The organism is Azospirillum brasilense (genome assembly GCF_005222205.1).
In the GTDB taxonomy this organism is placed as follows: Bacteria; Pseudomonadota; Alphaproteobacteria; order Azospirillales; family Azospirillaceae; genus Azospirillum; species Azospirillum brasilense_G.
This window is the reverse complement of sequence record NZ_CP032346.1, coordinates 563524-619720: the sequence shown is the minus strand read 5'-3', so window position 1 is coordinate 619720 and position 56197 is coordinate 563524. Positions and strand designations below refer to the sequence as shown.

Here is a 56197-nt window from a genome sequence, read left to right as displayed (position 1 = left end):
TTGAACAACCGGGCAGCCTCTTCGACCCTGTGAACCGTGGAATGGGCTGCTGGATCGTCGGGACACACGTTCAGTGCCTTGATGATCTCCGCGATTTCATCGGCGGAATACGGGCTGACGGTACCGGTATGATCTGTCCCGTTTTCGGGCGTGGTTTCCATGGGTATGCCCCCCTGCGGGCGTTCCTGCTGGGTGAAGCGGCGCGGCGGGCCGGGGCAGGGACCCGGCGTTCAACGGCCAATCCTAGCCGCGCCTGTGGTGAGTGTTGTTACAGCTAAGGCACAATGGTGCTGTTGTGGTGAGGGTCAGCGCGCGCTGCGTTTCGTGCTGCGGCGGTCCAGCAGTGCCGTCTTGGCGTCCACGACGGTGCAGAAGTGCGCCCACGCTTCCATCAACTCGCGTCGCTTCTCCAGCATTGTGCCCCGCTGGTAGGCGGCAACCACCTTGTCGTCGATGGTGTGGGCGAGCGCGGCCTCGGCAACGGCATCAGGAAAGCGGGTCTGCTCCGCTACCCAAGTGCGGAAGGTCGAGCGGAAGCCATGTGGCGTGGCATCAAGCGTCATGCGCCGCAACACCATCGCCATTGCCATGTTGGACAGCGGGCGCGCGTCGCGCTGGCCAGGGAACACCAGATCGTTTGGGCTGGTGCCGGTGCGAATCGCGGCCATTTTGCGCAGCAGGGCGATGGCGGGCGTGCTCAGAGGGACGCGGTGTTCAGAACCGGCCTTCATGCGATTGGCTGGGATGGTCCAGACTTTTGCTTTAATGTCGATTTCGCCCCAGCGCGCGCCCAGCACCTCGGAAGAGCGTGCGGCCGTCAGGATGCAGAACTCAAGCGCACGGGCTCCCATGCCGTCCTGAGCCTGGAGCTTCGGCCAGAAAGCCGGCATCTCAGGATAAGGGAGGGCAGGATGGTGCTCTACTCGTGCCACCGCCGCCTTGGCGGGCAAAATCAGGTCAAGGTGCCCTTTCCAGCGGGCCGGGTTCTCGCCGGTTCGATGGCCCCGGACCTTGGCATAGTCGAGAACCGCTTCGATCCGGCCGCGCACGCGGCTGGCGGTTTCGGTCTTGGTGGTCCAGATCGCTTCCAGCACCTTCAGCACGAGCGTGGTGTCGATCTCGGCAACAGGAAGGTCACCCAGCACTGGATAGGCATAGGCTGCTAATGTGCTTTCCCATTGGGCCGCGTGCTTGTCGTTGGACCATCCAGGTCGATTCGCCTTGATGTAAGCTTCAGCGCACTCGCGGAAGCTGGTCAACCGGACGGCGGCGAGACGTTGCTTGGCCTCCTGTTGGGCCTTCGCCTCTAATGGATCGATTCCCTCAGCAAGCAGTCCCCGCTTCTTCTGCGCCTCGTCGCGAGCCTTGGCGAGCGTCACCGTCTTGGCGGAGCCCAGCCCCATCTCGCGCCGCCGGCCGGCGAAGCCGTAGCGGAAAATCCACGTTTTCGCGCCGGTCGCGGTCACCTGGAGGTACAGACCGTTGCCATCGGCAAACATGCCCGGCACCTTAACCGTCGCGACCTTGCGGGCCGTGAGCCCGGCAGCCGTCTTCGGCAATTTCCCCTCCATAACAACGAGTTACGCTGTGGTTGGTGGGTGCGGTGGCTTTTTGGTGGGTAGGGTTTTGGTGGGTAGAAGCCCGGCTTCGGCCCTGGTCCGGCACCCTGCCTATCGTGCACCCACCACATTACCCACCATCCTACAGCGGATTGCGGTGGTTGGCGGTGGACGCATATGGATAAGGGGGAGATGCAAAAGCCTTATCTTTCAAGGCTTTTATGGATCGCCGTGGACGGCTGTGGAAAGCCGGATGGCGGATGGGGTGGGATTCGAACCCACGGTGGGGTTGCCCCCACGCCAGTTTTCAAGACTGGAGCCTTAAACCGCTCGGCCACCCATCCAATCAGCGTTTTCAAGGGCTTACCCTTGAACGCCTGGGGATCAAGTTTACCCTTGTCCCCTTACTCCCCCAATAACCGACGTCGGTTGCCGGCGCACCGCTTGGTCGCGGTCGGAAGCGGGGGGAACATGCCGTGTCATACGTCGTCGGTCAACTCGCTTTTGATGCCCGTCGCGGCGGAAATACGTTGCTTCGAGGCGGACGGCTCACATGCGGATCGGGCGGCCCAGGTTCGAGAGCCGCTTCGTCGGTTTCGGCGGCGTCGGGGCGTCGGAAAAATCGGGTAGGCTGGAGGCACGGCTGATGACCTTGCGGATCATGGCGCCGGTCGCTTCCAGATCCTCGATCACCGTGGCCGACACGCGGCCCGCGTAATGCGGGCGGTCCAGCTTGCTGCGCATCTCCTCGATGATCTTCAACTCCGGTTCGAACAGGTCGCGCGCGCCGATGGGAAGCGCCTGATCGTCCCGCATCCGTTCGAAGTAGTTCCGTGTGGCGCGGGCCAGCAGGCCGGTCAGCAACAGGTCGATCCGCTCGAACTCCGTGCGCAGGTCGGCCAGCTTGGCCGTGTTGACGGTCGTCAGGCGCTCTTCCGTCAAGGCGACGAGGGCGCGCACCTCCTCCACCTTCCGGCGGAAGCCGAGGAAGGAGGAGAAACGGTCCTCCTCGATGTCCCGCTGCGCGCGCTCTCCCAGGGCGACCGCCTCACCGGCCTGCTGCTCGATGGCCGTCAGCAACTCTTCGATCGCTCTGCGCCCGCTGTCCTGTCCCCAGACCATCGTTTTGCCGCCTCTCCCCGCGGATGGACGCTTGCTCGGTTTCCGAGTCGGCCTTGAGGATGCGTGAAAAAATTTAAGAAATGTCTGATCCGTCGCGCAGGTGGAGAAGGACGGGCGTGTGGTCGGACGCCTTTTCCGCACCGCGCGGGCGGCGGTCGATGCGGCACTCCACCAGACGGTCGGCGGCTTGCGGGGACAGCAGGAAGTGATCGATGCGCAACCCCAGGTCGCGCGGCCAGCAGCCCGCCTGATAATCCCAGAAGGTGTAGGCGTGGTCGTCGTCGTGAAGGGCGCGGTAGGCTTCGGTCAGGCCCAGATTCAACAGGGCACGGAACTTCGCCCGCGATTCGGGCTGGAACAGGGCGTCGCCGGCGAAGGCCACCGGGTCGAAGACGTCGCGCGGCTCCGGAATGATGTTGTAGTCGCCGCCCAGAACGAAGGGGATCTCCTGCGCCAGCAGGCCGCGGGCGTGGGCGTGCAGCCGGTCCATCCAGCGGAGCTTGTAGGCGAATTTCTCCGTCCCGAGCGGATTGCCGTTGGGCAGATAGAGCGAGGCGATGCGCACGCCGGCCACCGTGGCCTCGACATAGCGGGCCTGCTCGTCCTCCGGCTCGCCGGGCAGGCGGGTCAGCACGTCCTCGTGCGGCGCCTTGGAGAGGAACGCCACGCCGTTGTAGGATTTCTGCCCCACCGGCGTGACGTGATAGCCCAACTCCTCGAAGGCGGCGCGGGGAAAGGCCGCGGTCTCGCACTTGATCTCCTGGAGAAGCGCGACGTCCGGGGACTCCGCGCGCAGCCAGTCGGTGATCAGCGGAAGGCGGGCCTTCGCCGAATTGACGTTCCAGGTGGCGATCTTCACGTCGTGTTCTTCTTGTTCGGCAAAGGCCGGGGGAAAAAGGAACCGTCAAGCGGCGAAGGAGTTGCCGCAGCCGCAGGAGGCCGTGGCGTTCGGATTCTTGATCTGGAAGGCGGCCCCCATCAGGTCCTCGACATAGTCGAGGGTGGAGCCGGCGAGCAGGTCCAGCGAGACGTCGTCGGTGACGACCTTCACGCCGTTCTTCTCGAAGACATGGTCGTCCTCGTTCGCCGTGGCGTCGAAGGCGAAGCCGTACTGAAAGCCGGAGCAGCCGCCGCCCGACACGGTCAGGCGCAGCATCAGGGCCGGGTCGCCCTCGTGCTCGATCAGGAAGGCGACGCGCTTGGCGGCGCTGTCGGACACGGTCAGAACGCGCGCACCCTCTTGCGCGGTGGCGGGAAGGGCGGTGTCGGGCATGGGACGGACCTCGGAGTTTCGCGGGACAGACGACACGATGACGAATGTAAGGGTGTGTCCGCCTTTCGTCAAAGGCATGTCCGGCGATCTCATGCCTGACCTGCGGTTTGCCTGGAGGCGGCTGCCGGATGTCTCGGCGGGTCTCCGCCTTCGCCGTTGCACAGCGCGGTTTGCGTCGGTAGTGTCCGCGCCATGACGGCGGACTTCTCCCAGGATCGCCCGGCGCCCTATGGCTGCGACCCCGCACACGCGCGCGGCCGGCTGTTCCCGGAGCCGGAAAGCCCGACGCGCTCGTGCTTCCAGCGCGACCGCGACCGCATCGTGCATTCCGGCGGCTTCCGCAAGCTGAAATACAAGACGCAGGTCTTCGTGTATCACGAGGGCGACTATTTCCGCACGCGCCTGACCCACAGCCTGGAGGTGGCGCAGATCGCCCGTTCGATCAGCCGTGCGCTCGGGCTGAACGAGGATCTGGCGGAGGCGGTGGCGCTCGCCCACGATCTCGGCCACACCCCCTTCGGCCACGCCGGCGAGGACGCGCTGAACGCCTGCATGGCGCCCTACGGCGGCTTCGCCCACAACGACCAGACGCTGCGCATCCTGACGATGCTGGAGCGGCGCTACGCCGATTTCGACGGGCTGAACCTGACCTGGGAAGCGCTGGAGGGCGTGGTCAAGCACAACGGCCCGCTGCTGCCTCTCCGTGACGGTGAAACGCTGCCGACGACGCTGGCCGCCTTCCAGGAGCGCTGGGACCTGGAGCTTCACACCAACCCGGGCGCCGAGGCGCAGGTGGCGGCGCTGGCCGACGACATCGCATACAACAACCACGACATCGACGACGGGCTGCGCGCCGGCCTGTTCACGGTGGACGAGGTGGCGGAGCTGCCGCTGGTCGGCCCGGTGGTGCGACAGGTCTGCGACCGCTATCCGGGGCTGGAGCGGTCCCGCCTGATCCACGAGACGATCCGGCGGATGATCAACAACATGATCGTCGACCTGCTGGCCGAGACGCGGGAGCGGCTGGACCGCCACCGTCCGGGCAGCGCCGCCGAACTGCGCGCCCTGCCGGAAGCGGTGGTCAGCTTCTCCCCGGCGATGGTCGAGGCGCAGCGGCCCTTGCGCGCCTTCCTGAAACAGCGCATGTACCGCCATTACCGGGTGAACCGGGAGATGAGCAAGTGCAAGCGGGTGGTCACCGCCCTGTTCGACCTGTTCATGGCCGAACCGAACACCCTGCCGACGCAATGGCAGGAGGATGTCGTGAAGCAGGGCGGGCAGGCGGACCGGACGGTGCTGGCGCGGTTGGTCGCCGACTACATCGCCGGGATGACCGACCGCTACGCGCTCGCCGAATACGCCCGCCTGTTCGACATGGACGCCAAGACCTGAACGGCCAGACCTGAACGGCCCAGACAGAACGGCTAAGACCCAGCCAGCCCAGACCTAAAGCAAGAATTGAAACGATGAACATCTTCAAGGTCTTCGAGAACGACATCCGCAAGCTGCTGGACGAGCTGGCCGCCGAGGGCCAGATCCCGGCGGGGCTCGACACCGCGCGCCTGACGGTGGAGCCGCCGCGCGAGGCGGCGCACGGCGACCTGTCGACCAACGCGGCGATGATCCTGGCCAAGCCGGCGGGCAAGCCGCCCCGCGCGCTGGCCGAGCTGTTGGTGGCGAAGCTGAAGACCCGCCCCGACGTGGCGAGCGCCGAGATCGCCGGTCCGGGCTTCGTGAACCTGCGCCTGACGGCCGATGTCTGGCGCGACCGCATCCGCGACGTGCTGACCACCGGCACCGCCTATGGCGAGAGCACGCTGGGCGGTCAGCGCCCGGTGAACGTCGAATACGTGTCGGCCAACCCCACCGGCCCGCTGCACGCGGCCCATGGCCGCGGCGCCGTCTTCGGCGACGCGCTGGCCGCGCTGCTCGAGAAGGCCGGCTACGCCGTCGCCCGTGAATATTACATCAACGACGCCGGCGCCCAGGTCGACGTGCTGGGCCGCTCCACCTTCCTGCGCTACCGCGAGGCGCTGGGCGAGGACATCGGCGAGATTCCGGCGGGCCTCTATCCGGGCGAGTATCTGAAGGAGGTCGGGCAGGCCCTGGCCGAGCGCGACGGCAACAAGTGGGTCGGGGCGGACGAGGCCGACTGGCTGCCGGCCTGCCGCGACTTCGCCATCGCCACGATCATGGAATGGATCAAGGAGGACCTCGGCGTCCTCGGCGTCCACATGGACGTCTACAGCTCCGAGCGCGCGCTCGTGAAGGCCGGGGCGGTGGACACGGCGCTGAAGGCGCTGGAGGACCGCGGCCTGATCTATGTCGGCGTGCTGGAGCCGCCGAAGGGCAAGAAGCCCGACGACTGGGAGCCGCGCCCGCAGACCCTGTTCAAGTCCACCGACTTCGGCGATGACGTCGACCGCCCGCTGAAGAAGTCGGACGGGTCCTTCACCTACTTCTCCAACGACATCGCCTATCACTACGACAAGCACCGCCGCGGCTTCGACCTGCAGATCGACGTGTGGGGCGCCGACCATGGCGGCTACGTCAAGCGCATGCAGGCGGCGACCACGGCGATCACCGAGGGCAAGGCGTCGCTGGACGTGAAGCTGTGCCAGCTCGTCCATCTGATGAAGAACGGCGAGCCGGTGAAGATGTCCAAGCGCGCCGGCACCTTCGTGACGCTGCGCGACGTGATCGAGGAGGTCGGCCGCGACGTCGTTCGCTTCATCATGCTGACCCGCCGCAACGACCAGACGCTGGACTTCGACTTTGCCAAGGTCGTCGAGCAGTCGAAGGACAACCCGGTCTTCTACGTGCAGTACGCCCACGCCCGCTGCCGCTCGGTCCTGCGCCACGCCGCGACGGCGCTGCCGGGGGCCGACCTGTCGCTGGCGGCCCTGGCCGCCAAGGCCAACCTCGCCCGTCTCGACAGCGAGGAGGAGATGGCGCTGGCCAAGCGCATGGCGACCTGGCCGCGCCTGGTCGAGTCCGCCGCCGAGGCGCATGAGCCGCACCGCGTGGCCTTCTACCTGTACGACCTCGCCAGCGACTTCCACGCGCTGTGGAACAAGGGCCGCGACGACACCAGCCTGCGCTTCCTGATCGACGGCGACGAGGAGGTGACGGTGGCCCGTCTGGCGCTGGTCAGCGCGGTCGCCACGGTGATCGCCTCCGGCCTCGCCGTGATGGGCGTCGAGCCGGTGGAGGAAATGCGGTCATGAGGTACGAGGGCGATGTCAACCACGCCAGCGATCCCTACGGCACGCCGCCGCAGCGGGGAGGTCGGCGCGGTCTGCTCGGCCTCGGTCTGGCCGTGGTCGGCATCGTTGCCTTCGCCGGCGCGATCGTCGTGGTCTACAGCGGCAAGGGGCAGAGCACGCCGGACGGCGGTCCGCCGCTGCTGATGGCCGACAGCGCGCCGACCAAGGCCCGTCCGGAGCAGCCCGGCGGCATGGAAGTGCCGCACCAGGACAAGCTGGTCTACGAGCGGCTGAACGACCGCGGGTCGAAATCGCAGATCGAGCGCCTGCTGCCGCCGCCGGAGGAGCCGCTGCCGCGGCCGGTCGTGGCCCCCCAGGTGCCGCCGTCGCCGACCCTGCCGGAGGCGCCCGCGGTGGCCCAGCTGCCGCCGCCCCCGCCGGGCTCCACCACCACGGTGCCGCGCCAGGACGGGGAGGGGGCCGCGCCCCCGCCGCCGGCCGCTTCTCCGGCCCCGCCGCCCGCTGTCGCCGCGCTTCCGGCCCCGGCACCGGCGGCCCCGGCACCGGCGGCCCCGGCCCCCAAGGCGGCCCCGCCGCCCGCGGCCAAGCCGGTGCCGGCTCCGCCGCAGGCCCAGACGCCGCCCCAGGCTCCGCCGGCCGCGGCGCCCAAGCCGCAGCCCGCGCCGCCGGTGGCCGCCGCCCCGGCTCCGCAACCGGCGCCCGCTCCGGCCAAGGCGTCGGGCGGTGGGAACTGGCGCGTCCAGCTTGCCGCGGTGCGCAGCGAGGCCGAGGCCTCGACGGAATGGAAGCGCCTGACCAGCCGCTACGGCGCGGCGCTCGGCGGTCTGTCCATGCAGGTGGCCAAGGCCGATCTGGGCGAGAAGGGCATCTTCTACCGCATCCAGGGCGTCGGCCTCGACGAGGAGCGCGCCAAGTCGGTCTGCGCCCAGCTCAAGTCCCAGAATGTGGGGTGTGTGGTTGTCCGTCCCTGATCCGGTTCTGCCGAACGCCCGAAACGCGTCCGGACCCCATCGTGCGGTGGTGTTCGGCGCCGCCGGCACCGCCTTGACCGCGGACGAGCGCGCCTTCTTCCGCGACGCCGATCCGCTGGGCTTCATCCTGTTCCGGCGCAACTGCGACACGCCGGAGCAGGTCCGCGCGCTGGTGGCGGAGATGCGCGCGGCGGTGGGCCGCGCCGACGCCCCCGTGCTGATCGACCAGGAGGGGGGACGGGTCGCCCGCATGCGCCCGCCGCACTGGCCGGCCTTTCCGGCGATGCGCGCCTTCGGCGATCTCGCCGCCCGCGACATCGCCGCCGGGCGGGAGGCCGCCCGGATCAACGCCCGGCTGCTGGCGCTGATGCTGGCCGATTGCGGCGTGACGGTGGATTGCGCCCCGGTCTGCGACGTGCCGGTGGAGGGCGCCCACGACATCATCGGCGACCGCGCCTTCTGCGGCGATCCGGCCCGCGTGGCCGATCTGGCGCGGGCGACCTGCGAGGGGCTGATGGCCGGCGGCGTGCTGCCGGTGGTCAAGCATCTGCCCGGCCATGGCCGGGCCTTTACCGACAGCCACGCAGAGCTGCCGGTGGTGGACGCCCCGCGCGCGGCGCTGGAGGCCACCGACTTCGCGCCTTTCCGCGCCCTGGCCGACATGCCGCTGGGCATGGTCGCCCATGTGGTGCTGAAGGCCATCGATCCGGACCAGCCCGCCAGCACGTCGGCAATCGTGGTGCGCGACGTCGTGCGCGGCGCCCCCATCGGCTTCGGCGGGCTGCTGTTCAGCGACGACCTGTCGATGGGCGCGCTGGCCGGCGGCATGCGCGGCCGCGCGGAAGCGGTCCTGGTGGCCGGGCTGGACGTCGTGCTCCATTGCAACGGCGCGATGGAGGAGATGGTGGCGGTGGCCGAGGGCGTCCCGGCGATGAGCGGGGAGGCCGTCCGACGCTGGGCGCGGGCGGAGGCGCTGCGCGGGCCGGCGCAGCCGGTGGACGCCGACGACCTGCGGGCGCGTCTGGCGGAATTGCTGGGAACTCCCCAGGTTTAGAGCCATGCTCAGGCTTCCCCGGCGACTCCGGGGGGCGCAACGGGAGAGATGCGCGTGCTGGAAGGTCTTATCGACCGCATACCGATGATCTTTGCGGTCGCCATCCCCGCGATCCTCGCCATCACGATGCACGAGGCGGCGCACGGCTTCGTGGCGATGTGGCGCGGCGACGACACGGCGTGGCGGCTGGGCCGGGTGACCCTGAACCCGATCCGCCACATCGACCCCCTGGGCACGGTGGTTCTGCCGGCGGTGATGTACTTCACCACCGGCTTCGTCTTCGGCTGGGCCAAGCCGGTCCCGGTGAATTTCGGGCGTCTGCACCACCCGCGCCGCGACATGGTGTGGGTGGCGCTGGCCGGGCCGGGGGTGAATTTCGTCCTGGCGCTGGTCTCCGCGATCATCTGGGGCTTCACCAGCCCGCAGGGCGGGGCGACTGAGCTGTGGGTCCGCGCCGCGCTTGAGGTGTCGGTCCTCGTCAACGTCGTGCTGATGGTCTTCAACATGATCCCGCTGCCGCCGCTTGACGGCGGGCGCGTGGCGGTCGGCATCCTGCCCGACGCGCTGGCCTTCCCCCTGGCCCGGCTGGAGAAGTACGGCATGCTGATCCTGATCGGCGCCTTCTTCCTGCTGCCCTTCATCGGGCGGGAGCTTGGCATGGACCTCAGCGTCTTCTCCTGGGTCCTCGGCCCGCCGGTCGATTACATGATCGAGCTGATCCGCATCCTCAGCGGCAACTGACGGCATGGTCGGCAGGAATCTCCCGGATCACGAGGACGAGGCCCCCGAGGCCGTCACCCCGGCGGAACAGCTCGTCCTCGTCCTGGACGGGTTCGAAGGGCCGCTCGACATGCTGCTGGCGCTGGGGCGCGAGCAGAAGGTGGACCTGACGAAGATCTCCATCCTCCAGCTCGCCGACCAGTATCTCGCCTTCATCGCCGAGGCGCGGAAGGTGCGGCTGGAGCTGGCGGCGGACTATCTCGTCATGGCGGCGTGGCTGGCCTACCTGAAGTCCCGCCTGCTGATCCCGGAGGTCGAGGACGAGGAGCCCTCGGGCGAGGACATGGCGGCGGCGCTGGCCTTCCAGCTCCAGCGGCTGGAGGCGATGAAGGGGGCGGCGGCCAAACTGTTCGCCCGCCCGCAGCTCGGGGTGGACCGCTTCGCCCGCGGCGCTCCGGAGGACCTCGACATCCTGCGCAAGTCGGTCTTCCAGGTGACGCTCTACGACCTGCTGAAGGCCTACGGCGAGCACAAGAAGCGGCAGGAGGGCGGCGTCCTGCACATCGAGCCGGTGCGCCTCTATTCACTGGAGGACGCGGTGCGCCGCCTGTCCGAGCTGCTGGGCCGCATGCCGGACTGGGCCACCCTGTCGAGTTTCCTGCCGGACGGCGTGCGCGGCGGGCTGCTGACCCGCTCGGCGCTGGCCGCCCATTTCGCGGCGACGCTGGAGCTGGCCAAGGCGGGCCGTGTGGAGCTTCGCCAGGACGGTGCCTTTTCCCCCATCTACGTCCGCCGGGCATCGCGCCGGCATGAGCAGGGCGACGAGGAATGAGCGGACCCGACGGCATGATCCAGGAAATCGAGAATCCGGAGGAGGTCGAGCAGCGGTTGCGCGATCTGCGCCTGCTGGAAGCTTTGCTGTTCGCCTCAGCAGACCCGCTGGACGAGGAGACGCTGGGAAGGCGGCTGACCCGCGACGCCGACGTGCGGGCGCTGCTGGAGGAACTGCGCGTCCATTACGCGGCGCGCGGGGTGAACCTGATCCGCACCGGCGCCGGCTGGTCCTTCCGCACGGCGGTGGACCTCGCCCCGCTGCTGCGGCCGGAGGAGGAGGTTTCCAAGAAGCTGTCCCGCGCCGCCATCGAGACGCTGGCGATCATCGCCTACCACCAGCCGGTGACCCGCGCGGAGATCGAGGCGATCCGCGGCGTGGCGACCAGCAAGGGCACGCTGGACATCCTGATGGAGAACGGCTGGATCCGGCCGGGCCGCCGCCGCGAGACGCCGGGGCGCCCGCTGACCTGGATCACCACCGACCATTTCCTCGACCATTTCGGCCTGGAGACGCTGCGCGACCTACCGGGCGTCGAGGATCTGCGCGCCGCCGGCCTGCTCGATTCGCGGCCGGTGCTGCTGGGCATCGGCGGGGCCGGGCTGGAGGACGCGGAACCATCGGAAAACACTGACGATTCCGATACCTGAGCGAAACGCTCGAAAATAAGAACCATTTGCATCAGGGTCGGCGCACCGGTACTAAGGTCAATCGACCGCCATCAAACGACCCCCGGGCCGCTTCAGACTGGGACCGCCATGGATCGTCCGTCCGTCACCGACGCCCGTTCTTTCTCCGCGACCGGAGACGCCGTTTCCGAACCCCGGCCGGCCGGCCTGCGCACCGCGCTGCGCGACAAGGCGTCGGCCCTGTTCGGCCGTGGGACCGACCCGCGGCAGGGCGCCCCCTGCGAGGCCGCGCCCGTGACGCTCCCGACCAACGGGCGGCATCTCGACGCCTTCGGTCCGCAGGGCGGCGGCGCTGCCATCGCGGTGGAGGCCCTGGCGCTGGACGCCGTCACCCACCGCTACGGGCGCGTCGTCGCCGTCGACGACGTCAGCGTGACCATCGGGGCGGGGGAGATCGTCTGCCTGTGCGGTCCGTCGGGCTGCGGCAAGTCCTCGCTGTTGCGCATCGCCGCGGGGCTGGAGCCGGTGCAGACCGGCTCCGTCCGGATCGGTGGCACGGTGGTGGCGGACGAGCGCGGCGCGGTGCCGCCGGAACGCCGCGGTGTCGGCCTCGTCTTCCAGGATTACGCGCTGTTCCCGCACCTGTCGGTGCTCGACAACGTGCGCTTCGGCCTGACCGCCCTGTCCGGCGAGGCGCAGCGCAAGCGCGCGCTGGAGACGCTGGGGCAGGTCGGCATGGCCGGCTACGCCGATTCCTTCCCGCACCACCTCTCCGGCGGACAGCAGCAGCGCGTGGCGCTCGCCCGCGCGCTCGCCCCCAACCCGGCGGTGCTGCTCCTCGACGAGCCCTTCTCGGGCCTGGACGCCCGGCTGCGCGAGCAGGTGCGCGATGAGACGCTGCATGTGCTGAAGCAGAACGGCGCGGCCACCATGCTGGTCACCCACGACCCGGAGGAGGCCATGTTCCTGGCCGACCGCATCGCGCTGATGCGCGCCGGCAAGGTCGTTCAGGTCGGCAACCCGGTGGACCTCTACACCCGCCCGGTCAACGCCTTCGCCGCCGAGTTCTTCGGCGAGGTCAACCGGTTGGCGGGCGTCGTGCAGGGTGGGGCGGTGGACACGCCGGTCGGCCCGATCCCCACGGAGATCGCCGACGGCACCGCCGTCGACGTGCTGATCCGCCCGGAGGCGCTGAAGCTGTCCGCCCAGCCCGCCGCCACGGTTCCCGCCGGCGACCTGCCGGTCCTGGCGCGGGTGATGGCGGCGCGCCTGCTCGGCCGCACCAGCCTCGTCCACCTCGACGTGCCGGACGGGAAGGGCGGGTCTGTGCATCTGCACTCCCGCATGCCCGGCCAGTTCCTGCCCCCCGAACAAAGTCACGTTTCGGTGTGCATGGACCTGTGTCAGGCCTTCGTTTTTCCAGCCGGTGCACCCACTTAAGTCGTTTGAGCGGTTTCACCCGACCGATCGTTGCGGGAGGGGAACCTTTCTGCCATAGTGCCGCCCCGCCATTGGGCTGCCTGTTCAGGAAACGTGTGTCATGGGATTCTCCAGCGTCTGGCATTGGGTCATCGTCCTTCTGATCGTCCTGCTCCTGTTCGGCGCCGGCAAGCTGCCGAAGGTCATGGGCGACCTCGCCAAGGGCATCAAGAACTTCAAGGCCGGCCTGAAGGACGAGGAAGAGGGTGCTGCTCCCGGCGCCGACTCCAAGGTCCTGCCGAACCAGCCCGTCCCGCCGGCCCAGCCGGTGTCCTCGGTCCATCCGGTTCCGCCCGCCCCGGTTCCGCCCGCTGCCGACCCCGGCGTGAAGAAGGACGAGACGGCCCGCACCTGACCGTCCGGCGCCGCCCATCCCCGCGCCGCTTCGAAAGGCTGAGGAGCCATGTTCGACATCGCATGGTCGGAACTGATGGTCATCGCGGTCATCGCCCTCGTGGTGATCGGCCCGAAGGACCTGCCCAAGGCCATCTACACCCTGGGAAAATGGGTGAAGAAGGCGCGCCTCGTCGCGCGCGACTTTCAGGGCCACATCGACGACATGATGCGCGAGGCGGAGCTCGACGAGCTCCGCAAGGAAGCCCTGAAGGTCCGCGACACGAACCTCCAGAAGATGGTCGAGAACACGATCGATCCGAAGGGGGAGCTGAAGGGCGCCTTCGATGTGGCGGCCGACATCGGGGCCAACGGCGGCCATCCCGGCAGCCCGCCGGAAGACGGCCCGGCCTCGACGGTCGTTTCCCCGGTGCCGCCCGTCGGCTCGCCGCAGGTGACGGCGGCCCAGCCGCAGCCGGCGACCGAGCCTCCGGTCACGGCCCCGCTTCCTCCGGCCCCGCCCGCGGAGTTCGTCCCGGCCCCGGCCCAGCCGCCGGTCCCGGCCTCCGCCGACTCCGCTGCGGCGGCAACCACGAACAAGCAGGCGTGACCCAGTGTCCGGCGAAACGCGCATGACCGGCGATACCGACGACGAGCTCGAAGAAAGCAAGATGCCGCTGATCGACCATCTGGTCGAGCTGCGCAACCGGCTGATGTACGCAACGCTGGCGATCATCGTCGCCTTCTTCGTCTGCTACGCCTTCTCGGACCGCATCTACAACTTCCTCGTCCAGCCCCTGGCCGACATCCTGGCCGGGCAGGGGCGGCGGATGATCTACACCGGCCTGACCGAAGCCTTCTTCACCTATGTGAAGGTGGCCTTCTGGGCCGGCTGCTTCCTGTCCTTCCCCATCGTCGCCAGCCAGATCTGGATGTTCGTCGCGCCCGGCCTCTACAAGCACGAGCGCAAGGCCTTCCTGCCCTTCCTGGTGGCCACCCCCATCCTGTTCTTCCTGGGCGGGGCGATGGTCTACTACTTCATCTTCCCGCTGGCCTGGCGCTTCTTCCTGGGGTTCGAGTTCCACCCGGGCATGGACGCCAGCGCTTTGCCGATCGAGTTCGAGGCCCGCGTCAGCGAGTATCTCGGCCTCGTGATGCACCTCATCTTCGCCTTCGGTCTGGCCTTCCAGCTTCCGGTCCTGCTGACCCTGCTGATCCGCGCCGGGCTGCTGACGACCGAGACCCTGGCCGCCAAGCGGCGCTACGCCATCGTCTTCGTCTTCATCGTCGCGGCGATCCTGACCCCGCCGGACGTCATCAGCCAGGTCGGCCTCGCCATCCCGCTGCTGGCGCTCTACGAGGTGTCGATCCTGATCGGCCGCCGCATCGAGAAGACGCGCGGCGACGCCGACGAGACGGAAGCGGAGCAGGCGTAAGGCCCCTTGCGCCTTACGCCGTCGCTTCGTCGACCATCACCTGATTGCGGCCGTTCCGCTTGGCCCGGTAGAGGGCCAGGTCGGCGGCCGCCAGCGCCGCGTCGAGGTCCTCGCCGCTGCGGCAGGCGGCGATGCCGATGCTGACGCTGGCGGCGATCTCGTGGCCCTGGAAGGGCAGCGGCCGCGCCGCCACGTCGCGGCGCAGCGCCTCCGCCAGCGTTGCCGCCCCGGTGCGGTCGGTGTCGGGAAGCAGCAGGCAGAATTCCTCCCCGCCATAGCGTCCGAACAGGTCGGTGCGGCGCAGCCGTGCCGTGACCGTCTCGGAGAAGAGGCGGAGAAGCGCGTCCCCGGCCAGATGGCCGAAGGTGTCGTTGACCCGCTTGAAGCGGTCGAGATCGAGCAGCAGCAGGGTCAGCGGCGCCCCGTTGCGTTGCGCCCGCAACAACTCCCGCTCGGCGTGCTTCAGGAAGGCACGGCGGTTGTAGGCGCCGGTCAGCGGGTCAATGGTGCCGATGCGGTCCAGATCGGCCTGAAGCTTCTCGCTGGTCATGGCGAGGAAGCCGAAGCCCCAGCCGGTGACCGCCAGGATGGCCTCCAGGAACCCGGCGCTTTGCACAAAGTTGGGTGTCAGGATGCTGTCCAATGGCCCACCCCAGGCGGTCAGCACGGCGCGCCCGGCCACGAACAGAGCGTGGGCCAGGAAAACCAGGGCGGTGACCCGTTGCGCCCGCCGCGGCCGGTCCGCCGGCCCCGTCCACCACAGTTCCAGGGCCGCCAGCAGCGACAGGCCGGTGATTCCGGCGGACATGATCAGGACGCGCGCCGTCACGTCGTTGGTTGCCACCACGAACCACGCGATGCCCGCGGTCAAGACGGCGAGCAGCGCCGTCCCGAAGCGCCAGGGGATGGACCGTCCGGCGAAGCTGCGCACGCCGAACCAGTTCAGGATGTAGGTGGCGGCCACCAGGGCGTTGCTCAGCGGCACGACGGCGGCGGGCGGCCAGACCCCGTAGGCGGTGACCATGGCCATCCCGACGGTGCCGACCAGCGCTCCCCCGGCCCAATAGGCCAGCGCGGTGATGTGGCGGTGCGCCCTCCAGGTCAGGAAGGCGGCGATGGACAGCAGAACGCCGATGCCCACCAGGACGATGACGAGGGTGCGGGTGTCGAGGATCATGTCCGGAGTGGGGAGGGCAGCGGTCGATTCCGGGGTTCTGCACGCATTCGCGTTCCCGACGCCACCGATAAGTATAGGACACCAATCATTTCAGGGTCTTTCCCATCGGCGGGGCTCCGCCTCTGGACCTTCACCCGGCGGCGGACTATAACCAGCCTCCCACCCATTCCGTATCGCCGTGAGCCATGCACGACCTTCGCGCCATCCGTGAGAACCCCGAATCCTTCGACCGCGGCCTCGCCCGCCGGGGCCTTGAGCCGATGTCGCCGACGGTGCTGGACCTCGATTCCCGTCGCCGCGCCGCGCAGACCCAGCTGCAGGAGATGCAGGCGCGCCGCAACGAGGCGGCCAAGGAGATCGGCCTCGCCAAGCGGGAGGGCCGCGACGCCCAGCCGCTGATGGACGAGATGGCGCAGCTCAAGGAGCGGCTGCCCCAGGTCGAGGAGGAGGAGAAGGCGCTGGGCGCCGAGCTGGACGGGCTGCTCGCCTCCATCCCGAACCTGCCCGCCGATGACGTGCCGGAAGGGCCGGACGAGAGCGCCAACGTCGAGATCCGCCGTTGGGGCGAGCCCAAGGCCATCGCGGACGCCAAGCAGCATTTCGAGCTGGGCGAAGCGCTGGGCCTGATGGATTTCGAGGCGGCGTCGCGCATGTCCGGCGCCCGCTTCACGGTGCTGAAGGGCGGGCTGGCCCGGCTGGAGCGCGCGCTCGCCGACTTCATGCTGGACATCCACACCGGCGAGCACGGCTACACCGAGATCGCGCCGCCGCTGATGGTTCGCGACAACGCCCTGTTCGGCACCGGCCAGCTTCCGAAGTTCGAGGAGGACCTGTTCCGCACGGGCGATCACTATCTGATCCCGACCTCGGAAGTGCCGCTGACCAACCTCGTCAACGACCAGATCGTGGCGACGGAGGAGCTGCCCCACCGCTACACCGCGCTGACCCCCTGCTTCCGCGCCGAGGCCGGCTCGGCGGGGCGCGACACCCGCGGCATGATCCGCCAGCACCAGTTCTGGAAGGTGGAGATGGTCAGCGTCACCACCCCGGATCAGTCCGAGGCCGAGCACCAGCGCATGACCCAGTGCGCCGAGACCATCCTTCAGCGGCTGGGGTTGCCCTACCGCGTGGTGACGCTGTGCACCGGCGACATGGGCTTCTCCGCGCGCAAGACCTACGACATCGAGGTCTGGCTGCCCGGCCAGAACATGTACCGCGAGATTTCGAGCTGCTCGAACTGCGGCGACTTCCAGGCCCGCCGCATGAAGGCGCGCTGCCGTCCGAAGGGCGAGAAGCAGACGCAGTTCGTCCACACGCTGAACGGCTCGGGCGTGGCGGTCGGGCGCTGCCTGATCGCGGTGCTGGAGAATTACCAGCAGCCCGACGGCTCCATCCTGGTTCCCGAAGCGCTCCGGCCCTACATGCGCGGGCTGGAAAGGATCACCGCCTGATGTTTGATCACCCGCTCGACCTGTCGAACGCCCGCATCCTCGTCACCAACGACGACGGCATCCACGCGCCGGGCCTGAAGGTTCTGGAGGCCATCGCCCGCTCCCTCTCCGACGACGTTTGGGTGGTGGCTCCGGAGATGGAGCAGTCGGCGGCCAGCCACTCGCTGACCATCAACCGGCCGCTGCGCCTGCGCCAGCTGGACGAGCGGCGCTACACGGTGGACGGCACGCCGACCGACTGCGTCCTGCTGGCCGTCAACCACATCATGAAGGACGCCCGTCCGACGCTGGTCCTGTCCGGCGTCAACCAGGGCTCCAACATCGGCGAGGACGTGACCTATTCGGGCACCATCGCGGCGGCCATGGAGGCGACCCTGCTGGGCGTCCCGGCCATCGCGCTCAGCCAGCATTACGAGAACCGTGCCCAGATCGACTGGTCGGCGGCGGAGCGCTGGGGGGCGGAGGTCATCCGCAAGGCCGTCTCCACGCCCTGGCCGAAATACGTCCTGCTCAACGTGAACTTCCCCGCCTGTCCGGCGGATCGGGTCACCGGCATCCAGGTCGTCCGCCACGGCAAGCGCAAAATCGGCGACGAGCTGGTGGAGCGTGTCGATCCGCGCGGCAAGCCCTATATCTGGATCGGGACGCTGCGCGGCGAGGCCGACGTGGCGCCCGACACCGACATCCATGTGGTCTTCCACGGCGGTATTTCGGTAACGCCGGTCTATCTGGACCTGACGCACACGCCGACGCTCCAGACCCTGCGGCACGCGTTCGAGTGACATCGTTTCCGAGGTGAATGGGTAGGATGTGACGGTCGAGGCACGCAAGATCCGGCTTTTGATGGCGTTGCGCCGCAACGGCGTGACCGACACCCGGGTTCTGGCCGCGATCGAGCGGATCCCGCGCGAGCGCTTCGTCCCCGACCCCTTCCAGGATCAGGCGTGGGAGGACACGGCGCTTCCCATCGACCTCGGCCAGACCATCAGCCAGCCGCTGATCGTGGCGCTGATGACCCAGGCGCTGGAGCTGGGGGAGCGGCAGACGGTGCTGGAGATCGGCACCGGCTCCGGCTATCAGGCGGCTGTTTTGTCGCGGCTGTGCCGGCGGGTCTACACCGTCGAGCGGCTGCGCCCGCTGCTGACCGAGGCGGAGGCGCGATTCCAGGCGCTGCGCCTGAACAACATCACGACCCGCCACGGCGACGGGACGAAGGGCTGGCCCGAACAGGCGCCGTTCGAGCGCATACTGGTCACGGCCGCCGGAGGCCCCGATGCGCCAAAGGACTTGACGGATCAGCTCGCCGTTGGTGGTGTCATGGTCATCCCGCTGGGGGGCGACTACCGCGGCCAGCGGGTCGTCCGCATCCGGCGGACCGAAACCGGTCTTACACGGGAGGACTTGTGGCCCGTCCGCTTCGTACCGTTGCTGTCCGACCCTCCGTCTCCGCCAGGAGCGGAATAGCCGGCCCGTTCGGCGTGCCATTCGGCGTGACAGGACGCGCCCTCGTCGCGGCGCTGGCGGTGATCCCGCTGCTCGCCGCCTGCCAGCAGCGCACCGGCGATCTGGCGCCCGTCACCTCGGTGTCCAACACCCCGGATTCGATCGGAGGCGCCGTCATCGTGCAGCGCGGGGACTCCGCCTATTCGCTGTCGCGGCGCTACAACGTGCCGCTGCGCGACCTGCTGGAGGTCAACCACCTGTCGCCGCCCTACCAGTTGCAGGTCGGGCAGCGCCTTGTCCTGCCGGTGTCGCGCCAGTACATCGTGCAGCGCGGCGACACGCTCTATGGCATCTCCCGCATGTTCAGCGCGGACATGAGCGAGCTGACCCGCCTCAACGGCCTGACCGCGCCCTACGCGGTGCAGGCCGGACAGCCGCTGCGTCTGCCGGGCGGCCCGGGCGGCGGTGGCGACGCGCCGGGCGGCACCGCGGTGGCCCAGGCGCCGTCCTCCAGCGCGGGAGCGGCCGTTGGCGGCGTGGTCGCCTCGGCGCCGGTCAAGCAGGTGTCGCGCGGCTCCATCCAGGCGGCGGAACTGCCGCCTCCGGGTGCCTCCGCGCCGGCGCCGGTGGAAAGGGCGCCGGTGGAGTCCCCGTCACAGACCGCCACCGTCCTCGCCCCGGTGCCCGGCTCCAAGCCGGCCGTCGCGCCGGAGGTGGCGGCCGGAGCGCCCGTCTATCAGCCTGGGCAGGCCCCGACCTCGCTGCGCCCGCCCGGTCAGAAGCCCGCCGTTCCCGAACCGGCACCCGCGCCGCGCGTCGTCGAGGCCGCTCCGGTCCCGCCTCCGCCGCCGGCACCCGCCCAGGAGGTGGCCGCCGCTCCGCCCCCACCCCCGCCGAAGGCGGTCGAGGAGGCGACGCCGCAGCGCGCCACCGGGCGGCTGCTCTGGCCGGTGAAGGGGAAGGTGATCTCGACCTTCGGGCCGAAGCCGGACGGTCTGCACAACGACGGCCTGAACATCGCCGCTGCCAAGGGAACGACGGTGGTCGCCGCCGACAACGGCATCGTCGCCTATGCCGGCAACGAACTGCGCGGCTTCGGCAACCTGCTGCTGGTGAAGCATTCGGACGGCTTCATCACCGCCTACGCCCATCTCGACCGCATCGACGTCGAGCGGGGCGTGGCGGTGAAACGCGGGCAGGCCATCGGCACGGTCGGCCAGACCGGATCGGTGACGAGCCCGCAGCTTCACTTCGAACTGCGCAAGGGCAGCCAGGCGGTCGATCCGCGCGACCGCATGGAGCCGCGGGTCAGCGAAGGGGCTTCTCCAGACGGCCAGCCAGGTCCTGGATGAACTGCCAGGCCACCCGGCCGGAGCGGCTGCCGCGGGTCACCGACCATTCCACGGCCTCGGCCCGCAGCTGCTCCGCCGGGATGTCCAGCCCGAAGCGGGCGGCGTAGCCCTCGATCATCGCGAAGTAGGTCGGCTGGTCGCAGTTGTGGAAGCCCAGCCACAGGCCGAAGCGGTCGGACAGCGACACCTTCTCCTCGACCGCCTCCGCCGGGTTGATGGCGGTGGAGCGTTCGTTCTCGATCATGTCGCGCGGCATCAGGTGGCGGCGGTTCGAGGTGGCGTAGAACACCACATTTTCCGGGCGCCCCTCGATCCCGCCCTCCAGAACGGCCTTGAGCGACTTGTAGTGCGCGTCGTCATGGTCGAAGGACAGGTCGTCGCAGAACAGGATGAAGCGGCGCGGCTCGTCCTTCAGCCGGGCGAGCAGGCGGGGCAGGGTGGGGATGTCCTCGCGATGGATCTCCACCAGCGCCAGCGTGCCGGGATGGTCCTGCGCCACCGCGGCGTGCACCGACTTGACCAGCGAGCTTTTGCCCATGCCGCGCGATCCCCAGAGCAGGGCGTTGTTGGCGGGCAGACCGGTGGCGAAGCGGGTGGTGTTGTCCAGCAGGATGTCGCGCTGGCGCTCGACGCCACGCAGCAGGTCGATCTCAACCCGGTTGACGGTGGGCACCGGCTCCAGCCGGTCGGGATCGGCGTGCCAGACGAAGGCGTCGGCGCCGCCGAGGTCGAGCCGGCCCGGCGGCGGCGGGGCGAGCCGTTCCAGGGCCTCGGCGATGCGGGTGAGGAGGGGCAGCAGCTGGGCGTCCGACATGGTGTTCCTTCGCAGGCGTTTCTTCCGGTTTCGTTGCGCCGACCCTAACCCGCCGGTGCGCCGCCGGACAAGGCGCCGCGCTTGCGGGGGAGGGGTGCGCGCCGCTAAGGTGCGTGCAACGCGAACCGAGGGCCGGCCATGCACGCAGAACGTTCCGCCGATCTCCCCAACCCGGCGGGGAGCGCCGAACACGTCCTGAGGCGGCTGGAGGAGACGCCCCTTCGCGCGGACCCCTTCCCGCATCTGGTGGTGCCGGACGCCCTGCCGGCGGACCTCTACGCGCGCGCCGTCGCCCAATGGCCGCGGTTCGAGGCGCTGGCCCTCCTGCAAATGGACACGCTTCCCCAGCGCTATCAGATGGTGCTGAGCGACCGCAACCTGAGGGACATGGAGCCGGAGGCCGGTGCGGTCTGGCGGGAGGTCCGCGATTCCCTGTTCGGGCCGGAGACGCTGAAGCGCCTCGCCCCGCGCTTCCCCTCGCTCGCCGCCAAGCTGGAGACCCCCGTGGCGGCCCGGCCGGCGACGGTCTACGCGCGGCTGGTCGAGGACCATGCGGGCCACGCCATGCTGCCCCACACCGACGTGTTCGGCACCTTCCTGTCCATGCTGCTCTACATGCCGGCGGACGGCGGCCGCCCCGATCTCGGGACGGCGCTGTACCGGCCCCGCGACGCGTCCTTCACCGCCAACGCCGGGCGCTCGACGGAGCGGTTCCCGCGCGAGGATTTCGAACTGGCCGGCACCGCGCCCTTCCTGCCGAACCATCTGCTGGCCTACGCGCCGTCCGACCGTTCCTTCCACGGCGTGGAGCCGGTCGTGGCGCCCTGCACGCGCCGCTTCCTGCTTCTCTTTGCCGTGATGGACAGCCGCGGCCCTTGAAGCCCGGCGGGCGTACCCCTATTCCATTGCATCGACGGCCCGGACCGTTATAGTCGCCGCGTCCGCGAGCGCCCGCTGCGCCTTCGGAACCAAACCACAGGGAGCCTCCAGATGTTCGTTTCGACGGCCTATGCACAGACCGCCGCGCCCGCCGCCGGTGGGGCCGACATGATCGTGCAGTTCCTGCCGCTGATCCTGATCTTCGTCGTCTTCTATTTCCTGCTGATCCGTCCGCAGCAGAAGAAGATGAAGGAACACAAGGGCATGCTGGAGGCCATCCGTCGCGGCGACCGCGTGGTGACCGGCGGCGGCATCATCGGCACCGTCACCAAGGTCGGGCCGGAGGACGAGCTTCAGGTCGAGATCGCCGAGAACGTCCGCGTCCGCGTCATGCGCTCCACCGTGAATCTCGTGCTGTCGAAGTCCGAGCCGGCCAAGAGCGCCGACGATAAGGCTGAAGAAAAGGTTGCGGACCGCAAGTAACGCGGTTCTCCGGTAGCGAACGGGACTGGTTTACGAATGCTGTATTTTCCGCGCTGGAAGATTTTTCTGATCGTCGCGATCTGCGTGCTCGGGACCATCCTCACGCTGCCGAATTTTTTCAGCCGCGAGACGTTGTCGGCCCTGCCGAGCTGGTACGCGCACAGCCGGGTCAATCTCGGCCTCGATCTGCGCGGCGGGTCTCACCTGCTGCTCGAAGTGGACATGGGCGCGGTCATCCGTGACCGCGTCGAAGGTCTGGTCGATTCGGCGCGCACCCAGCTCCGCAACGACAATGTCGGCTACACGGCGATCAACCCGGGCGACCGCGGCATCACCGTGCAGCTCCGCGATCCGGCGCAGGCCGACACGGCGGTGCGGGCGCTGCGCCAGCTCGCCAACACCATCGGCGGCGGACCGCTCGGCGGCGGCCAGCCCGACCTGGAGGTCACCGCCAACGGAGGCAGCGTCACCGCCCGGCTGAGCGAGATCGCGCTGCGCGAGCGCGCCACCCAGGCCATCGAACAGTCCATCGAGATCGTGCGCCGCCGCATCGACGAGACCGGAGTCAACGAGCCGACCATCGCCCGCCAGGGCGCCGACCGCATCCTCGTCCAGCTTCCCGGCGTCGAGGACCCCGACCGCGTGAAGCGGCTGCTCGGCACCACCGCGAAGATGACCTTCCGCCTGGTTGACATGAACGCCGACCCGAGCGCCGGCCGCGCCCCTCCGGGCACCGACATTCTGCCCTCGGCCGAAGGCGGGCGGGCGCAGAGCGCCTACGTCATCCGCAAGAAGGTCGAGGTGGACGGCGCCAACCTGACCAACGCCACCGCGGGCAGCAACCCGCAGACCGGCGAGTGGGTGGTCAATTTCGAATTCGACAGCATCGGCGCCCGCCGCTTCGCCGATGTGACCCGCGCCAACGTCGGCCGGCCCTTCGCCATCGTGCTCGACAACAAGGTCATCAGCGCGCCGGTGATCCGCGAGCCGATCACCGGCGGACGCGGCCAGATCAGCGGAAGCTTCACCGCCGCCGACGCCAACGACCTCGCCGTCCTGCTGCGCGCCGGCGCGCTTCCGGCCCCGCTGAAGGTGATCGAGGAGCGCACGGTCGGCCCCGACCTCGGCGCCGATTCGATCCGCGCCGGCCTGATGTCGGTGGGCATCGGCTTCGTGCTGGTCTGCGCCTACATGATCGCCGCCTACGGCCTGTTCGGGGCCTTCGCCTGCTTCGCCCTGCTGGTCAACACCGTCCTGACGCTGGCCGCGCTGTCCTTGCTCCAGGCGACTCTGACGCTGCCGGGCATCGCCGGCGTCCTGCTGTCGCTCGGTCTGGCGGTCGACGCCAACATCCTGATCAACGAGCGCATCCGCGAGGAAACGAAGAAGGGCCGCGGCGTCTTCGGCTCGGTCGAGGCCGGCTTCAGCCGCGCCTACTCCACCATCGTGGACGCCAACCTGACCACCGCCATCAAGATGGCCATCCTGTTCGTGCTGGGCACCGGCGCGATCAAGGGCTTCGCCGTCACCATCACCTTCGGCATCCTGATTTCGCTGTTCACGGCCACCGTGCTCGTGCGTCTCATGATGGTCAGTTGGCTGCGCAAGACGCGGCCGGCCGCCCTGCCGGTGTAAGAGGTCATTCCCATGTTCCGGCTTCGTCTGGTCCCTGACAACACCAACATCCAGTTCATGCGCGGGCGACACGCCGGCCTGATCGTGTCGGCGTTCCTGTCGATCGCGTCGGTGGTGCTGTTCTTCTATCCCGGCCTGAACTACGGCATCGACTTCCGCGGCGGCATCGTCATCGAGGCGCGCACGCCGCAGGCCGCCGACTTCGCCTCGCTGCGCCACACGCTGACCCAGCTCAACATGGGCCAGGTGGCGTTGCAGGAGTTCGGCTCGCCCCAGGACGTGCTGATCCGGCTGGAGCGCCAGCCGGGCGACGACGCGGCCCAGCAGGTGGCCGCCGACAAGGTGAGGGCCACGCTCGCCCAGGAGATTCCCGGCACCACCGTGCGCCGCGTCGAGGCGGTCGGGGCCTCGGTCAGCGGCGAGCTGTTCTTCAACGGCATGCTGGCGCTCGGCCTCGCGCTGCTGGCGATGCTCGTCTACATCTGGTTCCGCTTCGAATGGCAGTTCGGCTTCGGCGCCATCGTGACGCTGCTGCTGGACGTGACGAAGGTGGTCGGCTTCTACGCGATCACAGGAATGCAGTTCAACCTGACGGCCATCGCCGCGATCCTGACGATCATGGGCTATTCGACCAACGACAAGGTCGTGGTTTATGACCGCATGCGCGAGAATCTGCGCATCTACAAGAAGATGCCGCTGCGCGAGCTGATCGACCGCTCGATCAACGAGACGCTGAACCGCACGCTGGGCACCTCCATGTCGACTCTGCTGTCGATCCTGCCGCTGGCTTTCTTCGGCGGCGAGGCGCTGCAGGACTTCGGCATCGTGCTGATCTTCGGCATTTTCCTGGCGACCTCCTCGTCCATCTTCATCGCCGCCCCCATCTTGCTGTTCCTGGGCGAGAACCGGCTGCGCCGCAACGCGCCGGCGGAAAACGCGGCGCCGGCCGCCAACCCGACGCCCTGATCGACCAAGCACGGACCGGCGAGAACAGGAAACGGACAAGAGATGGCGGACATCACGCCGATCATCCCGTCGGACCGGCAGGTCATCGACGGTTACGGGGAAGGGCAGTTCTGCGTGTCCGGGCAATGGCGCACCGGGGCGGTCGTGGTGCTTCCCGACCGCACGGAGCCCTGGCGCCCCCAGGACTTCGCCGCCCTGACGGCGGAGGACTTCGCCCCGGTCATCGAGGCGGAGCCGCGGGTGGAGTTCCTGCTGCTCGGCGCCGGCACCCGGATGCAGCTTCTGCCCAAGGCCCTGCGCCAGAGCCTGCGCGACGCCGGGCTGGTGGTCGAGGTGATGGACACCGGCGCCGCCTGCCGCACCTACAACGTCCTGCTGGCCGAAGGCCGGCGGGTGGGGGCGGCGCTGCTGCCGGTGTGATCCGGCTCGTGCGCTTCGCACCGAATGACCAAACGAAAAAAGGCCCCCGGATCGGGGGCCTTTTCCGTTCTGGCGATCCGATAAGGGATCAGGCCGGGGCCTTCGACAGGCGCTCGGCCACGAACTCCCAGTTCACCAGGCTCTCCAGGAACGCCTTCACGAAGTCCGCGCGGCGGTTCTGGTAGTCGACGTAGTAGGCGTGCTCCCACACGTCGGCGGTCAGCAGCGGGAAGTGGCCCTGGGCCAGCGGGGTGTCGGCGTTGGAGGTCTTGGTGACCTTCAGCTTGCCGCCGTCGATGTACAGCCACGCCCAGCCCGAGCCGAACTGGGTGATGGCGGCGTTCGAGAACTCTTCCTTGAACTTGTCGACGCTGCCGAAGTCGGCGATCAGGCGCTTCTCGAGCTCGCCCGGGATGGCGCCGCCACCGTTCTTCTTCATGCTCTGCCAGTAGAAGGTGTGGTTCCACACCTGACCGGCGTTGTTGAACAGGCCCTGCTTGGAGGCGTCGCCGTAGCTCTGCTTGATGACGTCTTCCAGGCTGGCGTCGGCCAGCGGGCTGTCCTTCGTCAGGTTGTTCAGGTTGGTGACGTAGGTCTGGTGGTGCTTGTCGTGGTGCAGGTGCAGCGTCTCCGACGACATGAACGGCTGCAGAGCATCATAGCCATACGGGAGCGGCGGCAGTTCGAACGCCATTGAGTTACCCTCTCTTCTTGGATTGTCCCATCTCGGCCCGCGCCTTGCGGCACGGCACCTCCGTCCGCTCAAATAGGCCCGCGGCGCGGCAAAGTGAAGGCTGGAAAAAGGCCGAGGCGCGAAAAGGTGGTAATCCTTGTGTCCAGAACAGCCCGCGCGGCGAACTCGCCGGAACGAACCGCACCTTCGAGTGTCGCCGGAAGCCCCATTTTCGTCCAATCGCCAGCCAGGACGAGGTTTTTCAAAGCGGTTCGGACGCCGGGGCGATTCGCCGCATGGACAGGGGACTGGTCCGGAGTCGCCCGGCGCTCCTTGACGATTCGGTGGGGCGGCAGGGTCATGTCGGGCGTGCCCAATGCCTTCGCCACGTCGTGCCACAGGACGGCGGCGACCGCTTCGACGGCCTGACCAGCGAGCGCGTCGGCGTCGCTGACCGTCACCGACAGCACATCGCCGCGCCGGAACAGCCAGTCCGCCGTGCCGCCCACCAGCCCGAGGAAGGGCAGGCCGCTCGGCAGCTCCAGCGCGGCGGGCAGGCGGAAGTGGGCGTTGACGATGGCCCGGCCGGCGGCGGGGACCGGCACGGTCTCGGGAATCAGGCGCCCGGCGATCCAGGCCGGCACCGCCAGGATCACCGCATCGTCCCCGCCAAGCGCGATGCGCTCCCCATCCACCGACAGGGCGTCCACGCGATCACCCGCGCGCTCCAGCCCGTCCACCCGCGCGCCGGTGCGCAGGTCGGCGCCGTGCCGGTTCAGCCACGCCACCGCCGGATCGACCAGGGCGGCGGACAGGCCCTTCTCCGCGAACAGGGGGCGGCAGGCGGCCTCGCCGCGCAGCAGCGTTTCCCGCAGCACGGCTCCGAACAGGCGGGCGGACACCCGCTCCGGCGCCCCGTTCATCACCGCCACCGCCAGCGGCCGCCACAGCCGCTCATAGAGCGGGCCGCCGGGGGGCAGGGCGTCGGCCACCGCCGCGGCAGGACCGGCGGTCAGGGTCCGCAGGGCGGCGAGGTAATCGGCGGGGCGGCTTCCCGGCACGCGGCGCGCCTTGTCGAACAACCACAGCCCGCCGGGCCGCAGGCACCAGCGTTCACCGCTGTTGAGGTCGAGGAAGGGAAAGGCGGCGGGGCGCAACTCGGTCAGGGCGCCGCCGGCGCCGACCCGCTCCAGATAGCCGAGCAGGGAGCGGTTGCCGCTGAGCGCCAAGTGGCTGCCGTTGTCCACCACGCGGTCCAGCGCGGCGTCGTAAAAGGAGCGGCAGCGTCCCCCGGCCTGCGGCGCGCTCTCATGCAGAATGACCCGCCGCCCGGCCTCGGTCAGGCGGACGGCGGCGGACAGGCCGGCGAGGCCGGCGCCGACGATGTGGACGGTGCCCAAGACGCCCGTCAGGCGGCGGGCGGATAGCCGAGCGCGCAGCGCACGGCCACCAGGGCGCATTCGCGCTTGCCGACCCGCACCCGCCGGTCGAGATCGCGCCAGCCCCGGGCGCGCAGCCGCACCAGCAGCCGGTGGTACAGCACCATCATGGCGACCGCCGCCCACAGCGAGCCGCGCCGTCCGGCGGCCTGCCCCTCGGCCAGAGCGCGGCGGGCCTCGGCGAAGCGTTCCTCGGCCAGCACGGCCAGCGCCTCGCAGGTTTGCGGCAGGTTGGGGTGGGCGAGCACCGTGGCGGGGTCGGAACTGCCGATGCCGGCCTCGTCGAGCAATTCGCGCGGCAGGTAGAGGCGCCCGATTTCGGCGTCCTCCGTCAGGTCGCGCAGGATGTTGGTCAACTGCAACGCCTCGCCCAGCGCCAGGGCGAAGGCTTCGGTGGAGGCGTCGGCACGGTCGAACACGCGGATCGCCAGCATGCCCACCGCGCCGGCAACGCGGCGGCAATAGAGCCGCAGGGTCGGCAGCGCCGGGCCGGTCATGCCCCCGCTGTCGCCCGGCCCCGGCCCATTGCCGTCGTCCGCCGGGATGTCCATCGCCATGCCGTCGATCAACGCTTCCAGCTCGCCGCGCGGCAGGCCGTAGCGTTCGATGGCGCCCTTCAGCGCCGCTCCCAGCGAGCTGGACGGCGCGCCGCCGGCGTAGAGGCCGCGGATCTCGGTCCTCCAGGCGTCGAGCGCCGCGCGCTTCTCCACGGGGTCTCCGGGCTCGTCCGCAATGTCGTCGATTCGCCGGCAGAAGGCGTAGATGGCGAACATCGCCGCCCGCTTGGAGCGGGGGAGAAGCAGCATCGGCCAGTAGAAAGTGCTGCCCGACCGTCCGGTCACCGCCGCCGCCGCGGCAGCCGGGCTGCCGGCGGTGTCGCTCTGCGTCGAGTCCAGCGATGGCTGCGGCATACGTCGGTCCTGTGTGGTGTCGGTCGAAGGAGGCGGAGTCTATTTGCTCCCGATGGCGCGCGCCAGCCCGCGTGCGGTCGCGAACAGCTTGTGATGCGCGCCGAGCACCACCCGCTTCTTCAGCGGGTCGCGGCTGCGCAGCCGCTGCGCCAGCGACTCGGCGAGGCTGAGGATCACCGACGCCTCCATCCGCAGCCCGCGGTGCTGGATCAGGCCGGGCAGGGGGGCGGCGCGCTCCAGCAGGCGGTCGGTGTGCTCCAGCGTGCGGTCGAAGATGGCGCGCAGCTTGGCGTCGCTCTCCGTCTCGACCAGCCGCTCGACGCTGATCGCCGAATCGTCGAACCAGACCAGCGGAATGTAGCAGCGCCCGAGCTGGCTCCAGTCCTCCCGGCAGTCCTGGAGGTGGTTCAGCACCTGCAGGGCGGTGCACAGCGCGTCGGATGCCGGGCCGGCGGCCACGCCCTCGCCGTGCAGGTCCAGCAGGTAGCGCCCGACCGGGTTGGCGGAGAAGCGGCAGTAGAGCAGCAGGTCGCTCCAGCTGTGGCAGCGCGCCCCGACCGCGTCGCGCCGGAAGGCGCGGAGCACCTGCCGGGGGTGGCGGTCGCTGACGCCGGTCGCCTGCAGGCTGGCGCGCAGGTCCAGCGCCGGCTTCAGATAGGCGTGCTTGGCCTGCCCGGTGGTCAGCGAGCGTTCCAGCGCCTCCAGATAGGCGAGCTTGGTCTCCGGCTCGAGATCGGGATCGTCGGCGATGTCGTCGCCCAGCCGGACGAACCGGTAGAAGGCCATGACATGCGGCCTGAGATGCTTCGGCAGCAGGCGCGAGGCGACCGGAAAATTCTCCGAGTCCGCGTCCTTGCGGGCGACCGGGCTGGGTTTGCGGGGCTTGGTGGGGGCGATGTTGAAATCGGCCATTGTTCCGCCTGCTGCGCGTCGGGGCTGGTGTGGAGAGCCTGTGTGCCTAATATAAGGCGCGAGCGGGCTTTGCCCCGCTTCCAAACTGTGCCACCCCCATTTTTCCAGAACAGGCATCACATGGCGAAGGCGACCCCCGACCTGTCCTATTGCGGACGGGAGGTGAGGAAATATGACAACGACCGTTTCCTGACATGCCTTTTCGCCCCGGCGGAGCGCCGCGAATCGCTGTTCGCCCTCTACGCCTTCAACCTGGAGATCGCCAAGACCCGCGAGGTCGTGACCGAGCCGGTTCTGGGCCAGATGCGGCTGCAATTCTGGCGCGACGGGCTGGACAAGGTCTATGAGGGCGCCGCCGTGCCCAAGCACGCGGTGATGGAGCCGCTGGCCGCCGCCGTGCGGGAGGGCGGGCTGAGCCGCGCCCTGTTCGACCGGCTGATCGACGCGCGGGAGGCCGACCTGGACGACACCCCGCCGGCCAACCTGTCCTGCCTCGTCAACTACGCCGAGGTCACCGGCGCGCCGCTCGTCCAGCTCGCGCTGGAGATCCTCGGCGCGAAGGGGCCCGAGGCGATGGAGGCCGGGCGTCAGGCCGGGATCGGCTACGCGCTGGCCGGCATCGTCCGGGCGGTGCCCTTCCACGCCCGCCAGCACCGCCAACTTCTCCCGGCCGACCGCATGGCGGCGCACGGCGCCAAGCAGGGAGACCTGTTCGAGCTGCGCTCCACCCCCGAGCTGCGCCCCGTGGCGCGCGAGGTGGCGGAGGCCGCCCGCGAGCATCTGGCGAAGGCCCGCGCGCTCCGCCGCTCGGTGCCGCGCGCCGCCCTGTCGGCCCTGCTGCCGGCGGTGCTGGCCGGGCTGCATCTGGACGCGCTGGCGCGGGAGGACAACGATCCCTTCGCCCCGCGCGTTCTGATGCCCCACCCGCTGCGCCACGCCAAGCTGGCCTGGGCGGCGCTGCGCGGCAGGTTCTGACCCCTCCGGGTCAGGCGGCGCGGATCATCGCCACGAACCGCTCCACCTCCTGGCGGAGCTGGTCGGCTTCACGCGACAGGTCGCCGGCGGCGTCGAGCGCCTGATCGGCCATCGAGCCGGTGGATCCCGCCGCCTGGGTGACGCCGCCGATGTTCGCCGACACGGCGGCGGTTCCCATCGACGCCTGCTGGACGTTGCGGCTGATCTCCTGGGTGGCGGCGCCCTGCTGCTCCGCGGCGGCGGCGATGGCGGTGATCGTCTCGTTGATGGCGATGATGCTCCGCCCCACCGTCCCGATGACGCTGACCACCGTGCCGCTGACCGTCTGCATGTCGGCGATCTGCCGGGAGATGTCCTCGGTCGCCTTGGCGGTCTGGTTGGCGAGATTCTTCACCTCGCTGGCGACGACGGCGAAGCCCTTGCCGGCCTCGCCCGCGCGGGCCGCCTCGATGGTCGCGTTGAGCGCCAACAGGTTGGTCTGGCCGGCGATGCCCTGGATGAGGTTCACCACGTCGCCGATCTTCTGCGCGGCGGCGGACAGTCCTTCCAGCGTGGCGTTGGTGCGCTCCACCTCGGCGACCGCCTCGGCGGCCATCTGGGAGGAGCGGCCGATCCGTTCGTTGATCTCGCGGATGGAGCAGCTCAGCTCCTCCGCGGCGGCGGCCACCGTCTGGACGTTCTGGCTGGCCTCCTCGGCGGCGGTGGACACGGCGGCGGCCTGACGGTCGGTCTGGGTGGCGATGGCCGACAGGTTCTGCGCGGTGCTGCGCATCGCGCCGGCCTGGTCCGACACGTTGCGCACGACGCCGCCCACCGACGCCTCGAAGCGGCTGGCGACGTCGGCGAGGTCGTGCCTGCGGCGCTCGGCGGCGCGCTCCTCCTCGCGGCGGCGCTCCTCCTCAAGCTCCGCCATCCGGGTTGCGTTGTCCTGGAAGAGCTTCAGGGCCTTGTTGATGGCGCCGATTTCGTCGGTGCGGCCGGTGTCGCCGATGACCACGCCGCGCTCCCCGGCGACCACGGCGTCCAGCGTCGCGATGGTGCGACGCAGCGGCAGGCCGACGATGCTGCGGCTGGCGAACAGAAGCGCTGACACCAGGGCGGCCAGCAGGACCAGCCCGCCGATTATGGTGGCGTTGCGCAGGTCCCGGACCGGGGCGTTGATCTTGTCGAGCGGCAGGTTGACCAGCAGCGACCAGGGCGTGTCCGTTCCCGCGACCGTCACCGGCAGGAACAGCTGCTTTACGGGTTGCCCATCGGCGACCGACCTCTGCTCGAAGCTCCGGCCCGCGCGGATGGCCGGTTTGGCGGCGTCGAGCGCCGGGTCCGAGGAGCCGATCGGTTGCCCCATCCGCTCGGTATCGGGATGACCGGCCCAGACGCCGTCGTTGGAAATCAGGTGGATGGACCCGCTGTCGAAGGGCTTCACCGTCTTCAGCATGGACCAGATGCCGTCGGTGGACAGATCGACGCCGGCCACTCCGATGACCCGGCCGTTTTCGACGATCGGGACGGACATGGACACCATCAGCACCTTCCGGCCGGAGACCATGTAGCTGTAGGGCTCCACCACCATGGCCTTCCCGGTGCGCTTGGGGATCTGATAATAGGCGCCGTCGGAGCCCGGATCGTCATAGCCGACGAGGGATTCCAGCGCGACCGTCCCCGACCCGCGGTTCCAATAAGGGAGGAACCGGCCGGAGGCGTCGGAGCCCGGCTTGTTGGCGAACTCCGCGTCGCGGCCGTCCAGGGCGTTCGGCTCCATCCCCACCCACACGCCGAGGAAATCGGGGTTGGCCTCGGCGATGCTCTTGAGCCAGGTGGAGAGCTGCTCCCGGTCGCCCCGCCCCGCGGCCTTCAGGCCGACCAGGGAGGTCGCGATGAAGCGAGCGGCTTCCATCGCGTTGCCCAACCGGGCGTGGACCATCTCGCCGTAGCGGTGGCCAAGCTGCTCCCCGCTCTGGAACGCCAGGGTTTCGATGTCCGACCCGCTCTTGGTGGTCAGGGCCGCAATTCCCACCGCCAGGGAAAAGATCGTCACCGTCACGATGACGATCACCTGTTTGGCAACCAATGATTTTGTTTGAATCATAACCATCCCGCCGGAAGACTTTCCCGCTCATTCGAAAGAAAGTGTCCCATGGGATTGGTTAAGCGTCACTTATGACCTTTATTATAGTTCCGTGATAATTTTCCCGGAATTGCCGGGCTTCAGACCGCGACAGCGGGTGCGGCCTTTAGCCACCCCTCCAGATCCTCCAGCGCGCGGCGGGTGTAGGCCAGCTTGCGGTCGCGTCCGCGGATGCGTTCGTCCACCGGCGGGAACAGGCCGAAATTGACGTTCATCGGCTGGTAGGTGTCGGCGTTGGCGCCGCCGGTGATGTGGCCGAGGATCGCCCCCAGCGCGGTGGTGACCGGCGGGGCGGAGGGCTCGCCGCCCAGCCGCTCGGCGGCGGCGAAGCGCCCGGCCAGCAGGCCCACGGCTGCGCTTTCCACATAGCCCTCGCAGCCCGTCACCTGCCCGGCGAAGCGGATGCGCGGCTGCGCCTTCAGCCGCAGCGCGCCGTCCAGCAGGCGCGGGCTGTTCAGGAAGGTGTTGCGGTGCAGGCCGCCAAGCCGCGCGAACTCCGCCTTCTCCAGGCCCGGAATCATGCGGAAGATCCGCGCCTGCTCGGCGTGGCGCAGCTTGGTCTGGAAGCCGACGAGGTTGTAGAGCGTGCCCAGCGCGTTGTCCTGGCGGAGCTGGACCACCGCGTAGGGACGGCGCTCCGGCTTGTGCGGGTTGGTCAGGCCGACCGGCTTCATCGGGCCGTAGCGCAGCGTGTCGACCCCGCGCTCCGCCATCACCTCGATGGGCAGGCAGCCTTCGAAGTAGGGCGTGCTCTTCTCCCACTCCTTGAAGTCCACCTTCTCGGCGGTCAGCAGGGCGTCGATGAAGGCGCGGTACTCGTCCTTCTCGAAGGCGCAGTTGATGTAGTCCTTGCCGGTGCCGCCGGGGCCGGGCTTGTCGTAGCGCGACTGGAACCACGCCTTGGACAGGTCCACGCTCTCCAGATAGACGATGGGGGCGATGGCGTCGAAGAAGGCCAGCGACTCCTCGCCGGTGAAGGAGCGGATCGCCTCGGCCAGCGGCGGAGAGGTGAGGGGGCCGGTGGCGATGACGACGCTGTCCCACTCCTCCGGCGGCAGGCCGGCGACCTCGCCGCGCTCCACGGTGATGAGCGGGTGTCCGGTGATCGCCTCCGTCACCGCGCCAGCGAAGCCGTCGCGGTCCATGGCCAGAGCGCCGCCCGCCGGCACCTTGTGCGCGTCGGCGCAGCGCAGGATCAGCGATCCGCAGCGCCGCATCTCCTCATGCAGCAGCCCGACCGCGTTGTACTCCGCGTCGTCGGAGCGGAAAGAGTTGGAGCAGACCAGCTCGGCGAACTGGTCGGTGCTGTGCGCCTCGGTCGGGCGGACGGGCCGCATCTCGTGCAGCACGACGGGAACGCCGCGCTGGGCGAGCTGCCAGGCGGCTTCGGACCCGGCGAGACCGCCGCCGATGACGTGAACGGGGGAAAGGGACGTGTCGACCATATCAGCAACTTCCACAAAGTTGCCGAACAAGTAGACCGTCATTGTCGCCACGGCAAGGCCAACCCGGGCCAAGGCGCGGAATCGCGGCCAGGATCGTCCGCCGGTTCCGGCGATCCTGGTCGCTCCGCCGAACAGCGGTGACTTACTGGGCGGCGAGCTTCTGCTTCAGCCCATCGAAGCCCGAGGTGAAGATGCCGGAGATCACCTTGCGCGATTCCTCGTCGCTGGCGCCGTTGGAGGTGTAGCGCGCCTTCCACACGACGCGCGTGCCTTTGCCCGCCGGTTCGGCCGACAGGGAGGCCGCGTAGTCCTTGACGGGCAGCGGGCTGGTCAGGATCGAATAACGGATGCGGTGGCTGCTGGCGGAGGAGGAGAGCAGCCGCTCCTCGATCGCGCCGCCGCCCTTGAGGGCCAGCACGCGCTCCTGCGCGCCGTCCTTCCGGCGCAGGGTGCAGCTTTCCACCGCCGGGTGCCAGGTGCCGAGGTTGCAGAAGGGGCCGATCTGTTGCCAGACCTTTTCCACCGGGTAGGGCAGGGTCGTCGATTCCGTGACCTCGACGGCCAGGGCCGGGCTTGCCAGAGCGGCCAGCGTGGCCGCGACCGCGAACAGTGTGCGCATGGGGTTCCCTCCGTTGTTCGGCTGATCCGCGCGCGTCGTTGGGCGCGCGGCGGAATCCTAGCCGAGCGGGGAGGCCTTGAAACTTGTACGTTGGTAGGACGAACGAGGAAAAGATCGGCAAGACAACGGCCGGTCCCGCCTGTGCGGAACCGGCCGTTTCATTTGGGAGCGAAACGAAGAGTCCTTATTCGCTCTTGGTCGTCGTCGTGCGCTCGGTGGTGGTCGAGCCGCCGGTCGGCGGGGTGGTCAGGCTGGAATTGCCGTAGCCGGGCGAGGTGGTCGTGGTGGTGGTCGTGGTGCTGGTGGACTCGTCGGTCCCGCAGGCGCTGACCAGCAGGGCCGCGCCGAAGGCCAGCGCCACACCGGACATCATGGTCCTGGACATGCTCCGTCTCCATCCTGTTTGGCGAACGATGAAGAGGAAACGCCCCCGCGGCGGCTTTGTTTCCGGGACAAAAATCGGTCAAAAGAAAAGGGCCGGGGATGACCCCGGCCCTTCTTTACGCCCTCTTCCGGCTTTTCGGCTTCGCCTTCAGGTAGGGGGCCAGATACTGGCCGGTGTAACTCCGCTTGACCTTCACCACGTCTTCCGGGGTGCCCTCGGCGACGATCTCGCCGCCGCCGGTCCCGCCTTCGGGGCCGAGGTCGATGATCCAGTCGGCGGTCTTGATGACCTCCAGATTGTGCTCGATCACCAGCACCGTGTTGCCCTGGTCGACCAGCGCGTGGAGCACCTCCATCAGCTTCTCGACGTCGGCGAAATGCAGACCGGTGGTCGGTTCGTCGAGGATGTAGAGGGTGCGGCCGGTGGCGCGGCGGCTCAGTTCCTTGGACAGCTTCACCCGCTGCGCCTCGCCGCCCGACAGGGTCGTGGCGGGCTGGCCGATGTGGATGTAGCCGAGGCCCACCCGCTCCAAAGTCTCCAGCTTGTCGCGGATGCCGGGCACCGCCTTGAAGAACTCCTTGCCCTCCTCGACGGTCATGTCGAGCACGTCGGCGATGGTCTTGTCGCGGTAGGTGACCTCCAGCGTCTCGCGGTTGTAGCGCTTGCCGTGGCAGACGTCGCAGGTGACGTAGACGTCCGGGAGGAAGTGCATCTCGATCTTGATGACGCCGTCGCCCTGGCACGCCTCGCAGCGCCCGCCCTTCACGTTGAAGGAGAAGCGGCCGGGGCCGTAGCCGCGAGCCTTGGCCTCCGGCAGGCCGGCGAACCAGTCGCGGATCGGGGTGAAGGCGCCGGTGTAGGTCGCCGGGTTGGAGCGCGGGGTGCGGCCGATCGGCGACTGGTCGATGTCGATGACCTTGTCGAGATTCTCCAGCCCCAGCAGCTCGTCATGCTCCGCCGGATGCTCGCGGGCGCCCATCAGCTTGCGCGCCACCGCCTTGTAGAGCGTTTCGATGATCAGGGTGGACTTGCCGCCGCTCGACACGCCGGTCACACAGGTGAAGGTGCCCATCGGGATGCGCGCCGAGACGTTCTGAAGGTTGTTGGCGCGCGCGCCCTTCACCTCCAGGAACTGGCCCTTGTGGCCGGGGCGGCGCTGGTCCGGCACCGGCACGAAGCGGGTGCCGTTGAGGAACTGGGCGGTGACGCTGTCCGGATTGGCCTGGACCTCCGCCGGGGTGCCCTGGGCGATCACGGTGCCGCCGTGCTGGCCGGCGCCGGGGCCCATGTCCACCAGATAGTCGGCGGTGCGGATGGCGTCCTCGTCATGCTCGACCACGATCACGGTGTTGCCGAGGTCGCGCAGCCGCTTCAGAGTCGCCAGCAGCCGGTCGTTGTCGCGCTGGTGCAGGCCGATCGACGGCTCGTCGAGCACGTAGAGCACACCGGTCAGGCCCGACCCGATCTGCGAGGCGAGGCGGATGCGCTGGCTCTCGCCGCCGGACAGCGATCCCGAGCCGCGGCTGAGCGTCAGATATTCCAGCCCGACCGCGTTGAGGAAGCCCAGCCGCTCGTTGATCTCCTTGAGGATGCGGTAGGCGATCTCCTTGTCCTTCGGGCGCAGATGGTCGTTCAGCGTGCTGAACCACGTCGCCGCGTCGGCGATGGACATCTCCGCCGCCTGGGAGATGTGCTGGCCGTGCACCTTGACCGCCAGCGCTTCCGGCTTCAAGCGGGCGCCCTTGCAGGTCTCGCAGGGCTGGGAGGACTGGTACTTGGACAGCTCCTCCCGCATGTAGGCGCTTTCCGTCTCGCGGTAGCGGCGCTCCAGGTTGTTGACGATGCCCTCGAAGGCCTTGTTCGTCTGGTAGCTGCGCAGCCCGTCGTCGTAGGTCATCGTGATCGGCGCGCCGTCGGAACCGTAGAGGATGGTCTGGCGGACCTTCTCCGGCAGCGTCTCCCAGGGCGTGTCCATGGCGACGCCGAAATGCTTGGCGATGCTCTCCAGCGTCTGCACGTAATACTGCGAGGAGGAGCCGGCCCAGGGGGCGATGGCGCCCTTCTTCAGCGACAGCCGCTCGTCCGGGACGACCAGCATGGGGTCGAAGTAGATCTTGCTGCCCAGCCCGTCGCAGGCCGGGCAGGCGCCGAACGGGTTGTTGAAGGAGAACAGCCGCGGCTCGATCTCCGGGATCGTGAAGCCGGACACCGGGCAGGCGAATTTCTGCGAGAAGACGGTCTGCTCGTGCGTCTCGGCGTTCTCGACGAAGACGATGCCGTCGGCGAGGCCGAGCGCCGTCTCCAGCGAATCGGCCAGGCGGTTGCCAAGCCCCTCGCGGACGACGATGCGGTCGACCACCACGTCGATGTCGTGCTTCAGCTTCTTGTTGAGCGCCGGGACCTCGTCGATCTCGTGCATCGTGCCGTCGACGCGCACGCGCTGGAAGCCGCGCTTGCGGAGGTCCTGGATCTCCTTCTTGTACTCGCCCTTGCGGCCACGGATGAGCGGCGCCAGCAGCAGCAGGCGCGTGCCCTCTGGCATCGCCAGGATGCGGTCGACCATCTGGCTGACCGTCTGGCTTTCGATGGGCAGGCCGGTGGCCGGGGAGTAGGGGATGCCGACCCGCGCCCACAGCAGGCGCATGTAATCGTAGATCTCCGTCACCGTGCCGACGGTGGAGCGCGGATTCTTCGAGGTCGTCTTCTGCTCGATCGAGATGGCCGGCGACAGCCCCTCGATCGAGTCGACGTCCGGCTTCTGCATCAGTTCCAGGAACTGGCGCGCGTAGGCCGACAGGCTCTCGACGTAACGCCGCTGGCCTTCCGCGTAGATCGTGTCGAACGCCAGCGATGACTTGCCCGATCCCGACAAGCCGGTGATGACGATCAGCTCGTCCCGAGGCAGATCGACATCGACGTTCTTGAGGTTGTGCTCCCGCGCGCCGCGGACACTGATGTGCTTGTTCATGGAGTGTTCTTAGCCGAAACCGGAGGGGAAGGGAAGGCGCCAAAAAAAGCTCCGAAAGCCCGGACAGATATGTGCCACGCGCAGGCGTATTGCCACCGGCGCGCGTCCCTTTCCGGCCGCGTGGGACGCAGGGGCGGGATGCGGGAACGCCGGGGAGGGAGCGGAGAGGCGCCGGGGAGACGATGTTGGGGAGCCACCAAGGAATCGGTTGGCGGCACGGACTCTCTCTGCTATGTTTGTTCATGGAGTGTTCTCTTTCGTGCGGGCCGGGCGGGTTGATCCGGACGGAAGGGGCAAGACGCTCCGGCGGCGGCGGTTGACCCGTGCCCATCCCCCGTGCTTTGTGAAGCAAGGCGGGGCGGGCATGGACCGGACCACGGATCAAACCGGCCCTGCGAACAGACACCCCCGGTATCCGGACGCCCTTCCGCCGGGCGCCCGAACGGGTCGGATGGGATACCGGGAACCCGCGCTAGGAGACACGTGCGATGAATGTATGGACGTTTACGGGGCGCCTCGGCGCGGATGGCGAGCTTCGCTCCACGCAGAGCGGCGAAAAGGTTCTGGGCTTCCGCGTCGCCAACGACGTCGGATTCGGCGACCGCAAGACCACCCAGTGGGTGGACTGCTCCGTCTGGGGCCGCCGTGCGGAGGCTCTGGCGCCGCACCTGACCAAGGGCAAGGCCGTGGTGATCTCCGGCGAGGTTACGCTTCGCGAGTTCGAAAAGCGCGACGGCACCCGCGGCGCCGGCCTTTCGGTGCGTGTCAACGAGATCGACTTCACCGGCGGCCGTGAGGGCGAAGGCGGCGGCGGCGGTGGTTACGGCGGTGGCGGTGGTGGCGGCTACGAGTCGCGTGGCGGCGGTGGTGGCGGTGGCTACGGCGGCGGCAGCGGCGGTGGTGGCTACGGTGGCGGCGGCGGTGGTCGCAGCGGCGGCGGTGCTCCGCCCAAGCACGACGACCTGGACGACGAAATTCCGTTCTAGGACGCACCGCGGATTGATGTGTAAAGTTTCGATCTTGAAGTGACCAGTATTGCTCGCTTTCGAGGTTGCATGCGTTTGTCAGCTTAGGCTTCATCCTGCTGGCGACATCGCTACCGAGAAGGCGTGTAAGGAATGGCACGGTTTCAGGTCCGCATGATCGTGATGGAGGGGGGCGCATCCCCCTCCTGATCGACGCTGACGGTGTGCTTCTTTTCTGGTGAGGACTTGACTTCGAGGAAGTTCCTGGTGGGGAGGCGTTGTGGATCCACTTGGCTGACATCGGGTGAGGTCAGGCGCGGTTTTTAAACCGCCGGCTTTCGTTGCCGGTCTCGAGGATTTCGCAGTGGTGGGGGAGCCAGTCGAGCAAGGTGGTGGTCATCTTGGCGTCGCCGAAGACCACCTCAGCGGCGGCGAACTTGCGCCGGACGCGTTCCAGACCAGCCGGCAAGACCCAGTCTTTGAACGGTGCCCCATTGCGCATGGTGCCTGGTTTGGGTGCGAGGACCGGGACACACTGCCGGGGGGGGAACACCGTTCTGTCGCGCCCGAAGCACCGGGTGTGTTCTCCGTCGATCCTTCTACAACTTGAGCCGACGCAGCCGCAGCGCGTTCCCAACCACGGACACCGAACTCAGGGCCATCGCGGCCGCGGCGATGATCGGCGACAGCGTCCACCCGAACAGCGGGTAGAAGACACCCGCCGCGACCGGCACGCCGAGTGCGTTGTAGACGAACGCCAGAAACAGGTTCTGCCGGATGTTGCGCATCGTTGCCCGGCTGAGCGCCCGCGCCCGTGCGATGCCCGCCAGATCCCCCTTCACCAGCGTTACCCCGGCACTCTGAATCGCGACCTCGGTGCCGGTGCCCATCGCAACGCCGACGTCGGCCTCGGCCAGCGCCGGGGCATCGTTCACGCCGTCTCCGGCCATCGCCACCACCCGACCCTGCGCCTTCAGCCGCTTCACCACCTGGTTCTTGTCCTCCGGCAGCACCTCGGCCTCGACCGCGTCGATGCCCAGCCGGCGCGCCACCGCCTCGGCCGTGGTCCGGTTGTCGCCGGTCAGCATGACGATCCGCACACCATCGTTGCGGAGCGTCTCCAGCGCGTGCGGCGTGGTCGCCTTGATCGGGTCGGCGACCGCAATCACGCCGCCGGGCTGGCCGTCGATGGCGGCGAAGAGAGCGGTGCCGCCCTCGCGCCGGAGGTCGTCGGCGCGCGTTTCCAGGTCGCCCAGCGCGACACCCTGGTCCCGCATCATCGCGGCGTTGCCGAGGGACACTGTGCGCCCGCCGACCGTCCCGACGACGCCCTTGCCGGTGACGGAGCCGAAGTCGGCGACGTCCCGCAGCGGCAGGCCCCGTTCCTTGGCGGAGGCGACGATGGCGGCCGCCAGCGGGTGCTCGCTCGACCGCTCCAGGCTCGCCGCCAGCGTCAGAAGGTCCGCCTCGTCGATCCCCGGCCCCGGAACCACGGCGGTCACTTTCGGCTTGCCCTCCGTCAGGGTGCCGGTCTTGTCCACGACGAGCGTGTCGACCTTCTCGAACCGCTCCAGGGACGCCGCGTCCTTGATCAGGACGCCCGCGGTCGCCCCCTTGCCGACACCGACCATGATCGACATCGGCGTCGCCAGCCCCAGCGCGCAAGGGCAGGCGATGATGAGCACCGAGACCGCCGCGATCAGCGCGTAGGCGAAGGCGGGCTGCGGCCCCCAAACCATCCAGGCGACGAAGGCCAGGGCGGCCACGAGGATGACTGCCGGGACGAAGTAGCCGGACACCACGTCGGCCATGCGCTGGATGGGCGCCCGGCTGCGCTGGGCCTCGGCCACCATGGTGACGATGCGCGACAGCATGGTGTCGGACCCAACCTTGTCGGCCCGCATCAACAAGGCGCCCGTCTGGTTCACGGTACCGCCGATGACCTTGGCGCCCGGCTCCTTCCCGACCGGCATGCTCTCGCCGGTGACCATGGACTCGTCGACGGCGCTGCGGCCCTCCAGGACCTCGCCGTCGACCGGCACGCCCTCGCCGGGACGGACGCGCAGCCGGTCGCCAACCTGAAGCACATCGAGCGGCACCTCCTCGTCCTCGCCGTCGGTACGGATGCGCCGCGCCGTCCTGGGCGCGAGGTTGAGCAGCGCGCGGATGGCGCCGCCGGTCTGCTCGCGGGCGCGGAGCTCGAGCACCTGCCCGAGCAGCACCAGCACCGTGATGACGGCGGCCGCCTCGTAATAGACGGCGACCACGCCGTCCATGCCGCGGAAGCTCGGTGGGAAGACGCCCGGCAGGAACGTCGCGACCAGGCTGAACACGTAGGCCACCCCGACGCCCAGCGCGATCAGGCTGAACATGTTCAGGCTGCGGTTCACGAACGACCGCCAGCCGCGCTCCAGCAGAGGCCAACCCGCCCACAGCACCACCGGCGTCGCCAACAGGAACTGCACCCAGACGGAGATGCGGGGCGGCACCACGTCGTGGAGCCCAAGCCCCGGGATGTGGCCGCCCATCTCCAGCACCAGCAGTGGCACGCTCAGGACCAAGCCGATCCAGAACCGCCGCGTCATGTCGACGAGTTCCGGGTTGGGCCCTTCCTCGAGGGTGGCTCCGACCGGCTCCAGGGCCATGCCGCAGATCGGGCAGTTGCCCGGCCCCTCCTGGCGGATCTCCGGGTGCATCGGGCAGGTGTAGATCACGCCCTTCTGCGGCGACGCCTGGGCGGCCTTCTCGGGAGCGGCGGGCGTTGCCTCCGGCTTCAGGTACCGCTTCGGGTCGGCGACGAACTTTTCCCGGCAGCGCGCCGAGCAGAAGTGGAAGGTCTGGCCGCCGTGCCCGGCGTGGTGCCCGGTCCGCTCGGGATCGACCATCATGCCGCACACGGGGTCCTTCACCTTGGGCCGGTCGTCGGGACCGGCGTGGTGGTCGTGCCCACCGTGACCGTGGTGGTCAGGACGGTGTGCGTGGCTGCGGTGCTGGTCGTTCATGGTCGCTTCTCCCTTCGCATGCGGGCATCGGTGCCTCCGCGTTCGTTCGCGCTTCCCGGCACCGGCGTGCGATGGCATCCATCAAACCAAGGCTCCGCCTTCCAATGACTGGAAGGTCAAGCGCGTTGTGCGGACCGCTCGCGCCCGCTCCTCACTTGTTCGCGCGTTCGCTCAGGGTGGCGTGGCGACGACGGATCTCCTCGGGCCAGGAGCTCTTGATGAAGGCCAGGACCGCCCAGATCTCGGCATCGCTCAGCACGCCGCCGAAGGCGGGCATGTCGCTCTCGTAGCCGGGCGGGGCGAACTCGGCGACGCCTTGCTTGGTGATTTTGAAGAGGTCGGCGTCGGGGTGGTGCCACGTGTGCCCGGAGGCGTCGTGCGGCGGCGCGGGCAGACGGCCGTCCGGCTTGCGGCTTTGCCACTCCGGCTGGCCCTCGAGCCGCGCGCCGTGGCACGACGCGCATTGCTCGGTGTAGACCGCCTTGCCCTGGGCAACCTGCGCGGCATCGGTTGGATCGGCACCTGCCTTGGGACCAGGGAGCAGGACGACGCCAGCCACCGTGATCGCGGCGCCCATGGCCAAGCCAACGCCAATCTTCACCGCCTTCATCACCACATCCCCCGGCACATCACGACCGGAACGGTTTCCAGGTCTTGCCGCTGTCCTGGCTGGCCAGGATGGCGCTCTTGTCAGTCACGGCGTAGAGCCGCTCGGGGTTGGTCGGGTCGACCGCAAGGTGCAGCAGGACGGCGTCACCGAAGCCGTTGCTGACCGGTTGCCACGCGAGGCTCGGCTCGGTCGTCTTGAGCAGGCCGGTGCCGACTTGGTAGGCGTAGGCGGCGCCGTCCTTCGTGGTCGCGACCATGGTCGCCGGGCGCTGCACGATGTAGGCGGCCTGCCAAGTCTTGCCCGCGTCGCGGCTCACCATCAGTCCGGCGCGCGTGGCGCCGTACACGGTGTTCGGCTCCTTCGAGGACACCGCCAAGTCGAACATGTCGACGGGCGGCTTGCCGGTCACCTCCCAGGTCTTCCCGGCGTCGCGGCTGATCTGGACGCTGCCATAGTGCCCGTACAGCACCGTCGGGTCGGCCGGGCTGACGTCCATCGCGTGGAAGTCCACGGGTCCGTTCACACCCGCCGAGACCTGCTTCCAGGTCTTCGCTCCGTCGGTCGAGACGAGGACGCCGAGGTTCCCGCCCTTCTCCGGATGGCCGCTGGCGAAGAAGGCGTCGGGCTGCGCCGGATTCGGTGTGAACCCCATGTAGTCCCAACGGTTGTCGGATACCCGCGTGGCCGTGCCGTCGGGGTTGGTCAGCCACACGCCGTGATGCGAGGCGAGATAGAGGCGCGACGGGTCTGTGGGGTCCACGGCAATCCCGTGGAGGTGCGAGACCTCGTTCAGCTTGAGGGTCTCGGCCGCCCGGACCGGTCCGGCGACCACGGCACCGACCAGCAGGACGGCAGCCATCGTGGCGAGTTTCTTCTTGGCGCTCATTGCGCATCTCCTTGCTTGCGGGGCGGCATGGGACGGGGAGCCTCATGCCGCCCATGCCGATCTCATGCCGATGGCACCTGAAGGCGCCGTCGGCATGACCCTCTCGATCAATGCTAAAGCATTGATCTGCCGGGTTTCACGGTTGGAGAGTGATGAAAGCGATCATTTTCCAACCGTATCAGTGACCCGCGTGGCCCATTTCGAAGCGGGCCTGCACCGGCTTCTGGCCGGGCATGGTCAGCGCGGTGACCACCTTGACGCTGTCGTGCGCGCCGCCGAGGTTCGCCTGCCCCTTGAGGGCGTTGCCACCCGCGGGTTCGAGCGCGACCTTCTGGGTCTGCTTGTTCGCCAGGACGGTCGCCTCGGCCTTGGCGCCGGTCACATCGACCGGCTTGTCGGCGCCGTCGGTCACGTACAGGACGACGTCGTTGCCCTTGAGCACGACTTCGACATGGTAGGGGCCCGCGTCGGCGCGCTGGCCGCCGTTGGGGCCAATCTTCGGGCCGTCGGCGAAGGCCGTGCCCGGGGCGGTGAAGAGGGCGGCGGCGAGGAGGAGGGTCGAGAACTTCACGGTGTGGTTTCCTTCTGGATGAACCGGGTGAGGGGGATCAGTAGGCCTCGGCCGGACGCAGCGAACCGGCCTGGGCGGCGACCAGACGATTCAGCGGCTTCTCGCCGAGCTTGAGGAAGAGGACCGGGGTCAGGACCGTGTCGAGCAGGGTCGCGCTGACCAGCCCGCCGAAGATGGTGACGGCGACCGGGTGCAGGATCTCCTTGCCCGGCGCGTCGGCGCCGATCATCAGCGGCACCAGCGCCACCCCCGCCGACAGCGCGGTCATCAGCACGGGTGTCAGGCGCTCCTGGCTGCCCCGGATCACCATGGCCTTGCCGAAGGTCTCGCCCTCGTGCAGGACCAGATTGATGCAGTGGCTGATCTTCAGGATGCCGTTGCGCGTGCTGATGCCGGTCAACGTGATGAAGCCGATCATCGAGGCGACCGACAGCGGCTGCCCGGCGATCCACAGCGCCGCCACGCTGCCGATCAGGGCCAGCGGCACGTTGCCCATGATGATGAGCGACAGCACGGCCGAGCGGTAGCGGCTGTACAGCACCAAGAAAATCATCGCCAGCGACACCATCGACAGCGCGGCGATGGTCTTGGACGCCTCCTCCTGCGCCTGGAAGGTGCCTTCCAAGCTGGTGAAGTAGCCCGGCGGCAGCTGCGACCGGGCGACCACGTCGCGGATGCCCGCGACGATCCGGGCCATGTCCGTCTGGCCGTCGGAGTTGCCGAGGATGACGATGCGGCGCTTGCCGTTCTCCCGGAGGATCTGGTTGGGGCCGTCCGTCTCCTCGACCGAGGCGAACAGGCTGAGCGGCACCCGCCCCGCCGGGGTCTCGACCAGCAGGTTCGCCAGGCCGCTGGTGGTGCGGTCCTCGTCCGACAGGCGCAGCACCACGTCGAAGCGCCGCGTGCCGTCGACGATCTCCGACACCACGCGGCCGTTGGACAGGCTCTCCAGCGCCTCCGTCGCCATGGCCGGGGTCACGCCGTAGAGCGCCGCCCGCTCGTAGTCCACGACCACCTGGACCTGCGGGATGCGGACCTGCTTCTCGATCTGGAGGTCCACCAGCCCCGGAACCCCGGCGAGTTTCTGCTGAAGCTGCCCGGCGAGGCTGCGCAAGGTGTCCAGATCCTCGCCGAAGACCTTCAGCGCGATCTGCGCCCGCACCCCGGAGAGCATGTGGTCGAGGCGGTGCGAGATCGGCTGGCCGATGTTCACCGACACCGGCAGGGCGGCCAGCCGGGTGCGGACATCGGCCAGCACCTCGGCCCGGCTGCGTTCGGACGGCTTCAGGTCGACGTCGATCTCGCTGGAATGGACGCCCTCGGCGTGCTCGTCGAGTTCGGCGCGGCCGGTGCGGCGCCCGACGGAGGCCACCTCGGGCACCTGCATGATCAGCCTCTCCGCCGCCAGCCCGACCCGGTTGGACTCGGCCAGCGAGATGCCGGGGTTCAGCACCATGGAGATGGTCAGCGTGCCCTCGTTGAACGGCGGCAGGAAGGCGCGCGGCAGGCTCGGCACGGTCGCCGCGGCGATCAGGACAGCGGCCGCCACGGTGGCGAACAGCGTCCCCGGGTTGGCGAAGGCCCAGCCCAGGAGCCGGGCGTTCCCGGCCTTCAGCTTGCGGACCAGCCAGCTGTCGTGCTCCTCCAGCCGCTTCAGCCTGGGAAGCAGGTAGTAGGACAGCACCGGCGTGACGGTGATCGCCGTAATGAGGCTGGCGAGGATCGAGACGATGTAGGCCACGCCCAGCGGCGCGAACAGCCGCCCCTCGATGCCCGACAGGGCGAACAGCGGCACGAAGACCAGAATGATGATGACCGTGGCGTAGACGATGCCCGAGCGCACCTCCTGCGAGGCCGAGGCCACCACCTCCAGGACCGGCTTCGGGTTGCTAGCCCGCCGGTTCTCGCCGAGGCGCCGGTAGATGTTCTCCACGTCCACCACGGCGTCGTCCACCAACTCGCCGATGGCGATGGCGAGGCCGCCCAGCGTCATGGTGTTGATCGACATGCCGAACGCCTTGAACACCAGCACGGTGATCAGGATCGAGATCGGGATGGCGGTCAGCGAGATGAACGTGGTGCGCACGTTCAGCAGGAACAGGAAGAGGATCACCGCGACGACGGCCACCGCTTCCAGCAGGACCTTCTCCACGTTGCCGATGGAGGTCTGGATGAAGTTGGCCTGCTTGAACAGGATCTCGTCGGCGTGGACGCCCTTCGGCAGGAACTTCGCCAAGTCGCCCAGGGCGGCTTCCACCTCGTCGGTCAATGTCGTGGTGTCGGCGCCGGGCTGCTTCTGCACCGACAGGATCACGGCGGGCTTGCCGTTGACCCCCGCGTCGCCGCGCTTAACGCGGGCGGCGAAGTCCACGGCGGCGATCTGGTGGAGCAAGATGGGCTGCCCCGTCTTGTAGGCGACGACGAGGTTGCGCAGGTCCTCCAGCCGGGTCGTCCGGCCGATGTTGCGGATCAGGTACTCCTGGGAATGCTGGTCGATGAAGCCGCCACCGGTGTTGGCCGAGAACTGCTGGAGCGCCTTCACCAGCTCGTCCGTGGTGATCTCCAGGTCGTGCAGGCGCGCCGGGTCGGGGGCGACGCGGTACTGCCGGATTTCCCCGCCGATGGGGATGACCTGGCTGACGCCGGGAATGGCGAGCAGCCGCGGCCGCACCACCCAGTCGGCGAGTTCACGGACCTCCATCGGGCCGACGCCGTCGCCGCTCATGGCGATCAACATGATCTCGCCCATGATGGAGGAGATCGGCCCCATCTGCGGCCGGACGTTGGGCGGAAGCTGCCCCTGGACGATGGCAAGCCGCTCCGCAACCTGCTGGCGGTTGCGGTAGATGTCCGTGCCCCAATCGAACTCGACGAAGACGATGCTGAGTCCGACGCCGGACACCGAGCGCACGCGGGTGATGCCCGGCATGCCGTTCATCGAGGTCTCCAGCGGGAAGGAGACCAGCTGCTCGACCTCCTCCGGCGCCAGCCCCTCGGCCTCGGTCATCAGGGTGACGGTCGGCTTGTTCAGGTCGGGGAAGACGTCGATCGGCAGGTCTTTGAGAACGAACGAGCCGTAGACGACGAGGATCGCCGCGGCGGCCAGGACAAAGAGGCGGTTGCGCAGGCTGGTGTTGACGAGGAAGTTGAACATGGCGGGGCGCTCCTCACCGGACCTGGTTGAGGAGACCGGCGCCGTCGGTGACGATGCGCGCCTCCGGCTCGACACCCGCCAGGACGAGCACCGTGTTGCCGTCGACGGGCTGCGTGCGCACCGGGCGGGCGACGAAGCGTTGCGGGGTGTCGTGCTGCCAGACGATGGGCTGGCCGCTGGCGTTGCGCACCACGCTCTGCCGCGGCAGGACGATGCCGTACGCGGTGCCCTGCACCTGGGCGACGAGCCGAACCGGCTGGCCGACGCCGAGCCCCGATGGCGGATTGCCGATCCGGAAGAGCAGCGGGATCGCCTGTTGGCGCAGCGCGAGACTGGAGCCGAGGAGTTCCAGGGACAGGCTGGTGCCGTCGGCCGTCATCGCCGTGGCCGCCTTGATGGCGTTCGCCACCCGGGGATCGAAGGCGACCGCCTCGACCATCAGCCGCGACGGGTCGACGATCTCGAACAGCACCTGGTCGCGCCCCTCGACCACCTGTCCGGCCTTGATGTTGTTGGCCGTGACCACCCCGGATATGGGCGCCCGCAGGGCCTCCTTGGTCGTCAGCGCGGGGGACAGGGCGGCGCGGCGCTTGCGCAGACCGTTGAGGTTGGCCTCCGCCTCTTCGATGTCGCGCTGTGGCACGCTGCCTTCCAGCTTCCGGAGCCGCTGGAGGCGGGACTCGGCGATGACCAGTTCCTGCTCGACCGTCGCGATCTGCTGCTGGATGCCGCTGCGGTCCACGAAAGTCACGGCGGGGGCGATGTAGGCCAGGATTTGCCCGGCTTCGACCCGCTGGCCGACGTATGGCAGCCCCTTGTCCCCCGGTTCGATGCGGCCGCTCTGCGTGGCCTGGACATGGCCGCCGCCGTTGGGGTCGGCGATGATCTGGCCGATCAGCTGCACCGTCTGCGCCGCCTCCTGCGGCTTGGCAACGATGGTTCGGACCGACAGCAGGCGCTGCGACGGCTTGGGCACGTACAGGCTGCCGTCCGGCAGGCGCCGCGGGCTTTCCGAGGCGCCGGTCGCCCCCATCGGGACAGCCGCCGCCGGTGCCTTGCCCTTGTCCTCGTCGCCGTGGCTGTGGTCCTCGTCACCGTGGGCGAAGGCGGCGCCGCTCGCCAACAGCAGGCCGATCCCGACCAGCGCGGCGCCCGCGACCGTCCGCGTGCGTCCACGCTGGGTCAGGGCGACGGTGGTCAGGACCCCGAGCAGGAAGACCATGACCGCCCCCAGCATCAGGCCGGAATCGTTCCTGACCTGCCCGAGGACGGCGGAAACACCCTGCGCACCTTCGGTCTGCGCTTCAGCCGCACCTGCCGGGATCTCCAGGGTACCGATCAGCAGGTCGGCCGCGTCGGCCGCGGTGATGGAGACGGTCACTTCATGGGATCCCGGCTTGGAGAGCCAGGACGGGTCGAGGCGGTAGACGCCCTCCTCGCCGGAGACGGGCGAGGCCGTCGCGGCCTCGCCATCGGCGCTCACCTCGACGGTGGCGCCGTTCACGGGCTCGTTGGTGGCGAAGCGGTCCAGATGGACGAGCAGGGTCTTTCCCTGGGCGACCGCCACAAGTTCGAAGTCGGACGAGGACGTCTCCAGGGTGGGGGCGGCCGTCGTGACGACCGGCCTCGGCTCCTCGCCGCCATGGGCGTGCCCCTCGTGGGCGAGGGCGGGAACGGCGACCGGCGCGGCAAGGCTCGCGGCGACGGCGGTCGCGGCAAGAAGGCGTCGGGTGGTCATGGGAGAACTCCGAGGGACTGGTTCATACGGGCGCGGGCGGCGCCGAGCTGGACTTCGGCGGTGGCGCGGGCGAGGTCGGCCTCGAAGGCCGCCTCCTGGGCGCGCACATACTCGACGAGGCTGATCTCGCCCGCCCTCCGGGCGCGCTCGATGTTCGACAGGCGTGCCCTGAGGGCCGCAGCCCGGTCGCGCGCGATCGACAGGCGCTCGCTCGCCGCCTGGTGGGCGAGGCGGGCTTGCCGGATGTCGGACTCGACCGTGCGGGCGGCGTTGGCCTGCTCGGCCTCGGAGCGGACGACCTCGGTCGCCGCCTCGGCCCGCTTGGGCGCGTTCACGGCCTCGACCCCGAACGGGATGCGGACGGAGACGCCGAACACGGTGTCGTAGCGTTCCTCGCGGCTGTCGCGCTCGCGGCGGGCCATCAGCCCGACCTCAGGGCTGTCGCGCGTCGTCAGGTCGACCAGTTGGCGCTGGGCTTGCGCAGCCCGCACGCCCAGCTGCGCCGCCAGAAGCGACGGGTGCCGGTCGAGCGGCGGTTCGCCGATGTCCGGCTCCGCTGCCGCCTTCGGCGGCGCCATCCCTGTGAGAGTCCGGAACGCCTGACGGGCCTCCTCCAGCGCCAGTTCCTCGTCGCGGAGGTCCGTGGCGACGGAGAGGGCTTCGGCGCGGGCCAGCTGGTGATCGGCCTCGGAGGTCTCCCCGGCCCGGGCGGTCCGCCGGGTGTCGGCCTCCAATTGGCGGGCGACCTTGAGGCGCTGCCGGGCGAGCTCGGCGCGGCGCTCGGCCAGCGCGACCTGCCACTGGGCCGTCCGGACCTCCCCGGCGACCGCCAGCTGGCGGGCGGCGATCTCGGCGTCGGTGCGCGCCAGAAGCGCGTCGCCCGCCTGGACGGTCGCCGTTCCCTGGCCGGGCAGCCAGAGCGGGACGCCGAGTTCGGCCTCGTACTCGCGCCGGCCGATGTTCCGGTTCAGGTAGTCGCTGGTGTGCCGCAGCGTGACCGCCGGGGCGGCCGGGACCAGCGCCTCCCCGGCACCGCGCCGGGCGGTCGCCACGGCCCTCTGTGCCTCCAGGCCCCTGACTTCGGGGTTGAGTTTCCAGGCGCCCTCGACCGCGTCCCGAAGCGTCTGCGCTCCGGCCGGGAGCGCCAGCAGGCACACGGCGACGGTCGTTGCCGCCGCTTGCTTCATGGGCTTCCAACCAGAATCACGCACCGAACGACCCTCCCACTCTGGGGTGGTTCGGCCCACGGAAGGAGAGACGCGGAAGCCAACCCGGTGTGACCGCGGCGTAACGCTCGTACTCGGCGCCGAACACCCGGAGGGCTTCCCGCTCCTCGGACCGGGCCAGACGGACGTACATCAGGACCAGCAGCGGAAACATCGCCAGCGTCAGGATGGTCGGCCACTGGAGCAGAAAGCCGAACAGGATGCCGATGAAGGCGATGTACTGCGGGTGCCGGACATAGGCATACACGTCCGTCGTGGCGAGCCGGTCTTGCTTCTGCGCCGCGTGAAGCACTTTCCAGGCCGCCGAGAGCAGGACGAAGCCCGCGAGGATCAGGACGTTGCTGAGGATGTGCAGCACGTTGACGTGCGGGTTGCCCTCCAGGCCGAAGACGGTCGACCAAAGGTGACCGGCGTCGTGCGACAGCAGGTCGAGGCCCGGGTGGCGGGTCTGGAGCCAGCCCGAGAGCAGGTAGATGGTCAGCGGAAAGCCGCACATCTCGGTGAACAGAGCCACAATGAAGGCGCTGAACGCCCCGAAGGACCGCCAGTCCCGGGGGGACTGCGGCTTGCCGAAGCTGAAGGCGAAGATGATGAAGATGGCCGAGTTGAGGGCGACCAGCATCCACAGGCCATAGGCGGAGGCTTCGTGCGTCATGGCGTGCCCCGCTTGGTCGGCCGGTCGGCGTCACCATTCCCGCCGTGGCCGCCATGCCCAAGACCGCCATGCCCGTGGCCGCCGTGCATGAACAGGTGCATCAGCGGGCACAGCAGCAGGACGAGAAGCGGAAGCGCGTCGAGCGCATGGTCGACGTGGAAGAGCGACAGGTACACGGCCGCCAGGGCGGCCCCGCCGAGTCCGGCCAAGCCGGTCCAGGTCCGGTACCAGGGCGTGCGCGCCTGCGGCTCGGGAGCGTGATGGGAGTGTTCGTGGTGCGTCATGGCCGCCTCCTCACATCATGCCCATGGGGCCGGGGAGCAGCCGGTCCGCGAGCGCCTTCTGCTCGTCGGTCAGCACGGCGTAGAGCGGCTTGGCGGCGGACTCCAGCGCCTTCAGGGCGTCGAGCCGGGTGGAGAGCGCCTTCTGCTGGAAAGCGAGCCGGTCGGGCCAGGAGGAGGGCATGCCGCCTTTGGTCATCTGCTCGTGCATGGCCTGATGGGCCTTGGCGTTCGCCCGCAGGCTGTCGGCGAAGGCGTTCCACTGCGGCGCCTGGGCGTCGGTGATCTTGAGTTCGGCCTTCAGGAACGCGATGCGGCCCTCGACGTGCTCGAAGGGCAGTCCCATTCCGCCCTGCTGGCCCATCATCATCTGGCGCATCATCGGCATCATGCCCGGCCCCATCATGCCTGATTGGCCGTCCTGCTGGCCCGACATGCCGCCCATCATCGAGCGCATCTGGTCCATGTTCATCATCATGCCGGGCTGGCCACCCTGCGCCTGGGTGCCGGGCTGGACGATGATGCCGCTGCCCATGCCCTGACCCATCATCGGCGTGTTGCCGGGCGCGCCGGGCTTCGCGCCCGGGGTCGGCTGCGTGGGGGTGGGGGTGGGGGCCGGAACGGGCTGGGCCTGCGTCGTGGCCGCGGCACCGTCCGGATGATGGGCGTTGTGGTCCTGTTCTGTGGTGGTCTGGGCCTGGGCGACCGACATCATGGCGGTCAGCGCGAGTGCCGGGAGCATCTTGCGGGTGAGAGACGACATGGCGTCCTCCATCGGATCATCTGGTTCGAGCCATCCCGGACGGACTCCACGCGGGAGCGCCGGGGACGCAAAAGCCAAGCGCACGAGGGCCGGGACCGGCGTCCCTCGCCGAGCCGAGGCTCAGGTCGGGCGCGGGCGGACTCGTGGCGTCAGATGGTCAGAGCGGGGGGCGGATAGCCGGGTCGATGCCGATGCCGTCCGGCGTGGCCAGGGCAGGCAGATGCTGCGACGTGTTCAGGCGCGGGGTGAACGCCTCGACCATCGCAGCGGGGAGACCGCCGTGCATGGTGACGCACTGCGCAACGCTGCAGCAGGCCCCTTCGTCGAGCAGGCCAAGGTCCCCACACGGAGCTTCCTTGTGCTCGTGGTCCGGGACGGTCGCGATGGCGTCGCCATGGTCGTCGACCAGAACGTGCTCATGAGGAGTCTGGGACGCATGGTGAGGCCCCAGGTTGGCGTGGCTCGGCGCGGCATAGACGAGCAGCGTGGCCAGCATCAGCAGGCTCACCACCACCCTCCTCACCGACGACCGCGTCGCACGCCACATGGCGTTTGCCTCATCTTGTGGGAGCCGTGCGGCACCCCAGTGCCCACCGCACCCCTATGGAAACCTACGACCGTTCCCTGGGCCCTGCAACAACAGATGGCTTCGCCAACGATCCTCTCCAAGCGTCGGAGAAGGAGTGCGTCGGAATGTCATCCGCAACTTCGACCGGGCCGTCGATGCCACAGGAGGAACCCTGCGCCTTCCAGCCGCTGGAAGGTCAAGGGCAAAGTCGAACACGTCTCCTGTCCGGTCGCCGGCGCCGCCCTGCCGCAGGCGCAAGGCACCACCGCACGATGACGTTTCAACCAGGGCGCTTCCACTACCGGACCGTGACACGGGCGCCGGGTTGATGCCGATCAATTCCCGGACCTGCGATAGGGGCTACGGTTGGCATGGCCTGGGAGGTCCCGGGTCCTTGGTGACGATGGCAGACATGACGCGGGCGGGCCACATCTTCGCCGTTCTGGCGTTCGCCTTCGCGCTCCTGGTGGGCGCGGCGAGCGGAGCCATGGCGCATGTGGAGGCCCATGGCGGCCCGATCGACCACCGTTCCCACCACGCGCCATCGCCTTCGACCCCGTCGCATGGCGACTCCCACAAGGCCGCCCTCGTGGTCGTGGCTCCGTGTTGCCCGGCGGCCGAAGCCCCGGCGGACCATGTCGTCGCCGTCGCGGTGACGATGGTGGAGACGTCCTGGCACCCGCGGCCCGACTACGCTCCGAACGCCCGGGACATCGCGCCGGACACGCCCCCTCCGAAGACCGTCCTCTGACCGGCCGAGCGCCCTGACGCCGTCTGCGTCGGACGCCCGGCCACGCGCCGCCCGACCGGCGGCGTTCGCGAGCGATTCCGAACACGCGATCAGAGGACCCTCATCATGCCCGATCCGAGGCATTTCACGACCCGTCGCGGCTTCATCGCCGGACTGGGCTTCGGCGCCGTCTCCCTGTACGGCGCCTGGGCGGCATACGGGGCCGCACCGCTCCCCTTCGGCGGCAAGACGGCCGCTGCCCCCGAACCCGACGCTCACGGTGGTGGTCATGGCGGCGGTCATGGCGGCCATGGTGCCGCCAAAGCACCCGCCGAGGCCGGTGGCCACGGTGGTCACGGGGCTTCGGCGGGCATGGCGCCCGAGGAGTTCCGCTTCGAACACGACCACTTCATCCAGCGGTACACGCAGAAGGACGGCAGCGTGAACCCGCACATCAGCGAGGCCACGCACAGCCACGCCGCCGAGGGGCATGATCACGGCCATGACGCCGGTGGCGAGCCGGTGGACGTCTACCTGATGGCCCAGACGTTCGCCTACAGCCCCGATGTCCTCCGCTTGAAGGCCGGGCAGGCGTACCGGTTCCGCATGATGGCGGACGACATCACGCACGGCGCGTCGATCCAGCTGGGAGCGGCCAGCCGGATCATCCGTCTCCGCCCAACACGGTCACCGAGCAGATCATCACCTTCACCAAGCCGGGCGAGTACCTCGTGTACTGCACCGTCTACTGCGGCCAGGCGCACGACGCCATGCAGGGCCGCATCGTCGTCGCGTGACCCGGGGAGGACCCACCTTGGATACCATCTCAACGAACGTCGCCCCGGTCGGCTCCAAGCCCGCCCTGGCGGCGCGCATCAAAGCCCTGCCGACGCCCGACAAGGCGCTCCTCAAGCTGCTGTTCGGTGCCGCCCTGCTGGCGCTGGTGCTGGGCTTGACCGGAGGCTTTGTGACCGCACTGGCCCGTGCCGGTGCGCTGACCTTTTTCCCGGACGACGCCTACCGCCTGCTCACCCTGCACGGCGTGTCGTTGTTCTTCTACTGGCTGTACCTGATCCAAGCGGCCCTCCTGCTCGTGCTCGCCGCTGCCGAGAGCGGGCGCGGGCTGGCGTTGCGCCCGTTCGCTTGGCTGGGTGCTGCGCTGATGCTGGCGGGCTTCGGTGTCAGCGAATGGATCTCCTACACCGGCACGCCGCTGCTCTACGACGGTAGCCCGGAGCTCGCCACGGACGATCCGCGCTCGGTCGGGTTCTTCGCGCTGGGCTACCTGCTGCTCTCCGGCGGCCTGGTCGCCTCGGCCGTGAGCGGCATCGCGACGGTGCTCCAGCCCCGGCTGCGTGGCGAGGCGGACGCATTCACCTCCATCGGCTTCGCGCTGTTCGCCTGGGCGGGGTTCCTGGTGGTCAGCGCCGTCGCGGCGACGAACGCCTTCCTGCCGGGCGTGCTGTGGGCGACGGGCATGGGGCCGTTCCCGGCCGACCACGGCACCGAGTGGCACATCCTGTTCCACAACCTGCACTACCTGCCGCTGATGGCGACGGTGCTGGTGTGGTACGTGCTGACCGAGCACCTGACCGGCGTGAAGTCCATCCACGGCGCGCGCATGTCGAAGATCGTCTTCGCGGCGTATCTGGTGTTCGTGCCGCCGACCAGCCTCTACCACATGTTCCTGGAGCCGAACCTGTCCGAAGGCGTGCGGGTGGTCGGCTCGCTGCTGTCTCTGTTCGTCTCGGTCCCGACGCTGGCGGCCTTCGCCATCATCGTCTCCTCGCTGGAGGCCAGCGCCCGGGCGCGTGGCGCAACCGGCCTCTTCGGCTGGATGCGCGGGCTGCCGTGGGACAACCCGGCCATGGCGAACATGGGCTGGGCGGCGGTGAACATGATGGTCGGCATCACCTTCGCCTTCGTGCTGATCCAGGGCAAGCTGGCGCCGATGCTGTCGGACACCTTCTTCGTCCCTGGCTACTTCCACTTCTTCGCGGTCGGCGTGCTGACCCAGACGTTCCTGGCCGCCATGATGGTCATGCTCCCGGCGTTGAGCGGCGGCAGCCTGTGGCGCCCGGCGGTGCTGAGACGCATGCCGGTGGTCGTGACCATCGGTCTGCTCGTCTTCGGCGCCGCGGGCATCACGGCCGGGTTCATGGGCGTGCCGCGCCGGGTGTTCGACGTGAGCTACGGCGGCATGGCCCCTGCGGCGTGGCCGGTGCTGATGGCCCTGGTCGGCGTCGGCGCCACGGTCTTCGCCGTGGCCGTCTCGGTCACCGTCTACGGCGTCGTGCGCACGCTGCTGTCGCGGCGCGCGACGGCTGAACAGGCTCCCGTGGTCGATTGGCAGGCCGGGGCGCGCGGCGTCGGCGCCGCGCCCGCGTGGACCGGGCCGGTGTCGGTCGCCGCGCTGGTCGCCGCCATGTACGTCTTCACCATCGTCGCGTTCCGGCTGATCCAATCCCTGCCGATCATCGCCATCGGCGGCGGGCATGGGCACTGAGCGCGGGAGAAAAGCCATGAAGAACGACGAATTCTGGCTGACCCTGGTCATCGTCATGGTGTGGGCGGGGTTAGCCGCCGTCTACGCCTTCGTCCCCAGCCTCGGGATGCCCGGCTACGTCCGGGTCTGGGGCGGCGGCGCCATCGTGTTTCTGCTGCTCGCCGGGATGCTGTTTGCTGTCGGCCGCAAGGCGCGTAGGGGCTGAGCCGCTGCGCACGACGCCGCGGGGGTGAGCGCATTGCTCAGCCCCCGTGGCGCCCGGTGTCACTTCTTGATGCCGAGGAGGTTCTCGGCCTGGGCGAGCGTTGCCTCCGACTCGGCATGCTTCCCCTGCTTGTGGAGCGCCTCGCCGTCGGCGCGGAGCTTTTTGACCTCGGCCAACTTCGCGGCGTCCAGCTTCGGATTGGCCGCGAGCGCCTGGTCGATGGCGGCCATGTGCCTGGGACAACTGTTGGCGAGCGCCGGGCCGGTGAGGGCGACGGCGAAGATGGTGGCCAAGGCGATGTTCCTCAACATGCTTCTCCTCCCGTTTTGCGGCACGCGAGAGCGCGGGCCTTTTCATGGACGTCGGAACAGCGCCGGGTATTACAGCACCGGCGACCGCGGATAACGACTGGGCAACAGTATAAAGGCATCCAGGATGGCATTCCGCCGTTGTCCACTCCCAGGAGGGTGCCGTGAAGCTGAAGGCGATCGCCTCGCTTCGATCTGCCATGACGGGGTTCAACTCCTTCGGTCAGGCTGATCGCGAGTGACGATCCGGCAGAGGGCGGGGCCTTCCGCGAGGTCGACCTTCGCAAGCGATTCCACATGAGCGCCACGGACTTGGCGG

General features: G+C 69.1%; 54 protein-coding genes, 1 tRNA gene and 1 pseudogene (2 of these 56 running past the window's edge). 26 read left to right on the top strand and 30 right to left on the bottom strand.

Annotated elements, in window-relative coordinates:
- From D3869_RS16920 to erpA, 6 genes are all read right to left on the bottom strand, one after another.
- Positions 1-161: the beginning of a hypothetical protein gene (locus D3869_RS16920; RefSeq protein WP_137141127.1), read on the bottom strand. 520 nt of this gene lie to the left of the window's left edge; 161 of the gene's 681 nt are visible here — the first part of the coding sequence; it begins with the start codon at positions 159-161; the stop codon falls past the left edge of the window.
- A 144-nt stretch (positions 162-305) separates the two neighbouring features.
- Positions 306-1559 carry a tyrosine-type recombinase/integrase gene (locus D3869_RS16915; RefSeq protein ID WP_247895893.1) on the bottom strand — a complete coding sequence of 418 codons (1254 nt, stop codon included), beginning with the start codon at positions 1557-1559 and terminating at the stop codon, positions 306-308.
- A 254-nt stretch (positions 1560-1813) separates the two neighbouring features.
- A tRNA-Ser gene (locus tag D3869_RS16910) sits at positions 1814-1903 on the bottom strand.
- Between the two features lie 205 nt (positions 1904-2108).
- The gene (locus tag D3869_RS16905) at positions 2109-2681 is read right to left on the bottom strand and encodes a hypothetical protein (protein ID WP_137141125.1); all 573 of its coding nucleotides are present in this window, start codon (positions 2679-2681) and stop codon (positions 2109-2111) included.
- 73 nt (positions 2682-2754) lie between these two features.
- Positions 2755-3540, bottom strand: coding sequence for an exodeoxyribonuclease III (locus tag D3869_RS16900; RefSeq protein WP_137141124.1), 786 nt, complete (start codon positions 3538-3540; stop codon positions 2755-2757).
- A gap of 45 nt (positions 3541-3585) precedes the next feature.
- Complete coding sequence (gene erpA, locus D3869_RS16895) at positions 3586-3954, bottom strand: iron-sulfur cluster insertion protein ErpA (RefSeq protein ID WP_040134010.1); 369 nt, start codon at positions 3952-3954, stop codon at positions 3586-3588.
- A gap of 192 nt (positions 3955-4146) precedes the next feature.
- Here erpA and D3869_RS16890 point away from each other — a divergent pair, with 192 nt between their 5' ends.
- The 11 genes from D3869_RS16890 (at position 4147) to tatC (ending at position 14635) form a co-directional block, all read left to right on the top strand.
- Positions 4147-5346 carry a deoxyguanosinetriphosphate triphosphohydrolase gene (locus tag D3869_RS16890; RefSeq protein ID WP_137141123.1) on the top strand — a complete coding sequence of 400 codons (1200 nt, stop codon included), beginning with the start codon at positions 4147-4149 and terminating at the stop codon, positions 5344-5346.
- A 74-nt stretch (positions 5347-5420) separates the two neighbouring features.
- Positions 5421-7181, top strand: coding sequence for an arginine--tRNA ligase (argS, locus tag D3869_RS16885; protein ID WP_137141122.1), 1761 nt, complete (start codon positions 5421-5423; stop codon positions 7179-7181).
- A complete protein-coding gene (locus D3869_RS16880) occupies positions 7178-8152 on the top strand; it encodes an SPOR domain-containing protein (RefSeq protein WP_137141121.1) in 975 nt (324 codons plus the stop codon). Before argS ends, D3869_RS16880 begins: the two co-directional genes overlap by 4 nt.
- A complete protein-coding gene (nagZ, locus tag D3869_RS16875) occupies positions 8124-9206 on the top strand; it encodes a beta-N-acetylhexosaminidase (protein WP_137141120.1) in 1083 nt (360 codons plus the stop codon). Before D3869_RS16880 ends, nagZ begins: the two co-directional genes overlap by 29 nt.
- 54 nt (positions 9207-9260) lie before the next feature.
- Positions 9261-9947, top strand: coding sequence for a site-2 protease family protein (locus tag D3869_RS16870; protein ID WP_137141119.1), 687 nt, complete (start codon positions 9261-9263; stop codon positions 9945-9947).
- A gap of 4 nt (positions 9948-9951) precedes the next feature.
- On the top strand, positions 9952-10758 hold the full coding sequence (locus tag D3869_RS16865; protein ID WP_137141118.1) for a segregation and condensation protein A: 807 nt from the start codon (positions 9952-9954) through the stop codon (positions 10756-10758).
- Positions 10755-11408 (top strand): SMC-Scp complex subunit ScpB, encoded by a 654-nt coding sequence (scpB, locus tag D3869_RS16860; protein WP_137141117.1) that lies wholly within the window; start codon positions 10755-10757, stop codon positions 11406-11408. The genes D3869_RS16865 and scpB overlap by 4 nt, the downstream gene beginning before the upstream one ends.
- A gap of 108 nt (positions 11409-11516) precedes the next feature.
- On the top strand, positions 11517-12827 hold the full coding sequence (locus D3869_RS16855; RefSeq protein WP_137141116.1) for an ABC transporter ATP-binding protein: 1311 nt from the start codon (positions 11517-11519) through the stop codon (positions 12825-12827).
- 100 nt (positions 12828-12927) lie between these two features.
- Positions 12928-13221, top strand: a complete 294-nt coding sequence (locus D3869_RS16850; RefSeq protein ID WP_137141115.1) for a twin-arginine translocase TatA/TatE family subunit — start codon at positions 12928-12930, stop codon at positions 13219-13221.
- A 48-nt stretch (positions 13222-13269) separates the two neighbouring features.
- The gene (gene tatB / locus D3869_RS16845; protein WP_137141114.1) at positions 13270-13809 is read left to right on the top strand and encodes a Sec-independent protein translocase protein TatB; all 540 of its coding nucleotides are present in this window, start codon (positions 13270-13272) and stop codon (positions 13807-13809) included.
- Positions 13810-13831: 22 nt separating this feature from the next.
- Positions 13832-14635, top strand: coding sequence for a twin-arginine translocase subunit TatC (tatC, locus tag D3869_RS16840; protein WP_137141113.1), 804 nt, complete (start codon positions 13832-13834; stop codon positions 14633-14635).
- A 13-nt stretch (positions 14636-14648) separates the two neighbouring features.
- Here tatC and D3869_RS16835 read toward each other — a convergent pair whose 3' ends face one another.
- Entirely contained in the window at positions 14649-15812 is a 1164-nt protein-coding gene (locus tag D3869_RS16835) for a GGDEF domain-containing protein (RefSeq protein ID WP_137141112.1), read from the bottom strand.
- Between the two features lie 185 nt (positions 15813-15997).
- Here D3869_RS16835 and serS point away from each other — a divergent pair, with 185 nt between their 5' ends.
- Genes serS through D3869_RS16815 form a run of 4 tightly spaced genes read left to right on the top strand, consistent with a single transcriptional unit; the run spans position 15998 to position 20058 of the window.
- Complete coding sequence (serS, locus tag D3869_RS16830; protein ID WP_137141111.1) at positions 15998-17263, top strand: serine--tRNA ligase; 1266 nt, start codon at positions 15998-16000, stop codon at positions 17261-17263.
- A complete protein-coding gene (gene surE / locus D3869_RS16825; RefSeq protein WP_137141110.1) occupies positions 17263-18045 on the top strand; it encodes a 5'/3'-nucleotidase SurE in 783 nt (260 codons plus the stop codon). The genes serS and surE overlap by 1 nt, the downstream gene beginning before the upstream one ends.
- Before the next feature lie 28 nt (positions 18046-18073).
- Entirely contained in the window at positions 18074-18727 is a 654-nt protein-coding gene (locus D3869_RS16820) for a protein-L-isoaspartate(D-aspartate) O-methyltransferase (protein ID WP_137141109.1), read from the top strand.
- Between the two features lie 26 nt (positions 18728-18753).
- Positions 18754-20058, top strand: coding sequence for a peptidoglycan DD-metalloendopeptidase family protein (locus D3869_RS16815; RefSeq protein WP_137141108.1), 1305 nt, complete (start codon positions 18754-18756; stop codon positions 20056-20058).
- On the opposite strand, the gene D3869_RS16810 is transcribed toward D3869_RS16815, so the two are convergent.
- Positions 20015-20872: an ATP-binding protein gene (locus D3869_RS16810; RefSeq protein WP_137141107.1), complete on the bottom strand. Its 858-nt coding sequence runs from the start codon at positions 20870-20872 to the stop codon at positions 20015-20017. The genes D3869_RS16815 and D3869_RS16810 overlap by 44 nt on opposite strands.
- Before the next feature lie 138 nt (positions 20873-21010).
- Here D3869_RS16810 and D3869_RS16805 point away from each other — a divergent pair, with 138 nt between their 5' ends.
- The 5 genes from D3869_RS16805 (at position 21011) to D3869_RS16790 (ending at position 25255) form a co-directional block, all read left to right on the top strand.
- On the top strand, positions 21011-21751 hold the full coding sequence (locus D3869_RS16805; protein WP_137141106.1) for a hypothetical protein: 741 nt from the start codon (positions 21011-21013) through the stop codon (positions 21749-21751).
- A 111-nt stretch (positions 21752-21862) separates the two neighbouring features.
- The gene (gene yajC / locus D3869_RS16800) at positions 21863-22234 is read left to right on the top strand and encodes a preprotein translocase subunit YajC (protein ID WP_137141105.1); all 372 of its coding nucleotides are present in this window, start codon (positions 21863-21865) and stop codon (positions 22232-22234) included.
- 36 nt (positions 22235-22270) lie between these two features.
- Entirely contained in the window at positions 22271-23869 is a 1599-nt protein-coding gene (gene secD / locus D3869_RS33830; RefSeq protein WP_247895892.1) for a protein translocase subunit SecD, read from the top strand.
- Positions 23870-23881: 12 nt separating this feature from the next.
- Positions 23882-24835 carry a protein translocase subunit SecF gene (gene secF, locus D3869_RS33825; protein ID WP_247888530.1) on the top strand — a complete coding sequence of 318 codons (954 nt, stop codon included), beginning with the start codon at positions 23882-23884 and terminating at the stop codon, positions 24833-24835.
- A gap of 42 nt (positions 24836-24877) precedes the next feature.
- Positions 24878-25255, top strand: coding sequence for an Mth938-like domain-containing protein (locus D3869_RS16790; protein ID WP_137141104.1), 378 nt, complete (start codon positions 24878-24880; stop codon positions 25253-25255).
- Between the two features lie 88 nt (positions 25256-25343).
- Here D3869_RS16790 and D3869_RS16785 read toward each other — a convergent pair whose 3' ends face one another.
- The 4 genes from D3869_RS16785 to D3869_RS16770 all read right to left on the bottom strand — a co-directional run bounded on the left by D3869_RS16785 (position 25344) and on the right by D3869_RS16770 (position 29190).
- On the bottom strand, positions 25344-25949 hold the full coding sequence (locus D3869_RS16785; RefSeq protein WP_014197280.1) for a superoxide dismutase: 606 nt from the start codon (positions 25947-25949) through the stop codon (positions 25344-25346).
- A gap of 68 nt (positions 25950-26017) precedes the next feature.
- A complete protein-coding gene (gene hpnE / locus D3869_RS16780; RefSeq protein ID WP_175426512.1) occupies positions 26018-27328 on the bottom strand; it encodes a hydroxysqualene dehydroxylase HpnE in 1311 nt (436 codons plus the stop codon).
- A gap of 8 nt (positions 27329-27336) precedes the next feature.
- Positions 27337-28278 carry a presqualene diphosphate synthase HpnD gene (gene hpnD, locus D3869_RS16775; protein ID WP_137141102.1) on the bottom strand — a complete coding sequence of 314 codons (942 nt, stop codon included), beginning with the start codon at positions 28276-28278 and terminating at the stop codon, positions 27337-27339.
- A 39-nt stretch (positions 28279-28317) separates the two neighbouring features.
- Entirely contained in the window at positions 28318-29190 is an 873-nt protein-coding gene (locus D3869_RS16770) for a squalene/phytoene synthase family protein (protein WP_137141101.1), read from the bottom strand.
- A 120-nt stretch (positions 29191-29310) separates the two neighbouring features.
- Here D3869_RS16770 and D3869_RS16765 point away from each other — a divergent pair, with 120 nt between their 5' ends.
- Entirely contained in the window at positions 29311-30165 is an 855-nt protein-coding gene (locus D3869_RS16765; protein ID WP_137141100.1) for a phytoene/squalene synthase family protein, read from the top strand.
- 10 nt (positions 30166-30175) lie between these two features.
- Here D3869_RS16765 and D3869_RS16760 read toward each other — a convergent pair whose 3' ends face one another.
- The 5 genes from D3869_RS16760 to uvrA all read right to left on the bottom strand — a co-directional run bounded on the left by D3869_RS16760 (position 30176) and on the right by uvrA (position 37710).
- The gene (locus D3869_RS16760) at positions 30176-32221 is read right to left on the bottom strand and encodes a methyl-accepting chemotaxis protein (RefSeq protein ID WP_137141099.1); all 2046 of its coding nucleotides are present in this window, start codon (positions 32219-32221) and stop codon (positions 30176-30178) included.
- Between the two features lie 152 nt (positions 32222-32373).
- The gene (gene trmFO / locus D3869_RS16755) at positions 32374-33738 is read right to left on the bottom strand and encodes a methylenetetrahydrofolate--tRNA-(uracil(54)-C(5))-methyltransferase (FADH(2)-oxidizing) TrmFO (RefSeq protein WP_137141098.1); all 1365 of its coding nucleotides are present in this window, start codon (positions 33736-33738) and stop codon (positions 32374-32376) included.
- A 142-nt stretch (positions 33739-33880) separates the two neighbouring features.
- Positions 33881-34357: an SRPBCC family protein gene (locus tag D3869_RS16750; RefSeq protein WP_040134031.1), complete on the bottom strand. Its 477-nt coding sequence runs from the start codon at positions 34355-34357 to the stop codon at positions 33881-33883.
- A 184-nt stretch (positions 34358-34541) separates the two neighbouring features.
- Entirely contained in the window at positions 34542-34742 is a 201-nt protein-coding gene (locus tag D3869_RS16740) for a hypothetical protein (RefSeq protein ID WP_137141096.1), read from the bottom strand.
- Positions 34743-34857: 115 nt separating this feature from the next.
- Positions 34858-37710, bottom strand: a complete 2853-nt coding sequence (gene uvrA / locus D3869_RS16735) for an excinuclease ABC subunit UvrA (protein ID WP_137141095.1) — start codon at positions 37708-37710, stop codon at positions 34858-34860.
- A gap of 488 nt (positions 37711-38198) precedes the next feature.
- Between uvrA and D3869_RS16730 the strand changes: the two genes are divergently transcribed.
- Complete coding sequence (locus D3869_RS16730; RefSeq protein WP_137141094.1) at positions 38199-38696, top strand: single-stranded DNA-binding protein; 498 nt, start codon at positions 38199-38201, stop codon at positions 38694-38696.
- Between the two features lie 289 nt (positions 38697-38985).
- Here D3869_RS16730 and D3869_RS34760 read toward each other — a convergent pair.
- The 12 genes and pseudogenes from D3869_RS34760 to D3869_RS16675 form a co-directional block, all read right to left on the bottom strand.
- Positions 38986-39273 (bottom strand): annotated as a pseudogene (locus D3869_RS34760) (ATP-binding protein); the annotation flags it as partial.
- A 1-nt stretch (position 39274) separates the two neighbouring features.
- Entirely contained in the window at positions 39275-41677 is a 2403-nt protein-coding gene (locus D3869_RS16725) for a heavy metal translocating P-type ATPase (RefSeq protein ID WP_137141093.1), read from the bottom strand.
- Positions 41678-41828: 151 nt separating this feature from the next.
- Positions 41829-42287, bottom strand: coding sequence for a c-type cytochrome (locus D3869_RS16720; RefSeq protein ID WP_137141092.1), 459 nt, complete (start codon positions 42285-42287; stop codon positions 41829-41831).
- Positions 42288-42306: 19 nt separating this feature from the next.
- Positions 42307-43173, bottom strand: coding sequence for a WD40/YVTN/BNR-like repeat-containing protein (locus tag D3869_RS16715; RefSeq protein ID WP_137141091.1), 867 nt, complete (start codon positions 43171-43173; stop codon positions 42307-42309).
- Between the two features lie 178 nt (positions 43174-43351).
- The gene (locus tag D3869_RS16710) at positions 43352-43744 is read right to left on the bottom strand and encodes a hypothetical protein (protein WP_137141090.1); all 393 of its coding nucleotides are present in this window, start codon (positions 43742-43744) and stop codon (positions 43352-43354) included.
- Between the two features lie 37 nt (positions 43745-43781).
- Positions 43782-46898: an efflux RND transporter permease subunit gene (locus D3869_RS16705; protein ID WP_137141089.1), complete on the bottom strand. Its 3117-nt coding sequence runs from the start codon at positions 46896-46898 to the stop codon at positions 43782-43784.
- Between the two features lie 13 nt (positions 46899-46911).
- Positions 46912-48636, bottom strand: a complete 1725-nt coding sequence (locus D3869_RS16700; RefSeq protein WP_137141088.1) for an efflux RND transporter periplasmic adaptor subunit — start codon at positions 48634-48636, stop codon at positions 46912-46914.
- Complete coding sequence (locus D3869_RS16695; RefSeq protein WP_137141087.1) at positions 48633-49823, bottom strand: TolC family protein; 1191 nt, start codon at positions 49821-49823, stop codon at positions 48633-48635. The genes D3869_RS16700 and D3869_RS16695 overlap by 4 nt, the downstream gene beginning before the upstream one ends.
- 16 nt (positions 49824-49839) lie before the next feature.
- Complete coding sequence (locus tag D3869_RS16690; RefSeq protein WP_137141086.1) at positions 49840-50517, bottom strand: methyltransferase family protein; 678 nt, start codon at positions 50515-50517, stop codon at positions 49840-49842.
- The gene (locus D3869_RS16685; RefSeq protein WP_137141085.1) at positions 50514-50801 is read right to left on the bottom strand and encodes a DUF2933 domain-containing protein; all 288 of its coding nucleotides are present in this window, start codon (positions 50799-50801) and stop codon (positions 50514-50516) included. The genes D3869_RS16690 and D3869_RS16685 overlap by 4 nt, the downstream gene beginning before the upstream one ends.
- 10 nt (positions 50802-50811) lie before the next feature.
- Positions 50812-51561 (bottom strand): Spy/CpxP family protein refolding chaperone, encoded by a 750-nt coding sequence (locus D3869_RS16680; RefSeq protein WP_175426511.1) that lies wholly within the window; start codon positions 51559-51561, stop codon positions 50812-50814.
- A gap of 157 nt (positions 51562-51718) precedes the next feature.
- Entirely contained in the window at positions 51719-52069 is a 351-nt protein-coding gene (locus D3869_RS16675) for a hypothetical protein (protein ID WP_137141083.1), read from the bottom strand.
- 454 nt (positions 52070-52523) lie between these two features.
- Here D3869_RS16675 and D3869_RS16670 point away from each other — a divergent pair, with 454 nt between their 5' ends.
- From D3869_RS16670 to D3869_RS16660, 3 genes are all read left to right on the top strand, one after another.
- Positions 52524-52880: a hypothetical protein gene (locus D3869_RS16670; RefSeq protein WP_137141082.1), complete on the top strand. Its 357-nt coding sequence runs from the start codon at positions 52524-52526 to the stop codon at positions 52878-52880.
- Positions 52881-53673: 793 nt separating this feature from the next.
- Positions 53674-55365, top strand: coding sequence for a cbb3-type cytochrome c oxidase subunit I (locus tag D3869_RS16665; RefSeq protein ID WP_175426510.1), 1692 nt, complete (start codon positions 53674-53676; stop codon positions 55363-55365).
- Between the two features lie 16 nt (positions 55366-55381).
- Positions 55382-55570, top strand: a complete 189-nt coding sequence (locus D3869_RS16660) for a hypothetical protein (RefSeq protein WP_137141080.1) — start codon at positions 55382-55384, stop codon at positions 55568-55570.
- Positions 55571-55629: 59 nt separating this feature from the next.
- Here the strand turns inward: D3869_RS16660 and D3869_RS16655 are convergent, their stop codons facing one another.
- Positions 55630-55863, bottom strand: a complete 234-nt coding sequence (locus D3869_RS16655; protein ID WP_211100372.1) for a hypothetical protein — start codon at positions 55861-55863, stop codon at positions 55630-55632.
- Between the two features lie 312 nt (positions 55864-56175).
- On the opposite strand from D3869_RS16655, the gene D3869_RS16650 reads away from it, so the two are divergent.
- On the top strand, positions 56176-56197 hold the beginning of the coding sequence (locus D3869_RS16650) for a hypothetical protein (protein WP_137141079.1). Its footprint extends 206 nt past the window's final position; 22 of the gene's 228 nt are visible here — the first part of the coding sequence; the start codon lies at positions 56176-56178; the stop codon falls past the right edge of the window.

Excerpts from the sequence above, each read along its gene's own strand:
- D3869_RS16905 (WP_137141125.1), bottom strand. The coding sequence starts at position 2,681 with ATGGTCTGGGGACAGGACAGCGGGCGCAGAGCGATCGAAGAGTTGCTG.
- erpA (WP_040134010.1), bottom strand. The coding sequence starts at position 3,954 with ATGCCCGACACCGCCCTTCCCGCCACCGCGCAAGAGGGTGCGCGCGTT.
- D3869_RS16890 (WP_137141123.1), top strand. The coding sequence starts at position 4,147 with ATGACGGCGGACTTCTCCCAGGATCGCCCGGCGCCCTATGGCTGCGAC.
- argS (WP_137141122.1), top strand. The coding sequence starts at position 5,421 with ATGAACATCTTCAAGGTCTTCGAGAACGACATCCGCAAGCTGCTGGAC.
- D3869_RS16880 (WP_137141121.1), top strand. The coding sequence starts at position 7,178 with ATGAGGTACGAGGGCGATGTCAACCACGCCAGCGATCCCTACGGCACG.
- nagZ (WP_137141120.1), top strand. The coding sequence starts at position 8,124 with ATGTGGGGTGTGTGGTTGTCCGTCCCTGATCCGGTTCTGCCGAACGCC.
- D3869_RS16865 (WP_137141118.1), top strand. The coding sequence starts at position 9,952 with ATGGTCGGCAGGAATCTCCCGGATCACGAGGACGAGGCCCCCGAGGCC.
- scpB (WP_137141117.1), top strand. The coding sequence starts at position 10,755 with ATGAGCGGACCCGACGGCATGATCCAGGAAATCGAGAATCCGGAGGAG.
- D3869_RS16855 (WP_137141116.1), top strand. The coding sequence starts at position 11,517 with ATGGATCGTCCGTCCGTCACCGACGCCCGTTCTTTCTCCGCGACCGGA.
- D3869_RS16850 (WP_137141115.1), top strand. The coding sequence starts at position 12,928 with ATGGGATTCTCCAGCGTCTGGCATTGGGTCATCGTCCTTCTGATCGTC.
- tatB (WP_137141114.1), top strand. The coding sequence starts at position 13,270 with ATGTTCGACATCGCATGGTCGGAACTGATGGTCATCGCGGTCATCGCC.
- tatC (WP_137141113.1), top strand. The coding sequence starts at position 13,832 with ATGACCGGCGATACCGACGACGAGCTCGAAGAAAGCAAGATGCCGCTG.
- D3869_RS16835 (WP_137141112.1), bottom strand. The coding sequence starts at position 15,812 with ATGATCCTCGACACCCGCACCCTCGTCATCGTCCTGGTGGGCATCGGC.
- serS (WP_137141111.1), top strand. The coding sequence starts at position 15,998 with ATGCACGACCTTCGCGCCATCCGTGAGAACCCCGAATCCTTCGACCGC.
- surE (WP_137141110.1), top strand. The coding sequence starts at position 17,263 with ATGTTTGATCACCCGCTCGACCTGTCGAACGCCCGCATCCTCGTCACC.
- D3869_RS16810 (WP_137141107.1), bottom strand. The coding sequence starts at position 20,872 with ATGTCGGACGCCCAGCTGCTGCCCCTCCTCACCCGCATCGCCGAGGCC.
- D3869_RS16805 (WP_137141106.1), top strand. The coding sequence starts at position 21,011 with ATGCACGCAGAACGTTCCGCCGATCTCCCCAACCCGGCGGGGAGCGCC.
- yajC (WP_137141105.1), top strand. The coding sequence starts at position 21,863 with ATGTTCGTTTCGACGGCCTATGCACAGACCGCCGCGCCCGCCGCCGGT.
- secD (WP_247895892.1), top strand. The coding sequence starts at position 22,271 with ATGCTGTATTTTCCGCGCTGGAAGATTTTTCTGATCGTCGCGATCTGC.
- secF (WP_247888530.1), top strand. The coding sequence starts at position 23,882 with ATGTTCCGGCTTCGTCTGGTCCCTGACAACACCAACATCCAGTTCATG.
- D3869_RS16790 (WP_137141104.1), top strand. The coding sequence starts at position 24,878 with ATGGCGGACATCACGCCGATCATCCCGTCGGACCGGCAGGTCATCGAC.
- D3869_RS16785 (WP_014197280.1), bottom strand. The coding sequence starts at position 25,949 with ATGGCGTTCGAACTGCCGCCGCTCCCGTATGGCTATGATGCTCTGCAG.
- hpnD (WP_137141102.1), bottom strand. The coding sequence starts at position 28,278 with ATGCCGCAGCCATCGCTGGACTCGACGCAGAGCGACACCGCCGGCAGC.
- D3869_RS16770 (WP_137141101.1), bottom strand. The coding sequence starts at position 29,190 with ATGGCCGATTTCAACATCGCCCCCACCAAGCCCCGCAAACCCAGCCCG.
- D3869_RS16765 (WP_137141100.1), top strand. The coding sequence starts at position 29,311 with ATGGCGAAGGCGACCCCCGACCTGTCCTATTGCGGACGGGAGGTGAGG.
- trmFO (WP_137141098.1), bottom strand. The coding sequence starts at position 33,738 with ATGGTCGACACGTCCCTTTCCCCCGTTCACGTCATCGGCGGCGGTCTC.
- D3869_RS16750 (WP_040134031.1), bottom strand. The coding sequence starts at position 34,357 with ATGCGCACACTGTTCGCGGTCGCGGCCACGCTGGCCGCTCTGGCAAGC.
- D3869_RS16740 (WP_137141096.1), bottom strand. The coding sequence starts at position 34,742 with ATGTCCAGGACCATGATGTCCGGTGTGGCGCTGGCCTTCGGCGCGGCC.
- uvrA (WP_137141095.1), bottom strand. The coding sequence starts at position 37,710 with ATGAACAAGCACATCAGTGTCCGCGGCGCGCGGGAGCACAACCTCAAG.
- D3869_RS16730 (WP_137141094.1), top strand. The coding sequence starts at position 38,199 with ATGAATGTATGGACGTTTACGGGGCGCCTCGGCGCGGATGGCGAGCTT.
- D3869_RS16725 (WP_137141093.1), bottom strand. The coding sequence starts at position 41,677 with ATGAACGACCAGCACCGCAGCCACGCACACCGTCCTGACCACCACGGT.
- D3869_RS16720 (WP_137141092.1), bottom strand. The coding sequence starts at position 42,287 with ATGAAGGCGGTGAAGATTGGCGTTGGCTTGGCCATGGGCGCCGCGATC.
- D3869_RS16715 (WP_137141091.1), bottom strand. The coding sequence starts at position 43,173 with ATGAGCGCCAAGAAGAAACTCGCCACGATGGCTGCCGTCCTGCTGGTC.
- D3869_RS16705 (WP_137141089.1), bottom strand. The coding sequence starts at position 46,898 with ATGTTCAACTTCCTCGTCAACACCAGCCTGCGCAACCGCCTCTTTGTC.
- D3869_RS16700 (WP_137141088.1), bottom strand. The coding sequence starts at position 48,636 with ATGACCACCCGACGCCTTCTTGCCGCGACCGCCGTCGCCGCGAGCCTT.
- D3869_RS16695 (WP_137141087.1), bottom strand. The coding sequence starts at position 49,823 with ATGAAGCAAGCGGCGGCAACGACCGTCGCCGTGTGCCTGCTGGCGCTC.
- D3869_RS16690 (WP_137141086.1), bottom strand. The coding sequence starts at position 50,517 with ATGACGCACGAAGCCTCCGCCTATGGCCTGTGGATGCTGGTCGCCCTC.
- D3869_RS16685 (WP_137141085.1), bottom strand. The coding sequence starts at position 50,801 with ATGACGCACCACGAACACTCCCATCACGCTCCCGAGCCGCAGGCGCGC.
- D3869_RS16680 (WP_175426511.1), bottom strand. The coding sequence starts at position 51,561 with ATGTCGTCTCTCACCCGCAAGATGCTCCCGGCACTCGCGCTGACCGCC.
- D3869_RS16660 (WP_137141080.1), top strand. The coding sequence starts at position 55,382 with ATGAAGAACGACGAATTCTGGCTGACCCTGGTCATCGTCATGGTGTGG.